Annotated in this window: 53 protein-coding genes (1 of these 53 running past the window's edge); 18 read left to right on the top strand and 35 right to left on the bottom strand. The window is 59.0% G+C overall.

Annotated elements, in window-relative coordinates; translation table 11 throughout:
* A protein-coding gene (locus BM300_RS15710) for a methyl-accepting chemotaxis protein (protein ID WP_092147563.1) crosses the window boundary here: on the top strand, positions 1–674 show its end. The gene continues 1,216 nt to the left of window position 1, outside the view; the window shows 674 of its 1,890 coding nt (coding positions 1,217–1,890); its start codon lies beyond the left edge, outside the window; it ends in the stop codon at positions 672–674.
* Positions 675–681: 7 nt separating this feature from the next.
* Here the strand turns inward: BM300_RS15710 and nadE are convergent, their stop codons facing one another.
* Genes nadE through BM300_RS15695 form a run of 3 tightly spaced genes read right to left on the bottom strand, consistent with a single transcriptional unit; the run spans position 682 to position 3,406 of the window.
* The gene (nadE, locus tag BM300_RS15705) at positions 682–1,518 is read right to left on the bottom strand and encodes an ammonia-dependent NAD(+) synthetase (protein WP_092463256.1); all 837 of its coding nucleotides are present in this window, start codon (positions 1,516–1,518) and stop codon (positions 682–684) included.
* 1 nt (position 1,519) lies between these two features.
* Positions 1,520–2,749 (bottom strand): nicotinate phosphoribosyltransferase, encoded by a 1,230-nt coding sequence (gene pncB, locus BM300_RS15700; RefSeq protein WP_092147557.1) that lies wholly within the window; start codon positions 2,747–2,749, stop codon positions 1,520–1,522.
* Positions 2,750–2,758: 9 nt separating this feature from the next.
* Positions 2,759–3,406, bottom strand: coding sequence for a nicotinamidase (locus BM300_RS15695; RefSeq protein ID WP_092463254.1), 648 nt, complete (start codon positions 3,404–3,406; stop codon positions 2,759–2,761).
* A 181-nt stretch (positions 3,407–3,587) separates the two neighbouring features.
* On the opposite strand from BM300_RS15695, the gene BM300_RS15690 reads away from it, so the two are divergent.
* Complete coding sequence (locus tag BM300_RS15690; protein WP_092147551.1) at positions 3,588–4,145, top strand: adenylyltransferase/cytidyltransferase family protein; 558 nt, start codon at positions 3,588–3,590, stop codon at positions 4,143–4,145.
* The gene (locus tag BM300_RS15685; protein WP_092147548.1) at positions 4,135–4,842 is read left to right on the top strand and encodes an NUDIX hydrolase; all 708 of its coding nucleotides are present in this window, start codon (positions 4,135–4,137) and stop codon (positions 4,840–4,842) included. The genes BM300_RS15690 and BM300_RS15685 overlap by 11 nt, the downstream gene beginning before the upstream one ends.
* A 47-nt stretch (positions 4,843–4,889) precedes the next feature.
* On the opposite strand, the gene BM300_RS15680 is transcribed toward BM300_RS15685, so the two are convergent.
* The 6 genes from BM300_RS15680 to BM300_RS15655 form a co-directional block, all read right to left on the bottom strand.
* The gene (locus BM300_RS15680; RefSeq protein WP_092147545.1) at positions 4,890–6,323 is read right to left on the bottom strand and encodes an FAD-binding oxidoreductase; all 1,434 of its coding nucleotides are present in this window, start codon (positions 6,321–6,323) and stop codon (positions 4,890–4,892) included.
* A gap of 17 nt (positions 6,324–6,340) precedes the next feature.
* Entirely contained in the window at positions 6,341–7,498 is a 1,158-nt protein-coding gene (locus tag BM300_RS15675) for an L-talarate/galactarate dehydratase (RefSeq protein ID WP_092147542.1), read from the bottom strand.
* Between the two features lie 80 nt (positions 7,499–7,578).
* Positions 7,579–9,099: a tripartite tricarboxylate transporter permease gene (locus tag BM300_RS15670; RefSeq protein ID WP_092147539.1), complete on the bottom strand. Its 1,521-nt coding sequence runs from the start codon at positions 9,097–9,099 to the stop codon at positions 7,579–7,581.
* 9 nt (positions 9,100–9,108) lie between these two features.
* Positions 9,109–9,555, bottom strand: coding sequence for a tripartite tricarboxylate transporter TctB family protein (locus tag BM300_RS15665; protein ID WP_371856965.1), 447 nt, complete (start codon positions 9,553–9,555; stop codon positions 9,109–9,111).
* A 103-nt stretch (positions 9,556–9,658) separates the two neighbouring features.
* Positions 9,659–10,630, bottom strand: coding sequence for a tripartite tricarboxylate transporter substrate binding protein (locus BM300_RS15660; protein ID WP_092147533.1), 972 nt, complete (start codon positions 10,628–10,630; stop codon positions 9,659–9,661).
* A gap of 945 nt (positions 10,631–11,575) precedes the next feature.
* Positions 11,576–12,592 carry an AraC family transcriptional regulator gene (locus BM300_RS15655; RefSeq protein ID WP_092147530.1) on the bottom strand — a complete coding sequence of 339 codons (1,017 nt, stop codon included), beginning with the start codon at positions 12,590–12,592 and terminating at the stop codon, positions 11,576–11,578.
* A 133-nt stretch (positions 12,593–12,725) separates the two neighbouring features.
* On the opposite strand from BM300_RS15655, the gene BM300_RS15650 reads away from it, so the two are divergent.
* The 4 genes from BM300_RS15650 (at position 12,726) to BM300_RS15635 (ending at position 16,998) form a co-directional block, all read left to right on the top strand.
* On the top strand, positions 12,726–13,646 hold the full coding sequence (locus tag BM300_RS15650) for an alpha/beta hydrolase (protein WP_170862062.1): 921 nt from the start codon (positions 12,726–12,728) through the stop codon (positions 13,644–13,646).
* Between the two features lie 4 nt (positions 13,647–13,650).
* Complete coding sequence (locus BM300_RS15645) at positions 13,651–14,514, top strand: SDR family NAD(P)-dependent oxidoreductase (RefSeq protein ID WP_092147524.1); 864 nt, start codon at positions 13,651–13,653, stop codon at positions 14,512–14,514.
* Positions 14,515–14,542: 28 nt separating this feature from the next.
* On the top strand, positions 14,543–15,379 hold the full coding sequence (locus tag BM300_RS15640; protein WP_092463252.1) for an SDR family NAD(P)-dependent oxidoreductase: 837 nt from the start codon (positions 14,543–14,545) through the stop codon (positions 15,377–15,379).
* A 299-nt stretch (positions 15,380–15,678) separates the two neighbouring features.
* Entirely contained in the window at positions 15,679–16,998 is a 1,320-nt protein-coding gene (locus BM300_RS15635) for an outer membrane protein transport protein (RefSeq protein WP_092147521.1), read from the top strand.
* A gap of 386 nt (positions 16,999–17,384) precedes the next feature.
* Here the strand turns inward: BM300_RS15635 and glmS are convergent, their stop codons facing one another.
* The 21 genes from glmS to rpmH form a co-directional block, all read right to left on the bottom strand.
* Entirely contained in the window at positions 17,385–19,217 is a 1,833-nt protein-coding gene (glmS, locus tag BM300_RS15630) for a glutamine--fructose-6-phosphate transaminase (isomerizing) (RefSeq protein WP_063323662.1), read from the bottom strand.
* Position 19,218: 1 nt separating this feature from the next.
* Complete coding sequence (locus tag BM300_RS15625) at positions 19,219–19,995, bottom strand: DeoR/GlpR family DNA-binding transcription regulator (RefSeq protein WP_060739917.1); 777 nt, start codon at positions 19,993–19,995, stop codon at positions 19,219–19,221.
* A gap of 208 nt (positions 19,996–20,203) precedes the next feature.
* On the bottom strand, positions 20,204–21,571 hold the full coding sequence (gene glmU / locus BM300_RS15620; protein WP_092147518.1) for a bifunctional UDP-N-acetylglucosamine diphosphorylase/glucosamine-1-phosphate N-acetyltransferase GlmU: 1,368 nt from the start codon (positions 21,569–21,571) through the stop codon (positions 20,204–20,206).
* A 115-nt stretch (positions 21,572–21,686) separates the two neighbouring features.
* Positions 21,687–22,112: a F0F1 ATP synthase subunit epsilon gene (locus tag BM300_RS15615; RefSeq protein WP_003207087.1), complete on the bottom strand. Its 426-nt coding sequence runs from the start codon at positions 22,110–22,112 to the stop codon at positions 21,687–21,689.
* Between the two features lie 45 nt (positions 22,113–22,157).
* Positions 22,158–23,534 carry a F0F1 ATP synthase subunit beta gene (gene atpD, locus BM300_RS15610; RefSeq protein WP_014340987.1) on the bottom strand — a complete coding sequence of 459 codons (1,377 nt, stop codon included), beginning with the start codon at positions 23,532–23,534 and terminating at the stop codon, positions 22,158–22,160.
* Between the two features lie 27 nt (positions 23,535–23,561).
* Positions 23,562–24,422 carry a F0F1 ATP synthase subunit gamma gene (atpG, locus tag BM300_RS15605; protein ID WP_063323660.1) on the bottom strand — a complete coding sequence of 287 codons (861 nt, stop codon included), beginning with the start codon at positions 24,420–24,422 and terminating at the stop codon, positions 23,562–23,564.
* A 50-nt stretch (positions 24,423–24,472) separates the two neighbouring features.
* Complete coding sequence (gene atpA, locus BM300_RS15600; protein WP_017129296.1) at positions 24,473–26,017, bottom strand: F0F1 ATP synthase subunit alpha; 1,545 nt, start codon at positions 26,015–26,017, stop codon at positions 24,473–24,475.
* Positions 26,018–26,038: 21 nt separating this feature from the next.
* The gene (locus tag BM300_RS15595) at positions 26,039–26,575 is read right to left on the bottom strand and encodes a F0F1 ATP synthase subunit delta (protein ID WP_003207094.1); all 537 of its coding nucleotides are present in this window, start codon (positions 26,573–26,575) and stop codon (positions 26,039–26,041) included.
* A gap of 12 nt (positions 26,576–26,587) precedes the next feature.
* Positions 26,588–27,058 (bottom strand): F0F1 ATP synthase subunit B, encoded by a 471-nt coding sequence (locus tag BM300_RS15590; RefSeq protein WP_003187193.1) that lies wholly within the window; start codon positions 27,056–27,058, stop codon positions 26,588–26,590.
* A 58-nt stretch (positions 27,059–27,116) separates the two neighbouring features.
* Entirely contained in the window at positions 27,117–27,374 is a 258-nt protein-coding gene (gene atpE, locus BM300_RS15585; RefSeq protein WP_003097235.1) for a F0F1 ATP synthase subunit C, read from the bottom strand.
* A gap of 131 nt (positions 27,375–27,505) precedes the next feature.
* The gene (gene atpB, locus BM300_RS15580) at positions 27,506–28,375 is read right to left on the bottom strand and encodes a F0F1 ATP synthase subunit A (RefSeq protein ID WP_092147515.1); all 870 of its coding nucleotides are present in this window, start codon (positions 28,373–28,375) and stop codon (positions 27,506–27,508) included.
* Positions 28,376–28,391: 16 nt separating this feature from the next.
* Entirely contained in the window at positions 28,392–28,799 is a 408-nt protein-coding gene (locus tag BM300_RS15575) for a F0F1 ATP synthase subunit I (protein WP_063323658.1), read from the bottom strand.
* A gap of 148 nt (positions 28,800–28,947) precedes the next feature.
* Positions 28,948–29,820, bottom strand: a complete 873-nt coding sequence (locus BM300_RS15570; RefSeq protein WP_003207098.1) for a ParB/RepB/Spo0J family partition protein — start codon at positions 29,818–29,820, stop codon at positions 28,948–28,950.
* Between the two features lie 9 nt (positions 29,821–29,829).
* Positions 29,830–30,627 carry a ParA family protein gene (locus BM300_RS15565; RefSeq protein WP_003207100.1) on the bottom strand — a complete coding sequence of 266 codons (798 nt, stop codon included), beginning with the start codon at positions 30,625–30,627 and terminating at the stop codon, positions 29,830–29,832.
* An 18-nt stretch (positions 30,628–30,645) separates the two neighbouring features.
* Positions 30,646–31,281, bottom strand: coding sequence for a 16S rRNA (guanine(527)-N(7))-methyltransferase RsmG (gene rsmG / locus BM300_RS15560; RefSeq protein WP_170845928.1), 636 nt, complete (start codon positions 31,279–31,281; stop codon positions 30,646–30,648).
* 5 nt (positions 31,282–31,286) lie between these two features.
* The gene (mnmG, locus tag BM300_RS15555; protein ID WP_092147512.1) at positions 31,287–33,185 is read right to left on the bottom strand and encodes a tRNA uridine-5-carboxymethylaminomethyl(34) synthesis enzyme MnmG; all 1,899 of its coding nucleotides are present in this window, start codon (positions 33,183–33,185) and stop codon (positions 31,287–31,289) included.
* Positions 33,186–33,749: 564 nt separating this feature from the next.
* Entirely contained in the window at positions 33,750–35,120 is a 1,371-nt protein-coding gene (gene mnmE, locus BM300_RS15545; RefSeq protein ID WP_092147509.1) for a tRNA uridine-5-carboxymethylaminomethyl(34) synthesis GTPase MnmE, read from the bottom strand.
* Between the two features lie 79 nt (positions 35,121–35,199).
* Positions 35,200–36,882 carry a membrane protein insertase YidC gene (gene yidC, locus BM300_RS15540; RefSeq protein WP_092147506.1) on the bottom strand — a complete coding sequence of 561 codons (1,683 nt, stop codon included), beginning with the start codon at positions 36,880–36,882 and terminating at the stop codon, positions 35,200–35,202.
* A 2-nt stretch (positions 36,883–36,884) separates the two neighbouring features.
* Positions 36,885–37,130, bottom strand: a complete 246-nt coding sequence (yidD, locus tag BM300_RS15535) for a membrane protein insertion efficiency factor YidD (protein ID WP_010465488.1) — start codon at positions 37,128–37,130, stop codon at positions 36,885–36,887.
* Entirely contained in the window at positions 37,123–37,524 is a 402-nt protein-coding gene (gene rnpA / locus BM300_RS15530) for a ribonuclease P protein component (RefSeq protein ID WP_003207107.1), read from the bottom strand. The genes yidD and rnpA overlap by 8 nt, the downstream gene beginning before the upstream one ends.
* 16 nt (positions 37,525–37,540) lie before the next feature.
* Positions 37,541–37,675 (bottom strand): 50S ribosomal protein L34, encoded by a 135-nt coding sequence (rpmH, locus tag BM300_RS15525; protein WP_003213577.1) that lies wholly within the window; start codon positions 37,673–37,675, stop codon positions 37,541–37,543.
* A 566-nt stretch (positions 37,676–38,241) separates the two neighbouring features.
* Between rpmH and dnaA the strand changes: the two genes are divergently transcribed.
* From dnaA to gabP, 5 genes are all read left to right on the top strand, one after another.
* Complete coding sequence (gene dnaA, locus BM300_RS15520; protein WP_092147503.1) at positions 38,242–39,768, top strand: chromosomal replication initiator protein DnaA; 1,527 nt, start codon at positions 38,242–38,244, stop codon at positions 39,766–39,768.
* A 39-nt stretch (positions 39,769–39,807) separates the two neighbouring features.
* Positions 39,808–40,911, top strand: a complete 1,104-nt coding sequence (gene dnaN / locus BM300_RS15515) for a DNA polymerase III subunit beta (RefSeq protein WP_003196145.1) — start codon at positions 39,808–39,810, stop codon at positions 40,909–40,911.
* A gap of 20 nt (positions 40,912–40,931) precedes the next feature.
* Positions 40,932–42,035 (top strand): DNA replication/repair protein RecF, encoded by a 1,104-nt coding sequence (recF, locus tag BM300_RS15510; protein ID WP_092147500.1) that lies wholly within the window; start codon positions 40,932–40,934, stop codon positions 42,033–42,035.
* 5 nt (positions 42,036–42,040) lie between these two features.
* Positions 42,041–44,458 (top strand): DNA topoisomerase (ATP-hydrolyzing) subunit B, encoded by a 2,418-nt coding sequence (gene gyrB / locus BM300_RS15505; RefSeq protein ID WP_063323652.1) that lies wholly within the window; start codon positions 42,041–42,043, stop codon positions 44,456–44,458.
* A gap of 301 nt (positions 44,459–44,759) precedes the next feature.
* Entirely contained in the window at positions 44,760–46,154 is a 1,395-nt protein-coding gene (gabP, locus tag BM300_RS15500) for a GABA permease (protein ID WP_092147497.1), read from the top strand.
* A gap of 151 nt (positions 46,155–46,305) precedes the next feature.
* On the opposite strand, the gene BM300_RS15495 is transcribed toward gabP, so the two are convergent.
* A complete protein-coding gene (locus BM300_RS15495; RefSeq protein ID WP_072343733.1) occupies positions 46,306–47,040 on the bottom strand; it encodes a response regulator transcription factor in 735 nt (244 codons plus the stop codon).
* Between the two features lie 222 nt (positions 47,041–47,262).
* On the opposite strand from BM300_RS15495, the gene BM300_RS15490 reads away from it, so the two are divergent.
* Positions 47,263–48,780, top strand: a complete 1,518-nt coding sequence (locus BM300_RS15490) for a sensor histidine kinase (RefSeq protein WP_092147494.1) — start codon at positions 47,263–47,265, stop codon at positions 48,778–48,780.
* A 177-nt stretch (positions 48,781–48,957) separates the two neighbouring features.
* On the opposite strand, the gene BM300_RS15485 is transcribed toward BM300_RS15490, so the two are convergent.
* From BM300_RS15485 to glyQ, 4 genes are all read right to left on the bottom strand, one after another.
* A complete protein-coding gene (locus BM300_RS15485) occupies positions 48,958–49,737 on the bottom strand; it encodes a lysophospholipid acyltransferase family protein (protein WP_063323648.1) in 780 nt (259 codons plus the stop codon).
* Between the two features lie 80 nt (positions 49,738–49,817).
* Positions 49,818–50,357, bottom strand: coding sequence for a D-glycero-beta-D-manno-heptose 1,7-bisphosphate 7-phosphatase (gene gmhB / locus BM300_RS15480; protein ID WP_161951759.1), 540 nt, complete (start codon positions 50,355–50,357; stop codon positions 49,818–49,820).
* 4 nt (positions 50,358–50,361) lie between these two features.
* Positions 50,362–52,413, bottom strand: coding sequence for a glycine--tRNA ligase subunit beta (gene glyS / locus BM300_RS15475; RefSeq protein ID WP_063323646.1), 2,052 nt, complete (start codon positions 52,411–52,413; stop codon positions 50,362–50,364).
* Positions 52,410–53,363 (bottom strand): glycine--tRNA ligase subunit alpha, encoded by a 954-nt coding sequence (gene glyQ / locus BM300_RS15470; RefSeq protein ID WP_022641565.1) that lies wholly within the window; start codon positions 53,361–53,363, stop codon positions 52,410–52,412. The genes glyS and glyQ overlap by 4 nt, the downstream gene beginning before the upstream one ends.
* Before the next feature lie 81 nt (positions 53,364–53,444).
* Here glyQ and BM300_RS15465 point away from each other — a divergent pair, with 81 nt between their 5' ends.
* From BM300_RS15465 to BM300_RS15445, 5 genes are all read left to right on the top strand, one after another.
* Positions 53,445–54,002: a DNA-3-methyladenine glycosylase I gene (locus BM300_RS15465; RefSeq protein ID WP_063323645.1), complete on the top strand. Its 558-nt coding sequence runs from the start codon at positions 53,445–53,447 to the stop codon at positions 54,000–54,002.
* 43 nt (positions 54,003–54,045) lie between these two features.
* Complete coding sequence (locus BM300_RS15460; protein ID WP_072397575.1) at positions 54,046–54,933, top strand: lysophospholipid acyltransferase; 888 nt, start codon at positions 54,046–54,048, stop codon at positions 54,931–54,933.
* Positions 54,934–55,096: 163 nt separating this feature from the next.
* Positions 55,097–56,146 carry an NAD(P)/FAD-dependent oxidoreductase gene (locus BM300_RS15455; protein ID WP_092147491.1) on the top strand — a complete coding sequence of 350 codons (1,050 nt, stop codon included), beginning with the start codon at positions 55,097–55,099 and terminating at the stop codon, positions 56,144–56,146.
* Positions 56,147–56,197: 51 nt separating this feature from the next.
* On the top strand, positions 56,198–56,554 hold the full coding sequence (locus BM300_RS15450; protein ID WP_092147488.1) for a VOC family protein: 357 nt from the start codon (positions 56,198–56,200) through the stop codon (positions 56,552–56,554).
* 165 nt (positions 56,555–56,719) lie between these two features.
* A complete protein-coding gene (locus BM300_RS15445; protein WP_092147485.1) occupies positions 56,720–57,508 on the top strand; it encodes an SDR family NAD(P)-dependent oxidoreductase in 789 nt (262 codons plus the stop codon).
* The last annotated feature ends 163 nt before the right edge of the window (positions 57,509–57,671 follow it).

Below are 57,671 nucleotides of genomic sequence, written 5' to 3'. Positions count from 1 at the left end.
GCGCCGCTCATGCTTCAAGCCGCGCCTCTGATACCAGGGATCAGACCCAGGAAGGCCAGTCGGTGGTGCAGCGCAGTATCAGCGCCATGTCGCAACTCTCGTCGCAGGTGGTCAATACCCGCCAGGACATCGAAAGCCTGAATGAGAAAACGCTGAAGATCGGACGTATTCTCGACGTCATCAAAGGCATTTCCGACCAGACCAACTTGCTGGCCCTTAACGCTGCCATCGAGGCCGCCCGCGCCGGAGATGCCGGGCGCGGTTTTGCAGTGGTCTCGGACGAAGTCCGTACGCTCGCCCATCGCACCCAACAGTCCGCTCAGGAAATCCACAGCATGATTGAGGAACTGCAAGCAGGTGCCGGCAGCGCCGTAAGCGCCATGCTCGAAAGCCAGCGTCACAGCGACGACAACGTCACTACCGCCAGGCTCGCAGGCGAGCGACTCAATCGCGTGCTGATGGGCATCGGCGAAATCGACGAGATCAACCTGTCGGTGGCCACCGCCACCGAAGAACAAACCTCGGTGGTGGACAATCTGGATCGCGACATCAGCCACATCAATGACCTGAACCAGGAAATGGTCGGCAATTTGCAATCCACCTTGCAGGCCTGCACAGAACTGGAAAACCAGTCACGCCGCCTGCAACAAATGGTCAACACCTTCAAGATCTGAGGCTCATTCACAACCGGGTAGGCGGGACGCGGGGCAATGCGCGTTTGTGAGCCGTCTTGAAGTAGGCGCATTCAATGATCTGTCGCGCCTGGGGCGACACTTCTTCGCCCATCAGGTACCCATCGATTTCCTCGTAGCTGCAGCCATACGCCACTTCATCGAGCTTACCGGGTGCCAGGTCTTCCAAATCGGCGGTCGGTGCCTTGCGCACCAGGTTGGCGGGGGCGCCCAGCGTATCGGCCAACAATCTCACCTGAGTCTTCGTCAACCCGGACAACGGGGCCAGGTCGCACGCGCCGTCGCCAAACTTGGTGAAAAACCCCATCACCGCCTCTGCCCCATGATCGGTGCCTACCACCAACCCATTGCTCAGATTGGCAATGGCGTATTGCGCCAGCATCCGTGCCCGGGCCTTGGCGTTGCCTTTGGCAAAGTCGGTGAGTTCAGCCGAAGGCTGCAAGCCATCGATGGCGATACTGCCCATCAACCCGTCAACGCAAGCGGCGATATTGCTGGTGGTGATCACGTCCGGCCGGATGAAGTCCAGGCACGCCTGGGCGTCTTGCTCATCTGCCTGAGCCTTGTAGGGCAACCGGACTGCGATAAAACGCGCCTCGTAGTCTTCCTCTCGCAATTGCTCCACGGCCAACTGGCAGAGGCGGCCGGCGGTGAGGGAGTCGACGCCGCCACTGATCCCCAGGACCAGGGACTGGCAACCCGACTCGCGCAATATCTGCTTGATGAACTCGACGCGGCGGGCAATCTCGGTTGCTTCGCCACCCAGTGTGAGTTGACGGTCGATGCCCAGTTCCCGGGCAATGCGTTCTTGCACAAGCGTAGTCATATCAGGCTCCCAGCTGTGGATTGATCAGGGCGACGTTGAACACTTGGGCGGCGTACCGCAGAAACGAGGCATCCTCGCAGACGTTCTTGATCGGGTCGTCGGAGAACTTCACGACCGGCTCGCCGTGGACCCGCACCAGCTTCATGACGATGCTCAGCGGTTCTACACCGTCGACATCGCAGGCCAGGCTGGTGCCCATGCCAAAACCGAATCTGGCCTTGCCACGAACATGCCGCAGGATCGGCAGGCATTTTTCGAAATTGAGGCCGTCGGAAAACATCAGGTCCTTGGTGCGCGGATCGACGCCCAGTTCCTGGTAACGCTTGAGCACCTTGTCCGCCCAGACGATGGGGTCACCGGAATCCTGGCGCAGGCCGTCATAGAGCTTGGCGAAGTACAGGTCGAAATCCTTGAGGAAGAAGTCGGTGCTGATGCAGTCCGTCAGGGCGATACCGAGGCGGCCGCGATACTCGCGCACCCAGTTTTCCAACGCCGCGTTCTGGCTCTCGCGCAAGCGCCCGAGTTGCTGGTGCACCATCAGCCATTGGTGAGCCATTGTGCCAATCAGCGGGAGATCGAACTCGTAGGCCAAGTGAGCGTTACTGGTGCCGACAAAGACCCCAGGAAAATCGCTGCGCATAATATTCACCACTTCACGCTGGGCCCTGAACGACAGCCGCCGCCGGGTGGAGAAGTCTGAAACGCGAAACTCGGCGAGTTCTTCACGGCTGGCGTTTTTCTCCAGCCATTCGAACTTCTGATACAGCTTGCGGGTGACGTCGGCCAACTCGACCTCGGGGTATTTCTCGCGGTTGCGCAGTTCGCTGACCATCGCCAATACCGGTTGCTCGAACATGATGCAGTGCAACATCGGGCCACGGACGCGGATGTGCAGTTGGCCGTCGACTTCCGAAACGTGTATGTAGCGCAAATTGAAGCGAAACAGGCCGAGAAACTGTTCGAAGTCCGGTGTCAGGTACTCACGAAAACGCTTGTTGAACAGGAACCGCTGCTCTCCCTCACGCAGCTGCAGCCCGGCGAGCTTCTCCAACTCCACGCGAATGTCCGGGATCAGGTGACCGAGGCGCTCCTTGGAGCGGACGATGAATTGGTATTCCACTTCGACATTCGGGTGCTGGTGCAAGACCGCCTGCATCATGGTGAAGGTGTAGTAGTCGGTATCCAGAAGGCTCTGGATGGTGCCGCTGCTTGAATCGAATGCGCTGTCCATGGCTCTTCCTTATGCGTTTGCCAGGCGGATGGTTTCTTCGCGGGTCAAGGCCACCGAAATCCCCGCTTGCTGCATGTCTTGGATGGCCTGGATGGCCCCCTCCTCACTGATGGCCCGGCAGGCCGGGAGGTGAATGATCACCTCGAAGCCAGCGGCGGCCAGTTGCAGAGCGGTGGTCTTGACGCAGAAATCCAGCGCCAGCCCGCCAACAATCACCTGCCGCACACCCAGGCCGTTCAGGTACTCGATCACCCCGGTGGACAGCTTGCCGTGCAGGTCGTGGTAGCACGCGCCGTAGGGGTGCAGATCCGGCTCGACGCCCTTCCAAACGAAATAGTCGTAGTCATAGGGGCTCGGCAATTGATCCAGCAGGGCGAAACCTTCGGTGCCGGGAACGCAGTGGCTGACCCAGGTGATATCGGCGTGCTCGAGCCCCGTCGGCACGAACATCTGTGCGTGATCGGCGACCACCCACGGAGCCAGGGGCGAATGGGCGTCCTTGCTGCCGATGCGGAGGCTGGCCAGGGATGCGACGAAATTCAGCTCACCGGCAATCTGGTCACCGCCCGGCACCGGAAGCTCATCGGGGCATAGCGGCGTAAAGCTCTTTTGCGCATCGACATCGAAGGAAGCGGTTTTCCGGGTCAGGCTGTTCATGCTGGGTTTCTCCTCTTCATGGCGATGAGAGTACACAAGATGTACTTTCATGACAAGCCACTCACAGAAAATATTTTTGACGAACTCTCCTTAACAATGGCTATTGCTCAGCACAAATCATGTTTTCACTAAAAAGATTTTGCTGATAGAGTACATGTCGTGTACCAAAAGAGGATATGCCATGTTCGAGATTGCCCTTTATGGCGGCGCCTTCAATCCTCCGCACGCCGGTCACGCCCAGGTGATGATCGAGGCCTCACGCCTGGCCAGACGCGTGCTGGTGGTCCCCAGCTTCCGGCATCCTTACGGCAAACAAATGGTCGACTATGACGTTCGCCTGAACTGGCTGGAATCGATCGTCGAAAAGGTGCAGCCACTGTGCTGCGCCGAAGTGCGTGCAAGCCGGGTGGAACAGGTCGTGGCCCGTGGCGTTGAGGGCGCAATCTACAGCTACACCCTGCTCGCCCACCTCGCCGACAGCCTGGCCCTGGACGGCAAGCGGATTGCATTGGTGGTGGGCCGGGATGTCGCGGATCGGCTGCCGACCTTCTACCGCGGCCAGGAATTGCTGGAGCGTTTTTCCATTCTTTGCGTGGAGGAAAAGATCCACGTGCGCAGCACGGTGGTTCGCGAACGACTGGCGTTGGGCGAGTCGCTTCCCTCCGACTGGATGGCTCCCGGCATGAACCCGTTAAACTATGACCTTTATGCGACCCACGGAAATCGACATGCCCACTAGCACAGCCCCCGCGCGCGACTACCTGCACACCATCGACCTCTGTGTGCTGCGCTTGTGCCGGGAGACCCAGGCGCTGGAAATCCTCTTGAACCGCCGGGAAGCCGAGCCGTTCGCCGGTCACTGGGCGCTGCCCGGGATCGTGGTCAATGGTGACGTCGAAGATCTCACGCTCAACGACGCCGTGGAGCGTCTGCGCAGCTCAAGCAAAGTGGGCATGCCGCTGGCCTGGATCGAACAGGTCGGCACCGTCGGCGACGCGTTCCGCGATCCGCGCTGCTGGTCGTCGTCGACTTTTTATCTCGCGATTGTCAGCGAGGCGGTCCAGCTCGCCGAACACCAGGGTTTTTTCCCCCTCAAGGATGTCGCTGACGCCTCGATCAAACTTCCTTTCGACCACAACAGCCTGGTGGCTGCGGTCCAGGAGCGGTTGTTGTCCAAAGCCCTCTACAGCAGCCTGCCGCTGATGTTCCTGGGCCCGGAGTTCAGTGCGCCGGAAGCGGTGGGCATTTTCTCCGTGGTGCTCGATCGTCCGGTGCTCAAGACCAGCATGCGCCAGCGTCTATTGAAGATGACCGAGGCGGGCTACTTGCAGGAAACCGGCCGCAAGAAAAGCGGCGACGGCGGCCGCCCGCAACGCACGGTGGAAAACCTCAAGCCGGCCAGCGTTTATCTTTTTGATCGTTGTTTTCTGGAGTAACGCTTAGCGACAAACGCAAATGCTGGCGCCATCCGCGCTATATCTGATTATTCGAGCCCGGCAGTGAAGACCTTGCCAGGGTTCATTAACCCCGCCGGGTCCAGCGTGCGTTTAATGGCACGCATCAATTCGATCTCCAGCGGATCCTTGAAGCGAACGGCCGCGTCAGGCTTGGCTTGTCCCAGTCCGTGCTCAGCGCTGATGCTGCCGTTGAAGGCGCTTGTCATCCGGTAGATGACCTCCATGATCGCGTGTTCCCGGGCCCTGAACGAGGCGTCCGTCTCGCCGAGCGGTTTGCTGATGTTGTAATGCAGGTTGCCGTCGCCCATGTGGCCGTAAGAAACGATGCGCACCCCCGCAAAGTCCTGTTGTAAGACACTGTCGGTGCGCTCGATGAATTCCGGTATGCGACTCACGGGTACGCTGATGTCATGCTTGAGGCTCGGGCCTTCATGATTCTGCGCCTCGGAAATACCTTCGCGCAGCGCCCACAGTGCCGCGGCTTGCGTCTGGTTGCTGGCCAACACCGCATCGCTGACCCAACCGCGCTCGAAGGCGTGGGCCAGGCCGTTTTCAAGCAACAGCGTCAATGGCGCGTCGGGCACCGTGTCGCGCAGCTCAATGAGGGCGTACCAAGGATGCTTCGTTTCCAGCGGGTCACTGCAACCGGCCACATGGTCCAGGACAAAATCCAGGCTTTGGCGCGACATCATCTCGAAGCCCGTCAGGCGGTCGGCGCACAGGCTGCGCACATGGCCAATCAACTCCACCGCCGCCTGCGGCGAAGGCAGCGCGACCCAGGCTGTCGCCGTGCTATGGGTCGCCGGGAACAATTTGAGCACCGCCGCCGTGATGATCCCGAGCGTGCCCTCCGAGCCAATAAATAAATGCTTGAGGTCGTAACCGGTGTTGTCCTTACGCAAGCCCCGCAATCCGTTCCAGACGCGGCCGTCAGGCAGCACCACTTCCAGGCCAAGGGTCAGCTCACGCATGTTGCCGTAACGCAGCACTGCCGTTCCGCCGGCATTGGTCGCAAGATTGCCACCCACCGTGCAACTGCCCTCCGCCCCCAGTGACAGCGGAAACAGGCGCCCAACCTGGCTGGCGGCATCCTGTAAATGTTGCAGAATCACCCCGGCCTCTACCGTGATGGTTTCGTTGGCCAGGTCGATTTCCCGGATGCGCTTCATCCGGTTCAAGGACAGCACCAATTGGCTGCCAGAAGCATCGGGGATCGATCCGCCATTCAAGCCGGTGTTGCCGCCTTGGGGCACCAAGGCCACTTGGGCGTCATGACAGATGCGTACAACCTCGGCCACTTCCTCGGTCGTCGCCGGGCGTACCACCAACGCAGCCTGGCCTTGATAGGCGTTACGCCAGTCCGTCAGATAGCTCTGCATCAACGCCGGGTCACGTACCAACCCTGCCTGCCCTACCACCTGCTCGATGCGTTGGAGCACTTCATCGCTCAACGAAGGCATCCCTCTCTCCTTAGCACTTACGGACGCTGCCCGAACGCTGCCTGATTCGCCGTCCAGCCAGCCACGCGCTCACTCAAGGACAGCCCAAGGCCAGGCCGGGTGGGCACCAACATCCGCCCATCACGGGTTTGCATACGCTCATTGAACAGCGGCTCCAGCCATTCGAAATGTTCCACCCAAGGCTCGCGACTGTACGTGGCAGCCAGATGGATATGCAGCTCCATGGCAAAGTGCGGCGCAATCATCAGCCCCGCTTGCTCGGCCAACGCCTGGACTTTGAGATAAGGGGTGATGCCACCGACACGAGGGGCATCAGGCATCAGGTAATCGGTCGCGCGCAGTTTGATGAACTCCCAGTGTTCGGCAACGCTGGTGAGCATTTCACCGGTGGCGATTGGCGTATCGAATTCCCGAGCCAATGCGGCGTGACCTTCGGCGTCGTAGCAATCGAGCGGTTCCTCGATCCAGATCAGGTTGAACTGCTCGAGACGGCGGCACATGCGCTGCGCAGTGGGCCGATCCCATTGCTGGTTGGCGTCGACCATCAATGGAAAGTCATCGCCCAGATGTTTGCGGATGGTGCTGACCCGGTGCAGATCCAGTGCCTGGTCAGGCTGACCCACCTTGAGCTTGATACCACCAATGCCCTTTTCCCGAGACAGCTCGGTATTGATCATTAATTGATCAAGCGGCGTATGCAGGAATCCACCCGATGTGTTGTAGCACTGGACCGAATCGCGATGGGCGCCGAGCAAGCGAGCCAACGAAAGATTGGCTCGCTTGGCTTTCAGATCCCACAGGGCGACATCGAACGCGCCAATGGCCTGTGTGGCCAAGCCGCTGCGCCCCACCGAGGCACCCGCCCAGCAGAGCTTGTCCCATAGTTTGGAAATATCGCTTGGATTCTCGCCGATCAGGCTGGGGGCGATTTCCTGGGCGTGGGCAAATTGCCCGGGGCCACCGGCGCGCTTGGAATAGCTGAACCCCAGGCCACGGTGGCCGTCCCTGGTTTCGATTTCCACGAACAGAATGGCGATTTCTGTCATTGGCTTTTGCCGGCCGGTCAGCACCTTGGCATCGCTGATGGGATTGGCCAATGGCAGGAAAACCGAGGCCACGCGCACCCAGGCAATGCGGTCGTCGTCGGCGGAAGGCATTTGAGGCGTGTCTTGCATGGCTTTGCTCCGAACGTTTGGGTTTGGCTGCTGCAACACCTGTTCGGGTTGCAGCAGCGAACGCGGACAAATGCAGCGAGCTAGCTGCGCATCAATTCAATAGCCGCGCTTTTCCTGTTGCGAATAACCGTCACCAGGTGCCAGGAGATGGAGGCGGCAGCCAGGATGAGAAAGCCCGCTGAGATGGGGTTGGTGAGGAAGCCGACGAAGTTGCCGTCGGACAGCATCAAGCCACGGCGTAAGTTGGTTTCCGCCATGGGGCCCAGGATGAAGCCGATGATGAACGGTGCAATCGGCAAACCGGCTTTGACGAACCCGTACCCCAGCAAGCCAAACAGCAACACCGCCCAGACATCGAAGATCCGGCTGTTCAAGCCGAAGGCCCCAACCACGCACAAGACCAGGATGATCGGCAGCAGGATGTGCTTGGGCACCGCCAGCAACTTGATGAACATGCGCAGGCCGTAGAACTCCAGCACCAGCATCAGCACGGAAGCGAGGATAAGCGCGGCGAAGATCGTATAGACCAACGGTGCCTGGCTGATGAACAGCAGGGGCCCTGGCTGGATGCCGTGGATCATGAAACCGCCGAGCATGACCGCCGTGGTGGTATCGCCGGGAATGCCCAGCGTCAGCAGTGGAATCATCGCGCCACCGATGCCGGCATTGTTTGCCGTCTCGCTGGCCACCACGCCGTCAATCTTGCCTTTACCGAACTCCTCAGGCGTCTTGGAGCGTTTCTTTGCAACGATGTAAGAAACGATATTCGACGTACCGGCACCGATACCGGGCAGGATGCCGATACCGAGGCCGATCAGGGATGAACGAGTGGCGTTGGGCAGTTGACCGACAAATTCCTTTATCGAAAAACCGAAACCTTTCACGCCTTTCATACTGACGTGCTGTGGTTTGGCCCGGTGGCTCAGGCGCGCACTCTCAGCAAACTTCAGCACCTCGGCGACGGCAAACATGCCGATCATGACAGTCAGCATGGCGAAGCCGCCATTGAGGCTCGGCAGGTCAAAGGTAAAGCGGCGAATGGCCTCGACCGGTGCAATCCCCACGGTGGAAAAGGCAAAACCCAGGGCACCGGCAAACAAGCCTTTGACCAGCGAACCGGTCGACAGCGTGGCGATCAACGTCAGCGAGAAAATAGCGATGGAAAAATATTCGTGCGGGCCAAAGCTCAGGGCCAGTTCCGCCAGGATCGGGGCGATGAACATCAGCGCGGCGATACTGAAAATCGTGCCAAGAAACGAGAACACCACGCCAATCCCAAGGGCCTTGACGCCATGGCCTTGTTTCATCAGCGGCCAACCATCGAATGTCGTGGCGATGGAGGCCGGCGTTCCCGGTATGTTGAGCAATATCGCCGATATCAGCCCTCCCGAAGTGGCACCGACGAACAACGCGACCAGCAGCGCCAAGCCAGGGCCTGGCCCCATCGAGTAAGTCAGCGGCAAGCACAGCGCGATGGCCATGGTGGCCGAGAGCCCGGGCACCGCACCAAAAACGATCCCCACCGCAACGCCGAGGGTGATCAGGAGAAAAACGTAGGGTGTCAGTACGGCCGCGAAGCCTGTTTGCATGAGTTCGATCATGGCCGTCCCCTAGAAATCCAATAAACCGACCGGCAGGAGCAAGTCGAAGCCATGGCGAAAAATGAAGAAAATCAGCACCGCCGAAACGACCGCTATCAGCGCGTATTGGAGGTGCTTGACCTTTTGTTCCGCAGGGGTCAGCACGATGAACTGGGCATAGAGATAAAGCACCGTCATGATCACAAAGCCTACGGTCTGCAGCAGCGCTGTAAAAATCAGCACCAAAGCCAGGGATTTGAAGACTGTTGGATAGTCGATCGACTCAGGTTTTTCTGTCGGTTCGGCACTTTTGTCCGGCAGCTTTCGCCACGCCCATAATTGCAACGCACCCAACAGGCATAACGCGACAGCAAGCACCCAAGGTACAAACGCGGCATCGACCAACCCGCGACGCGGCAGGTTCAAGGTCAATACCAGATAAGCCACGCCGGCACCGAGCATGGCCAGGCCGGCCAATAGCTCGTTTCTTTTATAGGAATCCATACAGGCTCCTCTTGCTGGAAAGGACTGATGATCGGGTGGTTGCCAACGCGGCGCACACCCGAGCCGCTACGCAGAATTACTTGGCTTTACGCATCTCGTCCTTGAACTGCATGAAGCTGTCGCGGGTTTTGTTCAGGGTGGCAACAGCTTCCTCGGTGCCCTGGAAACTGACCGGCTGCTTGAAGGATTTCTTCAGCTCTTCGGCGTATTCCGGCTCTTCGGTAATCTTCTTCATGGTGTCGGCCATTTTCTTGACGATGGCCGGGTCAGTGCCTTTCGGGAAAGCGACGACATAAGGCTTGTCCAGGATCAGGTCCACGCCTTGTTCCTTGAAGGTCTTGACGTCGCCCAGCAATGCGTTGCGCTCAGCGTTGGGCTGGCCCAAGGCAGTCATCTTGCCGCTGGTGATGTAATCCTGGACCGACCCATAACTGATGGCGCCAAGGTCAATGCGCTTGCCCAGCAAGGCGACGATTTTTTCCGACACCGTGCCGCTGTCGACCATTTTCAGTTTCACACCGGCGAGCTTCTCGAACATCAGCCCTTGCAGGTGAGAGAAGTTGCCCATTTCGGTACCGTAGGTAATGGTGCCGGGCTTGGCCTTGGCTTTTTCAATCAGTTGGTCGAGGCTGTCGATGCCCGAGCTTTTCGCCGAGACGAACACCGCACCTTTGTCGACGCCGGCGATGCAGGAGATATCAAACGCATCAAAGCGATCCTCCGAGAGTCCCGCCACTTCGTTAACGATCAACTGGCCGGTGTGGGTGAACAGGATGGTATTGCCGTCTGGCTCTGCACTCTTGACCGCATCGGCGGCAATCGTCCCGCCCCCGCCGGCCATATTGGTCACCACCATGGATTTGCCGGTGAGCTTGGTAAAGTACTTGGCCATCATTCGTGCGTTGAAATCAGTGTCACCGCCGGCGTTGGCAATCACCACCACCTGCACCGGACGACTTGGCCAGTCGCTGGCATCGGCGGCCATTGCCGTGCCGGCAGTCAGGCTCAGGAAAGAGGCGATCAAAGAGGCGCAGAGTGTTTTCTTCATTATTGTTCTCCAGGTGCTGCCATTGATTGTGGGTTTGAAGTTACGCACGAAGCGAGCACGCCCAGCGCTAACGCCTGACGAGGCAAGCGCACAGGCCTTAACGTTGGGATCGAGGAATTGGATAGCCGTTGCGAGCCCGCAGGGGGCTTCTCGCAAAGAGAGGAAGGTCGCTGGCGCCCTGCGATAACGCGTGGGACCGGTGACTTGCAAAATCGCAGGGCGGTAGATGTGGAAGACATGACTGCGCCTTTCGTTTTTATTATTTTTCTATGTCATACGTTGTCGTATGACTTGATATCATCATCTAAGTCCCGTGTTGTCAATGCAGTCGTTCGGCAGCTTGCCTTGAATACGACGAACAGGGCTGGCCGACCAGAGCGCGATTGAGCTCGGTTCCCAGCCTGAACCAGCACGAAGTCTAGTCGCCCCTAAAAAAAAACCCCCTGAATCAGGGGGTTGGTTTCTATCAGCGTTTCGGGGCTGAGCTGTGGATTAAGAGAATTAAAACTGTCGCAAAAGACGCCCAGTTTCCGTGGCCTTCAGCCCGATTCGGAGGAAATGCAAAACTGTCGCGAGCCCCAAAAACCGTGACTCGGACAAATACGCTTGAGAATAAAAACTGTCTAGCCCAGGAACGGCGGGCCTTACAGCCACTTCTGAGATTCCAAGAGTGGATGTCCTACCCGCTATTCGGGATGAACCCAGCAGCCCGGGCTCTCACTGTCGAAGAAATCGACCTCTACTGGACCTTATATCTCTGATGGTTGCATCGAGTCTTCGGGGGCCGCCAACGTGTCTTCGCAACACGCTAGCGCAGATTCAAGCCCTGATAACGAAACGCTCAGCGGCCACTCAATGGACCACTCAAAAAGGGCCTGATATCCCGAGGCCGAACAGAGACTGAGCCTGCTCCCGAAGCCTTCCCTAATTCCATGGACTCCCCGCTCAGTAACTCTCCGAGTTGAGTTGTCTCGCCTCATGGGGCGACCTTCCACTCCACTCCTTGAAGGCGCGAGTGAAGGCGCTGTGCTCCGAATAGCCCAGCAGCATGGCGATATCCACGATTTGCAGGCGTGGATCGCGCAGGTACGACAACGCTAGTTCGTGGCGAACCAAGTTCAGCTCATAGCGAAAGCTGGTGCCGGCCTCTTTTAGACGGCGCTGTAGCGTGCGTGACGAGGTGCCCAGTTGGGGGCTTATCCGCTCTATGCTCGGCTCACCTTCGCGCAAGGCATGGGTGATGGTCTTGCGCAGCTGTTCCACGAATTCATCCTGCTGTGGCAACTGGGCCAGCAGGCGATCCGCATGTTGTTCCAACAGGGAGACCAGCGCCGGGTCGGGGCTCTTAAAGGGCAGTTCGAGCAGTTGCGCGGAGAAACGCAGGACCGCCTCGGCCTGACCGAAGCGTACCGGGCAGCCGAAGAAGGCTTCGTACGGGCTGGTGTCGAGAGGGCTGGGATGATTGAAATCGATTCGCAACGGGTTGACCGTGCCGCGCACTAGGGCACGGCAGAACTGCATTATGGCAACCATACCGGTTTCGTTCACCAAGGGTCCGGGCTGGTACTGGCTGACATCCCAGACCAGTTCGAACCAGCCGTCGCCGTCGCGGCGAGTCATGGGAATGACGTCGTACACCAGGCGAATGTAGCGCTCCAGGCGTTGCAGAGCCGTACCGAGATTACCACAGGCCAGCAGCACCGAGCCGAGCACACCGATATGCCGGGCGCTGATGGTTTGGCCGACGTGTAGGCCCAGCAGCGGGTCGTCCAGTGCCTGCGCCGCCGTCACCAGCAGGCGATCCCAGCATTCCACGTCAACGCCGCCGACACCCTCCTGGGCAGGTGTGGGCCAGGGCTGGCCAAGTACCGACTCGGGCTCATGACCGAGCACCTCCAGGTATTCATAGAGCAGTTGCACGTAGGTCTCTGGCACCACGCGCCGATACAAAGGCTGGCTCATCGGGCCTCTTTAGGCTGGTTGGCCTTTTGTTGTTTGGCGCAAAGTGTCAAGCGGGGCGTCGGATACCGTCAAGCCTTCCTAACGGCAGCGGCCGAGAATGACGGCACTCCAGCCATTCCAGCAGATGCCGTTCATGAACACGATCACCGATCTTCTGGCACCAGCGACAATCCAGTTCTTCTCCAACGGCTCGCGTTGCGTTGCCGACTTTTACCGCCCACTGGGTGCAGGACCTTTCCCGGTGGTGGTGATGGCGCATGGGCTTGGCGGGACGCGCAAGATGCGCTTGCCGGCCTTTGCCGCCCGCTTCGCCGCCGCCGGCTACGCGTGCCTGGTGTTCGACTATCGCCACTTCGGCGACAGCGAAGGCGAGCCGCGCCAACTGCTGGATATCAACCGCCAGCTCGAAGACTGGACAGCCGCGATAGATCACGCCCGCCGCCTCGCGGATGTGGACCCGCAGCGTATCGTTATCTGGGGCACCTCGTTCGGTGGCGGGCATGTGCTGGCCACCGCCGCCGACGATGCCAGGGTGGCCGCTGTCATTTCCCAATGTCCCTTCACCGACGGCCTGAGCTCCAGTCTTGCCACCGAACTCCTGGTGTCACTTCGCCTCACCTTGCTGGCCCTGGCCGACCGTATCGGCTCGTGGTTCGGCGCCAAACCCATTCTGGTTCCGCTCGCCGGTCAACCTGGCGATACGGCATTCATGACTTCGCCGGATGCCTGGGGTGGCTATAACGGGCTGATCCCGTCAGGTGCGCGTATCCGCAAAGAGGCCGCCGCGCGTTTTGCCCTGGACATCATTCGCTACTACCCCGGGCGCAGTACACCTCGTATCCAGGCCCCTGTGCTGTTTTGCGTGTGCGATCCCGACAGCGTGGCACCGGCGAAGCGGACGCTGCGTCACGCCCGGCGCGCGCCACGTCATGAGATCAAGCGCTATGCCCATGGGCATTTCGATATTTATGTGGGCGAAGCCTTCGAGCAGGTGGTGGGTGATCAACTCGACTTCCTCAAGCGCAACGTGCCAAGCACGCCAACGAAGAGATAAGAATATGTACGACCTTCAAGGCAAAGTGGTTCTGATCACCGGCGCGGCTGGCGGCATCGGCGCCGCCAGTGCACGCGAACTGTATGTGCAGGGCGCCAGCCTAGTGCTGACCGATACCTCGCAGGAGGCGGTGGACAAGCTGGCCCAGGAGTTCAACAGCCAACGTGTGTTGCCGCTGGCGTTCGACGTCACCGACGCCGAGGCGGCAAAGGCAGTGATATGCCAAGCAGTCGAGCGTTTCGGCCGTCTCGATGTGGCCTTCGCCAATGCCGGCATCTCCTGGCGAGGCGTACCGGCGACCCTACGCACCTGCGACGAAGCGGAGTTCCGTCGCATCATTGAGGTGGATCTGTTCGGGGTGTGGCACGCGATGCGCGCCGCACTGCCGGAGGTCGTGCGCAATCGGGGCCAAGTGCTGGTCACGTCGTCGACCTATGCCTACTTGAACGGCATGGCCAACGCGCCCTATGCCGCGAGCAAGGCGGCGGTGGAGTCGCTGGCCCGCTCGCTGCGCGCCGAGTTAAGTGCAACCGGGGCCAGCGCCAGCGTGCTCTATCCCGGCTGGACGGCGACCGCCATCGCCAAGGTCGCCTTCGGTGGCAACGCCATCGCCACCCAGATGAACGAGACCCTATTGCCGGCCTTCCTGCATCAGGCGATTGCACCGGAACAGGTGGCACGTGGCGTGGTGCGCGGTCTACAAAAGCGCCAGCCGCGCATCGTTGTACCGGCTCGCTGGGCGCCCATCTCACTGTTGCGCGGCCTGTTCAACGTTTTCACGGACTGGCATCTGACACGCGATGCCCGCCTGCAACGGTTGCTCCACCAATTGGAAGAAGAAACCGTTCGCACCCAGAGCCCTAGTTGATGCCCCACTACTTGCTTAAGGTTCACCCATGAAAAGCTACTCGTTGAACGACCGCGTCATCGCCATCACTGGTGCCACGGGTGGTCTCGGCAGGGCCGCCGCGCAGGCCCTGCGCGACAAAGGCGCGAAGCTGGTCTTGCTGGATCTCGATCTGGATAGCCTGAATGCAATGGCTGTCACCCTGGGCGGGCCTAATGTCGCTGTCGGTTGGGTGGCCAACGTGCGCTCAATTGAGAGTCTGGAAACGGCGCTGAAAGAGGCCGCGCAGCATTTCGGCGGAATTGATGTGGTGGTCGCCGGCGCTGGCGTCAGCTCGGTGGTAGCCCTGGAGTATATCGATCCCGCCACGTTTGACCGGGTCATCGATATCAACCTCAACGGTGTGGCGCGCACCTTCCGCGCCTCACTGCCCCATGTGAAGGCACGCCAGGGCTATCTACTGGCCATCTCGTCTATGGCGGCTTTCGTTCATTCGCCGTTGAACACGGCCTACACCGCCAGCAAGGCCGGAGTCTGGGCCCTGTGTGACAGCTTACGCCTGGAGCTTCGTCAGCACGGCGTGAGTGTCGGCTCATTCCACCCGACCTTCTTCCAAACGCCGATGATGGAGGCGATCGTTGATGGGCCGTCCTCCACCCTGGTCTGGAATAACCATCAGGGGATCTGGCAGTTCGTCGCGTTGGAGCAGGTGGTGGCCGCCCTGGTGGACTGCATCGAGCAGCGGCATGACTTGGTGACGGTGCCACGCAGCCAAGTGCTGGTGGCGAAAGCGCCAGGCTTGCTGCGTCGGCTTATCGAGTGGATCGGTTTCGACGCTGGAAAAGTCGCCGAAGCGGTAAGGCTCAGCGATGAAGACAAGGCTTGATTAGGTCAGGGTCACAGCCTGAACAAATGACCGCTTCTGGCCGTGGGCATGTCGCCCGCATCCGGGCCGGAACTAACCAGGAAATCCTGGCGCCGCTCTTGGGGCGCTATAGCTTCCAAGTCGAATGGCTTAATTGAGTCCCTGACTCGCATTTGTAAGTCCAGCAGTCGTGCCCTGGTGGTGTTCCTTCAGGTTCTTTTACACAACTTCGATCAACTCCAACCGGCACTCAAAAGTGCACAGGAAGGCGAAGCCTTGCCTGCGTGCAATCAACAAAAACAATAAACGAGAGGTGGAAAATGAAACTCAATAGCCGTGCGATCCCGTGTCTCTCCGCTCAGCGAAAGAGTGCTGCGTGGATTAAGTACACCAGTGTCATGGCACTGCTCAGTGCCTCTACAATTGCAGGCGCTAATGGCATTGCTCTTAACGAACAAAGTGCCAGCAGTGCGGGAACTGCTTATGCGGGAAGGTCGTCTTCCGCACTGGACGCCAGCACCATCTACGGAAATCCTGCTGGCTTGACCAAGTTGAAACGTACCGAGATTTCCGGCGGGGCCGCGATCATCTCGGGGAGCGACGACATTAGTGATGCGCAGAGCAGTGTCGCAGGAACGAATAAGGGGGACTCGGTACCTTTGGCGGTCGTGCCCTTCGCCTATCTGTCGACGCCGCTTGATGATCGTTTTTCGATTGGTCTGGGTCTCTATGCTCCGAGTGGTCTGATCAACGAATACGAGAGCACTTTTCAGGGCCGCTACCAGGGTTCCTATAGCTCGACCAAGGAGGTAACCCTGCAGCCCACCATTGCCTATCGGATCAATGATTACGTGTCCATTGGTGGCGGACCGACCATAAATCATTTCGATGCAAAACTTCAGAATTACCTGGCCACCGGCGCTCTGAACAACGGCCAGGACACACGGGTCACCATCAAAGGCGATGACACGGCAATTGGCTACAACGTCGGCCTCTTGGTTGACTTGAGTGATGCAACGAGTTGGGGGATTAACTACCACTCGAAGGTGAGCTATCACCTCAAAGGGCATACCGAGTTTTCCGGCTCCCCGAGCGTTATCCCGCTGGACGGAAAGTATGACAACAAGATAGACATCACGATGCCCGAATCCGTGAACACCTCTATCACCCATCATTTCAATAGTCGCTGGACGGGATACCTGGGGACCACCTGGAAACGTTGGAGTCGACTGAAAAAGATCGAGGCAATCAACAGCGATGTTTCCGCCCTTGGCCAGAGTGCGGGTCTGGAGCGTGTGGGCGAACCATTGAACTGGCACGACACGTGGTCCACCGCCGTTGGCGTATCCTTTCAATTGAACCAACAATGGCTGCTGCGTGCAGGCTACGCCTACGATCCGTCGCCGATCAGCAATGCCGATCGTAGCGTGCGCGTTCCGGTTGGTAACCGCCAAGTCGTGACCCTGGGTGGCGCTTATTTGCCGAATCCCGATCTGACGATAGACTTTGCTTATGGTTATCTCTGGGAATCCAAAGCCTCGGTAAACCAACCGAACAACTCCGGCCTTCAACCTGAATACAGTGCTAATTACGAAAACAGTGCGAATATATTTTCAGTGCAGGCAACCTATCGATACTAATCCTCACCCTCATAAGCCCGATGAAGGTCAGTTAAGCAATTTCAGCCGCGACGCACTCTTTGCTGTAGCAGCCTCGTGAACTGGACAGTTGCTACAGATCGCATTACGGCTTAACTAATTGGCGTTGCTGAATCAGCCGATTGAAGCCGTTGCATCCTTGCCAACCCATCGCCGCTGAGAGTCTTTTCAACTCGATATTCTTCAACACGTGACGTGTCGCGAGCTGAATTTTCAAAGGCATGGGCGAGGGTCAAAGCGGGGTTGCAGCCATCGCAACAGAAGGGAGGGAGCCTGTGTCGATGAAGGGAGCTGGGACAGCTCCCTCCCTCTGCGACAGTTTTTATTGTCTAGCGACAAAACAGGAGCCTGGGCTCTCGGTGGACAACTCACTCCACCGTCACAGACTTCGCCAAGTTACGTGGCTGGTCCACATCAGTCCCCTTGAGCACGGCGACGTAGTACGACAACAACTGCAACGGAATCGTGTAGAGGATCGGCGACAGGATGTCGTGGATATGCGGCATGTGCACCACGTGGGTGCCTTCGCCATTGGTCATGCCAGCCTTCTCGTCAGCGAAGACAATCAACTGGCCGCCACGGGCGCGCACTTCCTGCAGGTTGGACTTGAGCTTTTCCAGCAGCTCGTTGTTCGGCGCCACGGTGACCACCGGCATGTCGTTATCCACAAGCGCCAGCGGGCCGTGCTTGAGTTCACCGGCCGGGTAGGCCTCGGCGTGGATGTAGGAGATTTCCTTGAGCTTCAAGGCCCCTTCCATCGCCACCGGGAATTGCGCGCCACGCCCGAGGAACAGGGTGTGGTTCTTCTCGGCGAACAGTTCGGCGATTTTTTCCACCGTGCTGTCCATCGCCAAGGCTTCGCCCAGGCGGGCTGGCAGGCGGCGCAGCTCCTCCACCAAGGTTGCCTCGACCCCTTTGCCCAGAGTACCGCGCACCTGGCCCAGGGACAGGGTCAGTAACAGCAGGCCCACCAGTTGCGTGGTGAACGCCTTGGTCGACGCCACACCAATTTCGCGACCGGCCTGGGTCAGCAGGGTCAGGTCGGATTCGCGTACCAGCGAGCTGATGCCGACGTTGCAGATCGCCAGGCTGGCGAGAAAACCCAGTTCCTTGGCGTTACGCAGGGCGGCCAGGGTGTCGGCGGTTTCGCCGGACTGGGAGATGGTGACGAACAGCGAATCGGGCTGCACCACCACTTTGCGATAACGGAACTCGCTGGCCACTTCGACCTGGCACGGAATACCGGCCAGTTCCTCCAGCCAGTAACGGGCGACCATGCCGGCGTGATAACTGGTGCCGCAGGCCACGATCTGCACGTTGCGGACCTTGGCGAACAACTCGGCCGCCTGTGGACCGAACGCCTGGACCAGTACCTGGTTCTGGCTCATGCGGCCTTCCAGAGTGCGTTGGACCACGGCCGGTTGTTCGTGGATTTCCTTGAGCATGAAGTGGCGGAACTCGCCCTTGTCGGCGACATCGGCACCGTCGCGGTACTGGACGGTTTCACGTACCACGTCATTGCCGTCGAGGTCCCAGATCTGCACGCTGTCGCGGCGAATTTCGGCAATATCGCCTTCTTCCAGGTACATGAAGCGGTCGGTGACCTGGCGCAGCGCCAACTGATCGGACGCCAGGAAGTTTTCCCCCAGGCCCAGGCCGATAACCAATGGGCTGCCGCTGCGGGCCGCCACCAGGCGGTCAGGTTGTTTTGTGCTGATGACCGCCAGGCCATAGGCACCGTGCAGTTCCTTGACGGTGGCCTTGAGGGCGACGGTCAGGTCCACCAGGTCCTTGAGCTTGTGGTTGAGCAGATGGGCGATGACTTCGGTGTCGGTGTCCGAGGTGAACACATAGCCGAGCGCCTTGAGCTGTTCACGCAGGGCTTCGTGGTTTTCGATGATGCCGTTGTGCACCACCGCCAGCTCGCCGGAAAAATGCGGGTGAGCGTTACGCTCGCACGGCGCGCCATGGGTGGCCCAACGCGTGTGGGCGATGCCCAGGCGACCGAGCAGCGGTTCGGCTTCCAGCGCCTGTTCCAGCTCGCTGACCTTGCCCGGACGACGCATGCGTTCGAGCTTCTCGTCGTTGGTAAACACCGCCACACCGGCGCTGTCATAACCGCGGTACTCCAGGCGCTTGAGGCCTTCGAGCAAGATTGCTGTGATGTTGCGTTCAGCTACGGCGCCGACAATTCCACACATGCTATTTCTCCTGGCTGACAGGCGCGCAGATCACAGTAATGCCGCGCGCCTGAATCTGATCGCGGGCCTCTACGGGCAGGCGATCATCGGTAATTAGGGTATGGACGCTGCTCCACGGCAGTTCCAGGTTGGGGATTTTCCGGCCGATCTTGTCGGCCTCCACCATGACGATCACTTCCCGGGCAACCTCAGCCATCACGCGGCTCAAGCCCAGCAGTTCGTTGAAGGTGGTGGTGCCTCGAACCAGATCGATGCCGTCGGCGCCGATGAACAGTTGGTCGAAGTCATAGGAACGCAGGACCTGCTCGGCCACCTGGCCCTGGAACGACTCGGAGTGAGGATCCCAGGTACCGCCGGTCATCAACAGCACCGGCTCGTGCTCCAGTTCGCTCAAGGCGTTGGCGACGTGCAGGGAATTGGTCATCACCACCAGGCCCGGCTGTTGGCCGAGTTGCGGAATCATGGCCGCCGTGGTGCTGCCGCTGTCGATGATGATGCGCGCATGTTCACGGATCCGCTTCACGGCGGCCCGGGCAATGGCCAGTTTGTACTTGGAGACGGTTTGCCCGTTATCGGCCACCAACTCCTGCGGCATCGGCACCGCGCCACCGTAGCGACGCAGCAGCAGGCCATTGGTTTCCAGGGCAGCGAGATCCTTGCGAATCGTAACTTCCGAGGTTTCGAAGCGCTTGGCCAACTCATCCACACTGACCTCACCCTGCTCCTGGAGCAAGGCAAGAATATTGTGACGGCGTTGTGGTGTGTTGCGCTTTGACATGGCGAGGTAAGTTTCGATTCGAAAGATAACGTAACTAATCAAAACCTATTGCAGGGCTATCGTCAAGGCGGGAGAAGAAAAATTCAGAAATCATGAAATCAATGTGGGAGCGGGCTTGCTCGCGAAGGGGTCGAATCAGACAGTACAACGTGAACTGAAACAACGCTTTCGCGAGCAAGCCCGCTCCCACACGGGGGCTGTGGATAACTTAGCTCTTCTTGATTTTTACCGGGCGCTTCCAGCCGTCGATATTGCGTTGCCGGGCGCGCGCCACCGCGAGCTGAGCGTTATCCACATCCTGATTGATGGTCGAACCTGCGGCCGTGCTTGAACCATCACCGAGGGTCACAGGCGCCACCAGCGAATTGTTGGAGCCGATGAACACGTCCTCACCCAACACGGTTTTCCACTTGTTGGCACCGTCGTAGTTACAGGTGATAGTCCCGGCGCCAATGTTGGTGCGGGCGCCGACTTCAGCGTCACCGAGGTAGGTCAGGTGCCCGGCCTTGGCGCCTTCGCCCAGGTGAGCATTCTTCAGTTCAACAAAGTTACCCACATGGGCACGGGCTTCCAGCACAGAGCCTGGGCGCAGGCGGGCAAACGGGCCAGCATCGCTGCCCTCCCCCATGACCGCACCATCGAGATGGCTGTTGGCCTTGATCACCACGCCTTTGTGCAGGGTGCTGTCCTTGATCACGCAGTTCGGACCAATGACCACATCGTCTTCGATGACAACCTTGCCTTCGAGGATGACGTTGATATCGATGACCACATCGCGACCCACGCTGACTTCACCGCGCACGTCGAAACGGGCCGGATCGCGCAGCGTCACGCCTTGGGCCATCAGGCGGCGGGCGGCGCGCAATTGATAGTGGCGCTCCAGTTCGGCCAATTGCCGGCGATCGTTGGCGCCCTGCACTTCCATGGCGTCCAACGGCTGCTCGGTGGCGACCACCAGTCCATCGCTGACCGCCATGGCGATCACGTCTGTCAGGTAGTACTCACCCTGGGCGTTGTTGTTCGACAGACGACTCATCCAGTCACCCAGGCGCTCAGCCGGCACGGCCAGAATCCCAGTGTTGCCTTCAGTGATCGCGCGCTGGGCTTCGTTGGCGTCCTTCTGTTCGACGATGGCGGTCACTTGGCCGTCGACGTCACGCACGATGCGGCCATAACCGGTTGGGTCGTCCAGCTCGACGGTCAACAGGCCCAACTGTTGTGGCGCGACATGCTTGAGCAGGCGTTGCAAGGTGTCGACTTCGATCAGCGGCACATCGCCGTAGAGAATCAGCACCGTATCCGCCGTGATGAATGGCACTGCCTGGGCCACCGCATGGCCAGTGCCCAGTTGTTTGTCCTGCAAGACGAAATTCAGGTCATCGGCGGCCAGGCGTTCGCGCACAGCATCGGCACCGTGGCCGATCACCACGTGAATGCGCTGTGGATCAAGTTGCCGGGCGCTGTGGATAACATGGCCGAGCATGGAATTGCCGGCTACCGGGTGCAAGACCTTGGGCAGCGCCGAACGCATGCGGGTGCCTTGACCGGCCGCGAGGATAACGATTTCGAGAGACATGACTGGCTACCAATCCTGGGTGGTCAGCGGCTGCGACCAGATGATGAGTGTCGGGAAAAGAAAAAAGGGTAGCCGAGGCTACCCTTTTTAATCAATCGCACAGAAAGCAGACGGCTTAGCCGCCGAACTTCTTGCGGATCTGCTGGACGGTGCGCAGCTGGGCTGCGGCCTCGGCCAGACGTGCAGCAGCAGAACCGTAATCGAACTCCGCGCCTCGCTCGTGCAGGGCCTTCTCGGCAGCCTTGACGGCTTCCTGAGCGGAGGCTTCGTCCAGGTCGGCAGCACGTTGCACAGTGTCGGCAAGGACCTTGACCATGTTCGGCTGAACCTCGAGGAAACCACCGGAGATGTAATACACCTCGGCTTCCCCGCCCTGCTTGATCAAGCGGATCGGACCCGGTTTCAGATTAGTGATCAGCGGTGCGTGACCCAGAGCGATACCAAGATCACCCAGCTCACCATGCGCAATCACCATCTCGACCAGACCGGAGAAGATTTCCCCTTCCGCACTGACGATATCGCAATGGACTGTCATAGCCATCTGATTGCCTCAACCTAAATTAGCGCCCGTTGCCGGGCGCCGGGATTACAGTTTCTTGGCTTTCTCGATCGCTTCTTCGATGCCGCCGACCATGTAGAACGCTTGTTCTGGCAGGTGGTCGTAGTCACCGTTGAGGATGCCTTTGAAGCCAGCAATGGTGTCTTTCAGGGAAACGTATTTACCCGAGGCACCGGTGAAGACTTCAGCCACGAAGAACGGCTGCGACAAGAAGCGCTGGATCTTACGAGCGCGGGATACCAACTGCTTGTCGGCTTCCGACAGCTCGTCCATACCCAGGATCGCAATGATGTCCTTCAGCTCTTTGTAGCGCTGCAGCACGTACTGGACGCCGCGAGCGGTGTCGTAGTGCTCCTGGCCGATCACGTTCGGGTCCAGCTGGCGCGAAGTCGAGTCCAGTGGGTCAACCGCTGGGTAGATACCCAGGGAAGCGATATCACGGGACAGAACGACGGTGGCGTCCAAGTGGGCGAAGGTGGTCGCTGGCGACGGGTCGGTCAAGTCATCCGCAGGTACGTATACCGCTTGGATCGAAGTGATCGAACCTTCCTTGGTCGAAGTGATACGTTCTTGCAGAACGCCCATCTCTTCAGCCAGGGTCGGCTGGTAACCTACTGCCGAAGGCATACGGCCCAGCAGTGCGGATACTTCGGTACCGGCGAGGGTGTAACGGTAGATGTTGTCGACGAACAGCAGAACGTCGTTACCTTCGTCACGGAACTTCTCGGCCATGGTCAGGCCGGTCAGGGCTACGCGCAGACGGTTTCCCGGCGGCTCGTTCATCTGGCCGTAGACCAGTGCCACTTTGTCCAGAACGTTGGAATCCTTCATCTCGTGGTAGAAGTCGTTACCCTCACGAGTACGCTCACCCACACCGGCGAACACGGAATAACCGCTGTGCTCGATGGCGATGTTACGGATCAGTTCCATCATGTTTACGGTCTTGCCCACACCGGCACCACCGAACAGACCGACTTTACCGCCCTTGGCGAACGGGCAAACCAGGTCGATAACCTTGATGCCGGTTTCCAGCAGGTCGTTGCCGCCTGCCTGTTCAGCGAAGGATGGCGCAGGACGGTGAATGCCCCAGCGCTCTTCGGTGTCGATCGGACCGGCTTCGTCGATCGGGTTGCCCAGTACGTCCATGATCCGGCCCAGGGTCGCTTTACCGACCGGTACGGAGATGGCAGCGCCAGAGTCGACAACGTCCAGACCGCGCTTCAAGCCTTCGGTAGAACCCATCGCAATGGTGCGAACGATGCCGTCGCCCAGCTGCTGCTGAACTTCCAGGGTAGTTTCCGCGCCTTGTACTTTCAGCGCGTTGTAGATGCTCGGTACGCTGTCGCGTGGAAATTCCACGTCGATAACGGCGCCGATGATTTGAACGATACGTCCGCTACTCATAGCTGGATCCTCTGAATATTTGAACCGTTAAACCGCGGCAGCGCCGCCGACGATTTCCGAGATCTCTTGGGTGATCGCAGCCTGGCGCGCCTTGTTGTAGATCAGCTGCAAATCGCTGATCAAATCACCGGCGTTGTCGGTAGCGTTCTTCATCGCGATCATCCGCGCTGCTTGTTCAGCTGCGTTGTTCTCGACCACCGCCTGGTAGACCTGCGACTCCACGTAGCGGACCATCAAGCCGTCGAGCAGCTCCTTGGCATCCGGTTCGTAGAGGTAGTCCCAGTGGTGCTTGAGTTCCTGTTCCGGGGTCGCCACCAGTGGGACCAATTGCTCCACGGTTGGCAGCTGCGTCATGGTGTTGATGAACTTGTTGGATACCACGGACAGACGGTCAATCCGGCCTTCCAGGTACGCATCCAGCATCACCTTGACACTGCCGATCAGGTCATTGATCGACGGCTCTTCACCCAGGTGGCTGATAGCAGCGACGACGTTGCCGCCGAAGTTACGGAAGAAAGCCGCACCCTTGCTACCAATCACGCACAGATCGATCTCGACGCCTTGTTCGCGGTTTACAGCCATGTCCTTGACCAGGGCCTTGAACAGGTTGGTGTTCAAGCCACCGCACAGACCACGGTCACTGCTCACCACGACGTAACCGACGCGCTTGATGGCGCGTTCGATCATGAACGGGTGGCGATATTCCGGGTTGGCGTTGGCCAGATGACCAATCACCTGGCGGATGCGCTCCGCATAAGGGCGGCTAGCAGCCATGCGCATTTGTGCCTTGCGCATTTTGCTGACCGCCACTTTTTCCATGGCGCTGGTAATTTTTTGCGTGCTTTTGATGCTCGCAATCTTACTGCGAATCTCTTTTGCGCCTGCCATGTAACACCTATCAGGTTAGCAAGCGGGAGCCTTGCGACTCCCGCTGCGGCTTACCAGGTTTGGGTGGCCTTGAACTTCTCGATACCGGCTTTCATGCCCGCGTCGATTTCGTCATTGAAGTCACCCTTCACGTTGATCTTGGCCAACAAGTCGGCGTGATCGCGGTTGAAGTAAGCAATCAGCGCTTGTTCAAAGCTGCCGACCTTGGCGATTTCAACGTCAGTCAGGAACCCACGCTCAGCGGCATACAGCGACAGCGCCATGTCAGCGATCGACATCGGTGCGTATTGCTTCTGCTTCATCAGCTCGGTAACGCGCTGACCATGCTCAAGTTGCTTACGGGTCGCTTCGTCCAGGTCAGAAGCGAACTGGGCGAATGCCGCCAGTTCACGGTACTGGGCCAGGGCGGTACGAATACCACCGGACAGCTTCTTGATGATCTTGGTCTGAGCGGCACCACCCACACGGGATACCGAAACACCGGCGTTCACAGCAGGACGGATGCCCGAGTTGAACATGGCCGATTCCAGGAAGATCTGACCGTCGGTGATGGAAATCACGTTGGTCGGAACGAACGCGGAAACGTCGCCAGCCTGGGTTTCGATGATCGGCAGCGCGGTCAGGGAACCGGTCTTGCCAGTCACTGCGCCGTTGGTGAACTTCTCTACGTACTCTTCCGAAACGCGGGATGCGCGCTCCAGCAGACGGGAGTGGAGATAGAACACGTCGCCTGGGTAGGCTTCACGGCCTGGTGGACGGCGCAGCAGCAGGGAGATCTGGCGATAAGCCACTGCCTGCTTGGACAGATCGTCATAAACGATCAGCGCGTCTTCACCGCGGTCGCGGAAGAATTCACCCATGGTGCAACCGGAGTACGGTGCCAGGAACTGCAGCGCAGGAGATTCCGAAGCACTGGCAGCCACGATGATCGTGTTGGCCAGGGCGCCGTTTTCTTCCAGCTTGCGAACCACGTTGGCGATGGTCGATTGCTTCTGACCGATGGCTACGTAGACGCAGAAAATGCCGCTGTTCTTCTGGTTGATGATCGCGTCGATCGCCAGAGCGGTCTTACCGATCTGACGGTCACCGATGATCAGCTCACGCTGGCCACGGCCGACAGGGATCATGGCATCGACAGCCTTGTAGCCAGTCTGTACAGGCTGGTCTACCGACTTACGCCAGATCACGCCAGGAGCAACTTTCTCGACCGCGTCGGTCTCGGTGTTGTTCAGCGGACCTTTGCCGTCAACAGGGTTACCCAGTGCGTCGACAACACGACCCAGCAGTTCCTTACCAACCGGAACTTCGAGGATGCGGCCGGTGCACTTGGCGCTCATGCCTTCAGCCAGAGAGGTGTACGCGCCCAATACCACGGCACCTACAGAGTCTTGCTCCAGGTTGAGGGCCATACCGTAGACGCCGCCCGGAAACTCGATCATCTCGCCGTACATGACGTCGGCCAGACCGTGAATCCGCACGATGCCGTCAGATACGCTGACGACAGTGCCTTCGTTACGGGCTTGGGAGGTCACATCGAGCTTGTCGATGCGGCCCTTGATAATTTCACTTATTTCGGAAGGATTGAGTTGCTGCATTGCTCTGCTGCCCCTTCAAACTCAAGATTTCAATGCTTCGGCAAGTTTCGCGATTTTGCCGCGAATCGAGCCATCGATAACCAGGTCGCCGGCGCGGATTACAACGCCCCCTATCAGGGACTTGTCTTCCTCGACTTGCAGGCGCACTTCCCGGTTGAGTCGTGCACTGAGAACCTTGGCGAGTTTGTCTTGCTGTTCTTGGTTCAATGCGAAAGCACTGGTCACTTCCACGTCTACCGACTTCTCTTGCTCGGCCTTGTACAGGTCAAAAAGAGTGGCGATCTCCGGCAGAAGCAGGAGACGGTCGTTTTCGGCAACGACGTGAATGAAATTCTGTGCCTTGGCATCGAACTTGTCGCCGCACACGTCAATGAACGTGGCGGCCTTTTCTGCGCTCGTCAGTCGCGGGGCCTTGAGCACGCGCTGCATGGTGTCGTCTTGCGACACCGCTGCAGCCAGGCCGAGCATGGCTGACCAATTGGCCAGTTGCTGGTGGGCCTGAGCGTGCTCGAAGGCCGCCTTAGCGTAAGGTCGGGCCAACGTGGTCAGTTCTGCCATGATCGCCCTCGCTTAGATTTCAGCAGCCAGTTGGTTAACCAGCTCTGCGTGCGCGTTTTGATCGATTGTGGCACCCAGGATCTTCGAAGCACCGCCAACGGCCAGAGCACCCACTTGGGCACGCAGCGCGTCTTTGACACTGTTGAGTTCCTGTTCGATCTCGGCTTGAGCCTGAGCCTTCACACGGTCAGCTTCGACGCGAGCCTGTTCACGGGCTTCGTCGACAATCTGGGTACCGCGTTTCTTGGCTTGCTCGATGATTTCAGCTGCCTGAGCTTTCGCTTCGCGCAGTTGCTGACCCACTTTCTCATGGGCCAACTCCAGGTCGCGAGCTGCACGGCTGGCAGCGTCCAGACCATCAGCGATCTTCTTTTGACGTTCGTGCAATGCCGCAATGACCGGAGGCCATACGAACTTCATGCAGAACAGTACAAAAATCAGGAACGCAACGGACTGGCCAATCAGGGTCGCATTAATGTTCACGCCAACACCTCGCAGTTACGTTGTCCATCACACCAATCTACTCGAGACATCCGAGTAATTAGCCAGCGATTTGACCAACGAACGGGTTCGCAAAGGTGAAGAACAGAGCGATACCAACACCGATCATGGTCACGGCGTCGAGCAGACCGGCCACGATGAACATTTTGACTTGCAGCATTGGAACCATTTCTGGCTGACGCGCTGCGCCTTCCAGGAACTTGCCGCCCAACAGGCCGAAACCAATTGCGGTACCCAGTGCGCCCAGGCCGATCAACAGTGCAACAGCGATAGCGGTTAGACCAACTACAGTTTCCATCTTTCCTCCCGACTTTTACGTCGTATGGTTTAGGTTTTTTAGATTAAAGCGGTAAAACAAATCGTTTCTCAGCCCGGTTCGGGCTCCTTCCCGTTTGACCGGGAAGGACATCAGACTAGTCGAGACTGGCCTTAATGGTTTTCTTCGTGCGCCATCGACAGGTAGACGATGGTCAACATCATGAAGATGAACGCCTGCAGGGTGATGATCAGGATGTGGAACACAGCCCACGCCCATTGCAGGACCACACCCAGGCCGCTGAGCCACAGCAGGCCGCTGCCGAACATCACAGCGATCAGGATGAACACCAGTTCGCCGGCATACATGTTGCCGAACAGACGCAGTGCCAGAGAAATCGGTTTGGCGATCAGGGTCACGAATTCGAGCAGGAAGTTCACCGGGATCAGCAGGGCTTGGACCAGGATGTTCTTGCTGCCGAACGGGTGCAGGGTCAGTTCGCCGATGAAGCCGCCGATGCCCTTGACCTTGATGCTATAGAAAATGATCAGTGCGAAGACCGAGAAGGCCATGCCCAGGGTCGCGTTCGGGTCGGTGGTCGACACAGCGCGGAATGGGATGTGGTGGTCACCGGAGATCAGGATGGCCAACTGAGGAATCCAGTCGACCGGTACCAGGTCGACGGCGTTCATCAGGAACACCCAGACGAAGATGGTCAGTGCCAACGGTGCGATCACCGGGCTACGGCCATGGAAGCTGTCCTTCACGCTGCCATCGACGAATTCGACCAGTACTTCAACGAAGTTCTGCAGTGCACCAGGCTGACCGGAAGTCGCCTTCTTTGCCGCCATGCGGAAAAGAAAAACGAAGATCAGACCCAATGCGACCGACCAGCCGAGGGTATCGACGTGGAAAGCCCAGAAACCCATTTCCTTGGCTTCTGCTGCGGTGTGGGCAAAGCCCCAGCCGCCGTTGGGTAGCTGACCGAAGGTCAGGTTCTGCAAGTGGTGCTGGATATAGCCCGAAGCGGTTGTCTCTGCCATGGTTGCCTCAAACGCCCTAAGGTCTCGAAAGTCTTGTTCTCATTAGCAGGGGAGCGAACCAGCTAACCAGTTGGGTCAGCACGAAGACGCTGAATACAGCCAGCGGCGCCAGTGGCTTCACACCTGCGAACGTCAATGCAAACAGCACTGCCGTCAAAATCAGTTTCCCCGCCTCGCCGGCATAAAAAGACCGGACGATAGCCTGGGCTGCTCGGGCGCCGGAAAACCGAAAGGCCCTGTGAGCGAAGTAAATATTGGGAAGCAAGGCTATCAGGCCTCCGCAAAGCCCTGAGTATCCGGCGACGACTCCTTTCCATTGCCAGAGCGCCAGTGCGGCGATCAATACAACGGCGAATTGGGCCATCAAAACCGGGAAAACTGCCAGACGATGGAACGGCAAGCGGTTTGGCGTGCGGGTTTCCATCGCTTTTGCTCTCCAATAGTCGGCCGCCATAATTCAATAACTTGGCATAATTTGTGCCGACAAAATGCGCGCAGAGTATAGGGGCGGTTCTGCCCCTATTCAACTGCCAGGTAGTGATTTCCGACTGCGCGCTACAAGAGCAATTGTTTCAGCGAATGTGTGCAAGGACGCCTTGCAGCTCATCGAGGGAGTTGTAGCCAATCACCAGTTGCCCTTTGCCCTTCTTGCCGTGGCGGATCTGCACCGCAGAGCCCAGGCGCTCGGCCAGGCGCTGTTCCAGGCGAGCGATATCAGGATCGGTTTTGGGTGCCTCGACAGGGGCCGGTTTGCCACTCAGCCACTGACGAACCAGTGCTTCAGTTTGGCGCACAGTCAGACCGCGTGCGACAACATGTCGCGCCCCTTCAACCTGTTGATTTTCCGGCAAACCGAGCAATGCACGGGCATGACCCATTTCCAGGTCGCCATGGGACAGCATGGTCTTGATGACTTCCGGCAACGCAATCAGGCGCAACAAATTGGCCACGGTCACGCGGGACTTGCCCACCGCCTCGGCAACTTGTTGCTGGGTCAGCTGGAACTCCTGCTGCAAACGTTGCAGGGCCACGGCTTCTTCAATCGGATTGAGGTCTTCGCGCTGGATGTTCTCGATCAGCGCCATGGCGATGGCGGTTTCATCCGGCACATCGCGGACCATCGCCGGAATGGTTTCCTGGCCGGCCTGCTGGCTGGCGCGCCAGCGACGTTCGCCGGCAATGATCTCGAAGCGCCCGTTGGCGATCGGCCGGACCACGATCGGCTGCATCACGCCCTGGCTCTTGATCGACTGGGCCAGTTCTTCCAGCGCCTGGGGATCCATGTCCCGGCGCGGCTGGTATTTGCCGCGCTGGATCAGGTCCAGCGGCAAGTGCTGCAACTCGCGTTGATCGACCTGTACGGCCTGCTCTTCCAGCGAACTGACAGTGGGACCACTGAGCAGTGCATCCAGTCCACGTCCGAGACCTCGTTTCTTGACGGCCATGGGGTTTCCTTAAGTTGGCTGGGCTGCAGCGGTGCGTGGATTACGGCGCTGACGGCGAACCATCTCGCCCGCCAGGGCCAGGTAGGCCAGCGCACCACGGGATTGTTTGTCGTAGGCCAGGGCCGGCATGCCGTAGCTGGGCGCTTCGGCCAGGCGGATGTTCCGCGGGATGACCGTGTCGTAGAGCTGCTCGCCGAAGTGTTCCTTGAGCTGGGCCGACACATCGTTCATCAGGCTCAGGCGCGGGTCGTACATGGTCCGCAGCAGGCCTTCGACCTTCAGGTCCGGGTTCAGCAGTTCGGCGATGCGCTTGATGTTATCCACAAGGTCGCTCAAGCCTTCCAATGCGAAATATTCGCACTGCATGGGGATAATCACCCCATCGGCCGCCACCAGGGCGTTGAGGGTCAGCATCGACAGCGACGGCGGGCAGTCGATCAGGATGTAATCGTAGTTTTCCCGGATCGGCGCCAAGGCGCTGCGCAGGCGGCTTTCCTTCATCTGCATTTCCAGCAGCACCACTTCGGCCGCCGTCAGGTCACGGTTGGCCGGCAGCAGTTGATAACCGCCGTGTTCGGAGAAGTGCATGGCCTGGCCCAGATCGCATTCGCCGATCAGGACGTCGTAGATGGAGTTTTCCAAGCCATGCTTATCCACACCGCTACCCATGGTGGCGTTGCCCTGTGGATCGAGATCGATCAACAGCACCCGGCGCTTGGTCGCGACCAGGGATGCTGCGAGGTTGATACAGGTGGTGGTCTTGCCCACACCACCCTTCTGGTTCGCTATCGCGAATACCTTAGCCATTCTTGCTTGTGTTCCCAATCATGCCGTGCGGCGCAGTATCAGCAGATGGCGTTGGCCTTGGCAACCGGGTACGGCCAAGGCGTGTTCGCTATCAAGGTGGAAGTCTGCCGGCAATGCTACCAGCTCATCGGCCGGATGAACGCCCTTCATTGCCAGCCAGCGCGTATCGGCGTCGCCCAGGTGGCGCGTCCAGTTGCTGAAGTTCTCCATGCTGCTGAACGCCCGGGAGATGATCCCGTTGAAAGGCTGTGCAGGCTGGAACGCTTCGACACGGCTGTGGATAACTTGCAGGTTATCCAGTTTGAGTTCGAGTTTGACCTGGGTCAGGAAACGAGTTTTCTTGCCGTTGCTGTCCAGGCAGGTCACTTGCGAGTCGGGAAACAGGATCGCCAGCGGGATGCCCGGCATGCCACCGCCACTGCCAACATCCAGCCAGCGACCGTTTTCGATGAAGGACATGACGCTGAGGCTGTCGAGCAAATGGCGCGAGACCATTTCATCCGGATCGCGCACGGCGGTCAGGTTGTAGGCCTTGTTCCATTTGATCAACAACGCCAGATAACCCAGCAATTGCGCGTGCTGGGCTTCGGTCAAGTTGACACCAAGCTGACGGGCACCTGTGGATAACTCTTCAGCGTGTTGCGAGGTGACCATCGAACTCAAGCGCTTTGCTCCAACTGGCGGCCCGCGCCGCGTTTTTTCAAATGAATCATCAACAGGGAAATCGCCGCTGGCGTGACGCCGGGAATGCGCGAGGCCTGGCCCAGGGTCTCTGGACGGGTCGCACCGAGCTTGCTCTGGATTTCCTTCGATAACCCGGAAATGCCGGTGTAATCGATATCCACAGGCAGCTTGGTGTCCTCACTGGCGCGCAGACGGGCGATTTCGTCTTGCTGACGGTCGATGTAACCGGCGTACTTGGTCTTGATTTCGACCTGCTCGGCCACTTGTGGATCTTCCGCCCCTTGGCCGGTCACTTCCACCAACCCGGCATAATCGATTTCCGGGCGGCTCAAGAGGTTGAGCAGGTTGTATTCGTGGGTCAGCGGCGTGCCAAATTTCGCGGCAATGGCATCGCCCTGCTCGGTACCAGGGCGAACCCAGGTGCTTTTCAGGCGCTGCTCTTCCAGTTCGATGCTCTCACGTTTCTTGCAGAACGCGGCCCAACGCACATCATCCACCAGCCCCAGCTCACGACCTTTCTCGGTCAGGCGCAGGTCGGCGTTGTCTTCGCGAAGGATCAGGCGATATTCGGCGCGGGACGTGAACATCCGATACGGTTCCTGGGTGCCCAAGGTAATCAGGTCATCCACCAGTACGCCGATGTATGCCTCATCGCGGCGTGGGCACCAGCTGTCCTTGCCCTGGGCGCGCAGTGCCGCGTTGGCACCGGCCAACAACCCTTGGGCGCCGGCCTCTTCGTAACCGGTGGTGCCGTTGATCTGCCCGGCGAAGAACAGGCCGCCAATGACCTTGGTTTCCAGGCTGTACTTCAGGTCACGCGGATCGAAGTAGTCGTACTCGATGGCGTAGCCCGGGCGAACGATGTGGGCGTTTTCCATACCGCGAATCGACTGCACGATCTGCAATTGCACATCGAACGGCAGGGAGGTTGAGATCCCGTTCGGGTACAGCTCGTGGGTCGTCAGGCCTTCCGGCTCGATGAAGACCTGGTGGCTTTCCTTGTCGGCGAAGCGATGGATCTTGTCTTCGATCGACGGGCAATAACGCGGGCCGATGCCTTCGATTTCACCGGCAGCGGAATACATCGGCGAACGGTCGAGGTTCGCCGCAATAATTTCATGGGTGCGGGCATTGGTGTGGGTGATCCAGCAACTGACTTGCCGTGGATGCTGTTCCTTGTTGCCCATGAACGACATGACCGGGACCGGCGTATCGCCAGGCTGCTCGGTCATCACCGAGAAATCCACAGACCGACCGTCGATACGCGGTGGCGTACCGGTTTTCAAGCGCCCGACACGCAACGGCAGCTCACGCAAACGATGAGCCAGAGCGATCGACGGCGGATCACCCGCGCGACCACCGGAAAAGTTCTGCAAACCAATGTGGATAAGTCCACCGAGGAATGTCCCGGTGGTCAGCACTACGGAATCGGCGAGGAAACGCAGGCCCATTTGCGTGACGACACCGCGTACCTGGTCCTGCTCGACAATCAGGTCATCCGCTGCTTGTTGAAATATCCACAGGTTCGGCTGGTTTTCCAGGATTTCGCGGACAGCGGCCTTGTACAGGATTCGGTCGGCCTGGGCGCGAGTAGCGCGCACGGCTGGGCCTTTGCGGCTGTTCAATACGCGAAACTGAATACCACCTTTATCGGTGGCCATGGCCATCGCGCCGCCTAGGGCATCGATTTCCTTGACCAGGTGGCTCTTGCCAATCCCACCAATGGCAGGGTTGCAACTCATGGCACCGAGGGTTTCCACGTTATGCGTCAGCAACAGGGTTCTTGCCCCCATGCGTGCTGATGCAAGTGCTGCCTCGGTACCGGCATGACCGCCGCCGATGACGATCACTTCAAAACGGGAAGGGAAATCCACCACGCACCTCGTGCCTGCTTAATTCAGGTAATTCGGAAATAGGTCTTGAGCCTGGCCAGAGCGTTTTTCGAGCCAGGTCGGCAAGTATAGGGACTTCCCCTTTCCTAAAGAACCCTTTGCACAAAATTTAACCAGCTGTGGAAAACTCGCGGTTAAAGAAATTAAAAAGAAAGAAATTTATAAAACCTTTGTTTTTATGTTTATTCTTACTGAGCCTCCTATTTGTGGATAACATTACACAGGCCTTTATTTTCAATGTGTACAGAGATTCAAAACCCTGTGGTCAGGTGGCAATGAGGGGGTTGGATAACCGGTGTAAGCCTGTGGATGAATGGGCCTTTTATCCACAGAGGCGGTTATCTTCAGATTTGAGGGGGGTTTATCAACCGACCTCAGTGGCAGTTATTCACAGGGCTTAATCCACAGAAAACCGCCGCGATGGATCACCGCAGCGTCCACAGGCAAGCCGCCATCAATGGCAATCGTTTCAAAAATAGAGAGGAGGAACCGGGTTTGCGTTGGACTCGAGAGGCTTCGAGGACAAACCCGGTTTGAAAAGCGGGGTTATTTACCGATGCAGAAGCTGGAAAAGATCCGCCCCAACAGGTCATCGGAGCTGAAGGCGCCGGTAATTTCCCCAAGGGAATGTTGGGCCTGGCGAAGGTCTTCGGCCAACAACTCACCCGCCCCCGCCAAGGTCAACTGCGCGCGACCGTGTTCCAGGGCGGCGCTGGCATGGCGCAAGGCTTCAAGATGCCGCCGGCGGGCGCTGAAGCTGCTTTCCGAGGTCTGCTCATAGCCCATGCAGGCCTTGAGGTGTTCACGCAGCAGTTCCAGGCCTTCACCCGCCGCCTTTGCGCTCAGGCTGATCGTCACATGGCCGTCGTTGCTGACCTCAAGGACAATCGCTTCCCCGGTCAGGTCGGCCTTGTTACGGATCAAGGTGACTTTCGCGGGATCCGGGCGGACTTCGAGGAATTCAGGCCACAAGGCAAATGGATCGTCCGCTTCCGGTGCGGTTGCATCCACCACCAGCAGGACCCGGTCGGCTTCACCGATGGCCTTGAGCGCCCGCTCAACGCCGATTTTTTCCACCCGGTCATCAGTGTCGCGCAAACCTGCGGTATCCACGACGTGCAGTGGCATGCCATCGATGTGGATATGTTCACGCAGGATGTCCCGAGTGGTGCCGGCGATCTCGGTGACAATCGCCGCCTCGCGCCCGGCCAGGGCATTCAACAGGCTGGACTTGCCGGCATTCGGCCGCCCAGCGATCACCACGGTCATCCCATCGCGCAACAAGGCACCCTGCCCGGCTTCGCGCAGTACGGTGGATAACTCATCGCGCACTTTATCCAGCATGCTCAGCACGTGGCCATCGGCTAAGAAGTCGATTTCCTCTTCCGGGAAATCAATCGCGGCCTCGACGTAAATCCGCAGGCCGATCAATTGTTCGGTGAGGTTATGCACACGCTGGGAAAACGCACCCTGCAAGGATCGCAATGCGTTGCGGGCCGCCTGTGCAGAACTGGCTTCGATCAAATCGGCGATCGCCTCGGCCTGGGCCAGGTCGAGCTTGTCGTTGAGGAATGCCCGTTCACTGAACTCGCCCGGCCGGGCCAGGCGACAGCCCAGCTCCAGGCAACGCTTGAGCAGCATGTCCAGCACGATGGGGCCGCCGTGCCCTTGCAGTTCCAGTACGTCTTCGCCGGTGAACGAATTCGGCCCCGGGAAATACAAGGCCAGCCCCTCGTCGAGGACCTGCTGGTCATCACTGAAAAACGGACCGTAATGAGCAAACCGCGGTTTGAGTTCACGACCGCTGATTGCCCTGGCCGCGACACTGGCCAAGGGCCCCGAAATACGGACGATGCCGACACCGCCGCGACCTTGGGCGGTGGCAACGGCGGCAATGGTTTCACGCGGTGCGCTCATAAACCGGTATCCAGACAAAAGTGGCAGATAGCAAAACGCCCCACTAGGGGGCGTTTTGTGTGGTTATCCACAGAGCAAGTTACGCCTCGGCTTTTTTCGCAGCCGCTTCGATCTTACGCGTGATGTACCACTGCTGGGTAATGGACAACACGTTGTTCACAACCCAGTACAGCACCAGACCCGCCGGGAACCACAGGAAGAAGAAGGTGAAGATGATTGGCATCATTTTCATCACCTTCGCCTGCATCGGGTCCGGAGGCGTCGGGTTCAACTGCTGCTGGATGAACATGGTCGCGCCCATGATGATCGGCAGGATGAAGAACGGATCCTTGATCGACAGGTCGGTAATCCACAGCATGAACGGTGCCTGGCGCATCTCCACGCTTTCCAGCAGCACCCAGTACAGCGCCAGGAACACAGGCATTTGTACAAGAATCGGCAAGCAACCACCCAACGGGTTGATCTTCTCTTTCTTGTACAGCTCCATCATGGCCTGGGACATTTTCTGCCGGTCATCGCCATGTTGTTCTTTCAGGGCCGCCAGTTTCGGGGCCACTGCGCGCATGCGAGCCATGGATTTGTAGCTGGCGGCCGACAACGGGAAGAAAATCCCCTTGATCAGCATGGTCAGGAAAATGATCGACCAACCCCAGTTACCGACGATGCTGTGGATATGTTGCAGCAGCCAGAAGATCGGCTGGGCAATGAACCACAGGAAACCGTAGTCCACGGTCAATTCCAGGCCTGGGGACAACTCTTTCAGTACCGCCTGGCTTTTAGGACCGGCGTACAGAATGGCACTGGTTTCGACTTTTGCACCTGGCGCGGCGGTCAATGCCGGGCCGGTGTAGCCGACGATGTAGTTGCCTTTGCCGTCTTTACGCGTCTGGACGACGTTGTTTTCGCCCTTCTGCGGGATCCAGGCAGTTACAAAATAGTGCTGCAGCCAGGCAACCCAGCCACCTTGAACGGTTTCCTTGATCTGGCCCTTGTCCATGTCCTTCATGGACACTTTCTTGTAAGGCTCCGAACTTGTCCACAGGGCGGCGCCCAGGTAAGTCGCGGTGCCGGTGGCCGTGCTGGAGGAAGGATCGTCGCTGGCGTCACGCTTGAGTTGCGCAAACATCGCGCCGGACCAAGGCTGGGCGCTCTGGTTGTCGATCAGGTAAGAGACGGTTACGTCATACAGGCCACGTTTCAAGGTGAAACGCTTGATGTAGTTGACGCCATCCTTGCTGAACTTCAGGTCGACAACCAGTTGGTCCTGACCGTCAGCCAGTTGATAAGTCTTCTTCTCGGCGGAGTAGACCGGGCGACCGGCCGGGCTCGAATCCGGGCCGTTGGTACCGATCAGGCCACTTTGGGCCAGATAGGTGCGCTCGTTACCGTTGTCGAACAACTGGAACGGGATTTCCGGATGATCCTGGCGACGTGGATACAGCGGCAGCTTCAGCTGGGCGACGTCACCACCTTGTGGATCGATTGCCAGCTCGAGCACGTCCGTCTTGATCTGGATGAGATCTTTGCTTACGGCCACCGGGGCTTCGGCGGGAGCGCTGGTATCGCTTGCCGCGCGCGGGATGTCGTCATTGCTGGCAGCATTGTTGCCAACTGGGACATCCGGCAGGCTCGGTGCGGTATTGCTGGCTGCAACATTCTGAGTCGGCAGGGCAGCCTGGCCATAGTCCTGGTTCCATTTAAGGACCATGACGTAGGACACGATTGCCAGGGCGACGATCAGGATCGTGCGTTTGATATCCATGATTACTCGGCCATCGAAGAAGAACGGGAGGTAGGGATAGGCGGAACCGGGTCATAACCGCCGGGATTCCACGGATGACAGCGACCTAAACGACGAAAGGTCAGCCAGCCACCGCGCAGTAGGCCATGATTTTCTATGGCTTCGTACGCGTAGCAGGAACAACTGGGGTAGAAACGACAGTGACTGGCCATCAAAGGACTAATGGCATAGCGGTAAAACTGGATCGGAACGAGTGCCAGTTTACGCATCGGGACTGTCTACCCCTACAGTTTCGGTGTTGACTGCTGGTACTGGCTTGTTGCGGGCCAGACGTTTCCAGAGCTTGCCGAAATGCTGAATCAATTCGGGGTTTTCTACGTCACCCAAACCTTTGCGCGCGACGATAACAATGTCCCATCCAACCAGTGAATCCTGGTTCAGGCGAAACGATTCGCGCATCAGACGTTTGAGGCGATTGCGCTGAACAGAGAGCTTGACGCTCTTTTTCCCGATAACCAGCCCTAGTCGGGGGTGATCGAGATCGTTACTGCGCGCAAGGAGCAGGAGATTTTTCCCCGGAACCTTGCCGGTAGGGGAGTCAAAGACTGCCTTGAAATGCCGGGGTGTAAGCAGACGCTTTTCCCGACTGAAGTCCTGACTCACCTCCAGTGCCGGATTATCAAACTGCCAGACGCGCACGACCTTTGGCGCGACGACGCGACAGGACGGCACGACCGTTCTTGGTAGCCATGCGAGCACGGAAACCGTGGGTACGAGCGCGTTTGATAGTGCTTGGTTGGAAAGTACGTTTCATGTCGTGTTACCTGGTTCGTCCACAACGGGCCGGAATGGCCCCCGTTTTAAGAGACCGGGGATTCTAGAGAAAGCAAGCCTCTAGGTCAATTTCCAACCAGCGTTTCCTTTAAATAGATATCCGGACGCTTGGGCGGATTCATCACACGACGCTAGATATAGAAATAAAGAAGGGAATTATTTAAAGCTTTTCTGTAAAGCTTATAAAAGCAAGGCCGCCACCTGTCTGTGGATAACCATGCTCAGGCCTTGTAGCACGCCATGTACAGAGAATGACAACTACAGGGGAAAGCAGTGGCCAGCCTGTGCTGCGCTGTCGGATAAGCTGTGTGTGGAAAGCCATGTTATCCACAGGCCGGTTATCCACCGACTTTCGCCCCCACTTGTGCAACGACCTCAGGCCGGGTTATCCACAGAGCTTATCCACTGACCGCCCGTCGTCTTTCTCGCGGTTAACGCATTGATAAATCATGGGCGATCAGCAAGCTGCATGTGGATAAGTGGGCGTCTGCTCGCTACAATGGCCGCTTGTTTTTGCCTCACCGGCTTTCAACTTAGGGGATATCCGTGTCAGTGGAACTTTGGCAGCAGTGCGTGGAGCTTTTGCGCGATGAGCTGCCTGCCCAACAATTCAACACTTGGATCCGTCCACTACAGGTCGAAGCCGAAGGCGACGAGTTGCGTGTCTATGCACCGAACCGTTTCGTTCTCGACTGGGTCAACGAAAAGTACCTGGGCCGGGTCATGGAACTGCTCGACGAGCATGGCAATGGCATGGCGCCTGCGTTGTCCTTATTAATAGGCAGCAAGCGCAGCTCGGCACCGCGCGCCGCACCCAATGCGCCGCTGGCCGCCGCAGCGTCACAGGCCCAGCAGGCTGCAACGGCACCGGTTAACAACCATGCCGCCCCGGCACCCGCGCCTGCCCCGAGCAAACGCAGCGCACAAAAGGTCGCCGAGGTCAGCGAAGAGCCCTCGCGGGACAGCTTCGACCCGATGGCCGGTGCCAGCTCCCAGCAGGCGCCGGTGCGTGCCGAACAGCGCACCGTCCAGGTCGAAGGTGCGCTCAAGCACACCAGCTACCTGAATCGGACCTTTACCTTCGAGAATTTCGTCGAAGGTAAATCCAACCAACTGGCTCGCGCTGCGGCCTGGCAGGTCGCGGATAACCCCAAGCATGGCTACAACCCGCTGTTCCTTTATGGTGGTGTAGGCTTGGGTAAGACCCACTTGATGCATGCGGTGGGCAACCACCTATTAAAGAAGAACCCGAATGCCAAGGTCGTGTACCTGCATTCCGAGCGTTTCGTGGCCGACATGGTCAAGGCGCTGCAGCTGAACGCGATCAACGAGTTCAAGCGTTTCTACCGTTCGGTGGACGCTCTGCTGATCGACGATATTCAGTTCTTCGCCCGCAAGGAACGTTCCCAGGAAGAGTTTTTCCACACCTTCAACGCATTGCTTGAAGGCGGGCAGCAGGTCATTCTCACCAGTGACCGCTACCCGAAAGAAATCGAAGGCCTTGAAGAACGTCTCAAGTCGCGTTTCGGCTGGGGCCTGACGGTGGCCGTCGAGCCGCCCGAGCTGGAAACCCGGGTCGCGATCCTGATGAAGAAAGCCGACCAGGCCAAGGTCGAGCTGCCTCACGACGCCGCGTTCTTCATCGCCCAGCGTATCCGCTCCAACGTGCGTGAGCTCGAAGGTGCCCTCAAGCGGGTGATCGCTCACTCGCACTTCATGGGCCGCGACATCACCATCGAGTTGATTCGCGAATCCTTGAAGGACTTGTTGGCGCTTCAGGACAAATTGGTTTCTGTGGATAACATTCAGCGAACCGTTGCGGAATACTACAAAATCAAGATTTCCGACCTGCTGTCCAAACGCCGTTCGCGTTCGGTAGCACGTCCGCGTCAGGTGGCCATGGCCCTGTCCAAGGAACTGACCAACCACAGCCTGCCGGAAATCGGCGATGTGTTTGGCGGACGCGACCACACCACCGTGCTGCACGCCTGCCGCAAGATCAACGAACTTAAGGAATCCGACGCGGACATCCGCGAGGACTACAAGAACCTGCTGCGTACACTGACCACTTGATGACCACCAGCGCAGCTTATTAAGGCAAGGGACTAGACCATGCATTTCACCATTCAACGCGAAGCCCTGTTGAAACCCCTGCAACTGGTCGCAGGCGTCGTCGAACGCCGCCAGACCTTGCCGGTACTTTCCAACGTGCTGCTGGTTGTCGAAGGCCAGCAATTGTCGCTGACCGGTACCGACCTGGAAGTCGAGCTGGTCGGTCGTGTGCAACTTGAAGAACCGGCTGATCCGGGTTCCATCACCGTGCCGGCGCGCAAGCTGATGGACATCTGCAAGAGCCTGCCCAACGACGCGCTGATCGACATCAAGGTCGATGAGCAGAAGCTCGTGGTCAAGGCCGGTCGCAGTCGCTTCACCTTGTCGACCCTGCCGGCCAACGATTTCCCGACCGTAGAAGAAGGCCCAGGTTCGCTGACCTGCAGCCTGGACCAGAGCAAATTGCGTCGCCTGATCGAACGCACCAGTTTCGCCATGGCCCAGCAGGACGTGCGTTATTACCTCAACGGCATGCTCCTGGAGGTTTCCGCTGGCGTCATCCGCGCCGTTGCCACCGACGGGCATCGCCTGGCCATGTGCTCGATGCAGGCTGATATCGGTCAGCCTGATCGCCACCAGGTGATCGTGCCGCGTAAAGGTATCCTGGAACTGGCTCGCCTGCTGACCGAGCCGGACGGCAACGTCAGCATCGTGTTGGGCCAGCACCACATCCGCGCCACCACCGGTGAGTTCACCTTCACCTCGAAGCTGGTCGACGGCAAGTTCCCAGACTACGAGCGCGTGCTGCCAAAAGGCGGTGACAAGCTGGTGTTGGGCGATCGCCAGGCCCTGCGCGAAGCCTTCAGCCGTACCGCGATCCTGTCTAACGAGAAGTACCGTGGCATCCGTCTGCAACTGGCCAATGGTCAGCTGAAGATCCAGGCGAACAACCCGGAGCAGGAAGAAGCGGAAGAAGAAGTAGGCGTTGAGTACAACGGCGGCTCCCTGGAAATCGGCTTCAACGTCAGCTACCTGCTCGACGTGCTGGGCGTGATGACCACCGAGCAAGTGCGTCTGATCCTGTCCGACTCCAACAGCAGTGCGCTGGTGCAAGAGTCTGATAACGACGATTCGGCTTACGTTGTCATGCCGATGCGTCTGTAATCATGCCCAGCAGAAGCTAGATGTCCTTAAGTCGCGTCTCGGTCACCGCGGTGCGCAATCTGCACCCGGTGACCTTCTCCCCCTCCCCCCGCATCAATATCCTTTACGGCGCCAACGGCAGCGGCAAAACCAGCGTCCTGGAAGCCGTGCACCTGCTGGGGCTTGCCCGTTCGTTTCGCAGCACCCGCCTGTTACCGGTCATCCAGTACGATCAACTGGCATGCACTGTGTTCGGGCAGGTGGAGCTGGCAGAAGGCGGTCATAGCGCCCTGGGGATCTCGCGGGACCGGCAGGGCGAGTTCCAGATCCGCATCGATGGGCAGAACGCTCGCAGCGCCGCTCAGCTGGCCGAGATCCTGCCATTGCAGTTGATCAACCCGGACAGCTTCCGTCTGTTGGAGGGCGCACCGAAGATTCGTCGGCAATTTCTCGACTGGGGCGTGTTCCACGTGGAACCGCGGTTCATGGCGACTTGGCAACGCCTGCAGAAGGCGTTGCGCCAGCGAAACTCTTGGCTGCGACATGGTACACTTGACGCCGTTTCGCAAGCGGTTTGGGACAGGGAACTGTGCCAGGCCAGCGCTGAAATCGATGAATACCGCCGCGCTTACATCCAAGCCTTGAAACCGGTCTTCGAGCAGACCTTGAGCGAACTGGTTGAGCTTGAGGGCCTGACGCTCAGCTATTACCGAGGCTGGGACAAGGACCGGGAATTGAGCACCGTGCTGGCTGGCTCGTTGCAGCGGGACCAGCAGATGGGCCATACCCAGGCTGGACCGCAACGCGCTGACTTGCGCCTCAGATTGGGCGCGCATAATGCCGCGGACATCTTGTCCCGGGGGCAACAGAAGTTAGTGGTGTGTGCCTTGCGTATTGCCCAAGGACACCTGGTCAGCCAGGCCCGGCGTGGTCAGTGTATTTATCTGGTGGATGACTTGCCGTCCGAGTTGGACGAAGCCCACCGTCGCGCGCTTTGCCGCTTGTTGGAAGACTTACGCTGCCAGGTGTTCATCACCTGTGTAGACCACGAATTATTGAGGGAAGGCTGGCAGACGGAAACGCCAGTCGCCCTGTTCCACGTGGAACAGGGCCGTATCACCCAGACCCACGACCATCGGGAGTGAAGGCATTGAGCGAAGAAAATACGTACGACTCAACGAGCATTAAAGTGCTGAAAGGCCTGGATGCCGTACGCAAACGTCCCGGTATGTACATTGGTGACACCGACGATGGCAGCGGTCTGCACCACATGGTGTTCGAGGTGGTCGACAACTCCATCGACGAAGCCCTCGCCGGCCATTGCGACGACATCAGCATCATCATCCACCCGGATGAGTCCATCACCGTTCGCGATAACGGCCGTGGCATCCCGGTAGATGTGCATAAAGAGGAAGGCGTTTCCGCCGCCGAGGTCATCATGACCGTCCTCCACGCTGGCGGTAAGTTCGACGACAACTCCTACAAGGTCTCCGGCGGTCTGCACGGCGTAGGTGTTTCGGTGGTGAACGCGCTGTCGGAAGAACTGGTCCTGACCGTTCGCCGCAGCGGCAAGATCTGGGAGCAGACCTATATCCACGGCGTGCCCCAGGCACCCATGGCGATCGTTGGCGACAGCGAAACCACAGGCACCCAGATCCACTTCAAGGCTTCGAGCGAAACCTTCAAGAACATCCACTTCAGCTGGGACATCCTGGCCAAGCGGATTCGTGAACTGTCCTTCCTCAACTCCGGTGTCGGCATCGTCCTCAAGGACGAGCGCAGTGGCAAGGAAGAGCTATTCAAGTATGAAGGTGGCTTGCGGGCGTTCGTTGAGTACCTGAACACCAACAAGACCCCGGTCAACCAGGTGTTCCACTTCAACGTCCAGCGTGAAGACGGCATCGGCGTGGAAATCGCCCTTCAGTGGAACGACAGCTTCAACGAGAACCTGTTGTGCTTCACCAACAACATCCCGCAGCGCGATGGCGGTACTCACCTGGTGGGCTTCCGTTCGGCACTGACTCGCAACCTGAACAACTACATCGAACAAGAAGGCCTGGCGAAGAAGCATAAAGTCGCCACCACCGGTGACGATGCCCGTGAAGGCCTTACCGCGATCATCTCGGTGAAGGTGCCGGATCCGAAGTTCAGCTCCCAGACCAAGGACAAGTTGGTGTCTTCCGAAGTGAAGACCGCCGTTGAACAGGAGATGGGCAAGTACTTCTCCGACTTCCTGCTGGAAAACCCGAACGAAGCCAAGCTGGTGGTCGGCAAGATGATCGACGCCGCCCGTGCCCGTGAAGCGGCGCGCAAGGCCCGTGAGATGACCCGCCGCAAAGGCGCGCTGGACATCGCCGGCCTGCCGGGCAAACTGGCTGACTGCCAGGAAAAGGACCCTGCCCTGTCCGAGCTGTACCTGGTGGAAGGTGACTCCGCTGGCGGTTCCGCCAAGCAGGGTCGCAACCGCCGCACCCAGGCCATCCTGCCGCTCAAGGGCAAGATCCTGAACGTCGAGAAGGCGCGTTTCGACAAGATGATTTCCTCCCAGGAAGTCGGCACCTTGATCACGGCGTTGGGCTGCGGCATTGGCCGCGAAGAGTACAACATCGACAAGTTGCGCTATCACAACATCATCATCATGACCGATGCTGACGTCGACGGTTCGCACATCCGTACCCTGCTGCTGACGTTCTTCTTCCGTCAGTTGCCGGAGCTGATCGAGCGCGGCTACATCTACATCGCCCAACCGCCGCTGTACAAGGTCAAGAAAGGCAAGCAAGAGCAATACATCAAAGACGACGACGCCATGGAAGAGTACATGACGCAGTCGGCCCTGGAAGACGCGAGCCTGCACCTTAATGAAGATGCCCCAGGCATTTCCGGTGAAGCCCTCGAGCGCCTGGTGAACGACTTCCGCCTGGTGATGAAGACCCTCAAGCGTCTGTCGCGCCTGTACCCACAGGAACTGACTGAGCACTTCATCTACCTGCCCGCCGTGAGCCTGGAGCAACTGTCCGATCACGCAGCGATGCAAGATTGGCTGGCCCAGTACGAAGTACGCCTGCGCACCGTCGAGAAATCCGGCCTGGTCTACAAAGCCAGCCTGCGTGAAGACCGTGAACGTAACGTCTGGCTGCCGGAGGTCGAGCTGATCTCCCACGGCCTGTCGAACTACGTCACCTTCAACCGCGACTTCTTCGGCAGCAACGACTACAAGACCGTCGTATCCCTGGGTGCGCAACTCAGCACATTGCTGGACGAAGGTGCGTACATCCAACGCGGTGAGCGCAAGAAGTCCGTGACCGAGTTCAAGGAAGCCCTTGAATGGCTGATGGCCGAAAGCACCAAGCGCCACACCATCCAGCGATACAAAGGTCTGGGTGAGATGAACCCGGATCAGCTGTGGGAAACCACCATGGACCCAGGCTCGCGCCGGATGCTGAAAGTCACCATCGAAGACGCCATTGGCGCGGACCAGATCTTCAACACCCTGATGGGTGATGCAGTCGAGCCTCGTCGTGACTTCATCGAGAGCAATGCGCTGGCGGTGTCCAACCTGGATTTCTGATCCCTTCAGTTGCACCGCTCCAAAAAAAGCCAACGCTTATGCGTTGGCTTTTTTTTACATTTGAAAAACCTGCACCGTTTTCAGGCCTGTGGATAAAAAACCGGGTAACTCGGTAACACCTTGGCACAAAGCCTTAACGCTCAATAGGTTAGGAATTGAGTGAGAGCCCCGGATAACGGGGCCTCAGGTTTTTTGGCGCAGAACTTGCGTGTTAAATAAATTACACATCGTTTCTTTAAATTGACAGGGAAGCGGTGGGTACGAGGTGACACGAATAAATCCAACACCAAGGGTAGTCTCAATGAGCGGTACGCAAACTTCCAATCATCTGGAGCAAGGGCTCAAACCCCGGCATGTGACGATGCTATCTATCGCCGGCGTCATCGGCGCTGGCCTTTTCGTGGGCTCCGGCCACGCTATCGCAGCGGCCGGTCCAGCCGTGCTGCTGGCTTACGCTGCAGCGGGTGCCCTTGTGGTGCTAGTGATGCGGATGCTGGGTGAAATGGCAGTGGCATCGCCGGACACCGGTTCCTTCTCCACCTATGCTGACCGTGCGATTGGTCATTGGGCCGGTTTCACCATCGGCTGGCTCTACTGGTGGTTCTGGGTCCTGGTGATTCCGCTGGAAGCCAACGCCGCCGCAACGATCCTGCATGCCTGGTTTCCGAACGTGGCGATCTGGGCCTTCACCTTGGTCATCACCCTGCTGCTGACGGTCACCAACCTGTTCAGCGTGAAAAATTACGGGGAGTTCGAATTCTGGTTCGCCTTGGTCAAGGTGGTGGCGATCATCGGCTTCATTGGCTTGGGTGTGATGGCGATCTTCGGCGTGCTGCCCACCAGCCAGGTCAGCGGTGTTTCGCACCTGTTCGACACCCAGGGCTTCCTGCCCAACGGCATGGGCGCGGTGTTGGGGGCCATCCTGACCACCATGTTTTCGTTCATGGGCACCGAGATCGTGACCATCGCGGCGGCCGAATCGAAGAACCCTGGCCAGCAGATTTCCAAGGCGACCAACTCGGTCATCTGGCGGATTGGCTTGTTCTATCTCGTCTCCATCTTCATCGTCGTTGCCTTGGTGCCGTGGAACGATCCGCTCCTGGCCAGTGTCGGTTCCTACCAGACGGTGCTGGAACGCATGGGCATCCCCAATGCCAAACTGATCGTCGATATCGTCGTCCTGGTGGCAGTCACGAGCTGCCTGAACTCGGCGCTGTATACGGCTTCGCGGATGATGTTCTCGTTGGGCAAGCGTGGTGATGCGCCGGCCGTTTCCCAGCGCACAAACAAGAGCGGTACACCTTACTGGGCGGTGATGCTGTCGACCGGGGCGGCCTTCCTGGCGGTATTCGCCAACTATGTGGCACCGGCTGCTGTGTTTGATTTCCTGCTGGCCAGCTCCGGCGCCATTGCATTGCTGGTGTATCTGGTCATCGCGGTTTCGCAGCTGCGCATGCGCAAACAACGCATGGCGCGTGGTGAAAAAGTCGCTTTCAGCATGTGGCTGTTCCCTGGCCTGACCTACGCGGTGATTGTCTTCATCGTCGGGGCCTTGACCATCATGCTGTTCCAGGAAGCCCATCGCGTGGAAATCCTCGCGACCGGTCTGCTGAGTGTCTTGGTGGTGATATCCGGCGTGCTGGTACAGCGCCGTCGGATCGCAAAAACAGGACGCTGGGTACCGACGATCGGTTGATCCTGTTGTGGCGAGGGGATTTATCCCCGTTGGGCTGCTCAGCAGCCCTAAAGCAGTGAATTCAATCTTCCAGGCACACCGAGTTGCCTGGTTGGGGGCTGCTGTGCAGCCCAGCGGGGATAAATCCCCTCACCACAGATGTATCCAATACCTAACTCGCGACAGACGCTTCGCTCCCCGCCGCCACACTCTCCAATCGATACCCGTACCCATAAATCGTCAGCAATTGCCAACCCCGGTCTGCCGTCAGGCCGAGCTTGTTGCGCAGGCGATAGATATGGGTGTCGAGCGGGCGGGACGAGGTCATTTCCTCGTGGGTCCAGAAGCGTTCGTAGAAATACTCCCGAGACAGCGGCCGGCCCAGGTTGGCGAACAGGCATCGGGCCAGGCGGTATTCCCGCTCGGTCAGGCTGATGGGAATGCCGGCGCGGGTGATGGTCAGCTCGGCGTCGTCGAACGCCAGGTCATTGAACACCAGCACGTCGTTGGCTGGCGCGCGTTGCAGGTTGTGGCGGCGCAGCACAGCGGTGACCCGGGCCTTGAGCTCGTTGGGCCGGAAGGGTTTGCTCACATAGTCGTCAGCACCGGCGTTGAGGGCCTGGACGATGTCGTGCTCGCCGTCGCGACTGGTCAGCATGATGGCGGCCGGTGGTGAATCCATGTGCTCGCGGGTCCAGCGCAGCAATGAAAGCCCGCTGATGTCAGGCAGTTGCCAGTCGAGGATCAACAGGTCGAAGGTTTCCCGGCGCAGTTGCCGCAACAAGTCCTCGCCTCGTTCAAAGCTGTGCAGGGTCCAGGCTTGCTCGCCCCTGCCGGGGATTTGTTGCAGGGTCTGTTCTACCCGGCGCAGCTCGGCCGGTTCATCGTCCAGTATGGCGACACGCATGGAATGCGATTCCTTGATCTCGAGAGTAACGGACATCTTCAGGTGGCAATGAAACGCAGCCGGTGGCGGATTCGTTGTCATTGACCTGTCGCTGGCTGCGACAATACCGGCTCGCGGCACAGAGGGAAAGGCAGCAGCGCGCCACCTATCGAGTCCCGTTATAGTCATGGGCTTTGCAGGCCCGTAAAGAAATCCCCATTCTTGAGGTTGGCCAGGAGGCCTATGAGTAACCAGCGTCGCCGTGAAAGTCGTGAGCCAACCCAGGTCCAGCGGTTGTTTCGTCAGTTGGTGCGGGAGTGGTTGTGGATAAGTTTGTTGCTGTTGCCGCTGACGGCCTTGCTGTCATTGAGCAGCCAAGCGACGGGTAACCATCCAGGCGCTGTGTTGTTGTCGGTGTGTTTGGTGGCCTGTGTATTGGGCTTGTTACTGCTGCGCCCGCACCTGGCCTTGTGGACAACAGTGGGTGGCATGAGCCTGGCTCTGTTGATCAGTGCCGTGCTGGGCGCGCGAGGCTGGTGGTGGTCGCCCATGGCAAGTGTGCTGGGCATCCTGTTCGGCTACCTGATCTGGAATTGGCGCCGCCTGAGCGTGGTACTGGCCTATTTCGGCTGGGAGCTGGCACGCCTGGACGCGGAACCCAAGGTCTTCCCGGAACGTCGCCGCGCCTCCTACACCGGCAGCGACCGCTTGCAGGGGCAGATCATGGCCCTGGAGCAGGCCATGAGTCGAACCCGCGACACCCGACGCTTCATTGCCGACGGCCTGGAATATTTGCCGGTGGCGACCATGATCTGTGACCCTCAAGGCAAGCTGTTGCTCGGCAATCGCAAGGCGCGCGAGTTGTTCGGCCATGGCCTGGCGGGTGGCGACGTGCTGGAGCATCTCGGGCAATTGGGTTACCCAGGGTTGGAGCAGGGGACGCATCACCGGTTATCCACATTGCCCTTGGTGGAGTTTCGCGACATTCGCGAGCGCAGCTTGCGCCTGGAACGGGCGGCGTTGTTGCCGGTTGATGGCGATGCGCCGATTGGCTGGTTGTTGAGCCTCACGGACCTGAGTGCCGAACGTGAGGCTGAAGAACAGCGCAGCGTCATGCTGCGTTTCCTTTCCCATGATTTGCGTGCCCCGCACTCGGCGATCCTTGCATTGCTCGATGTGCAGCGGCATCAGGTCGGTGGGGATAATCCGCTGTTCGACCAGATCGAGCGCCAGGTACGTCGCGCCCTGGACCTGACCGAGGGCTTCGTGCAATTGGCCAAGGCCGAATCCGAGGCGTATCAATTCCAGCCGACGCTGTTCGCCATGCTGGTTCTGGATGTGCTCGACCAGGCGCTGCCCATCGCCCAGGCAAAACGCATCCAGTTGATTCATGAAATAGAGGATGAAGAGGCAATGGTGAGGGCGGATCAGCCGTTGCTGACTCGTGCCCTGTTCAATCTGCTGGAAAATGCCATCAAGTACAGTGTGCCCGACGCCTGCATTTCGCTGCAGGTTCATTGCACCCCGGGCTGGTTGATCTGCAATGTCGCCGACCAGGGCAAAGGCATCAGCGCCGAAGAACTACCAGACCTGTTTAGTCAGTACCGACGGTTTTCCTCGGCTCACGGGGTCGATGGAATTGGCTTGGGGCTGTCGATGGTCAAGGCTGTGGTTGACCATCACGAGGGGAAAATCGAGTGCCATAGCGTGGTGGGTAAAGGCACGACGTTTAGCCTGCGTTTCCCGTTATTGGAAGATTGAAAAGATCGCAGCCTTCGTCTGTATGAGCTGCCGAAGGCTGCGATCTTTGGGTGCTATAAAAAACTTATGCACCTGAAGGTGGGTTTTATGTGTTTAGGAAATATGTATTAAAAACATAGACCTACAGCATAAAAGCACCGGATTTAGAAAAAACGGTACACAGGTTATCCACAGATCTCAAACAGCGAGCTGGTCGGTGGTGGCCGGTGTTGTCGGGGTCGGGGGCAGCGAGCCCATTTCCCGTTGTGTCTGTTCATTCCAGGCTTGGACACGGTCATTGAGGTCGGCGATGGCGCGGGGCCCAGTGCCTTCGGCATACATCGGCGCGCCGATCACCACAGTGATGACGCCTGGTGTTCTGATCCAGCCAGCCTTGGGCCAGAATTTGCCGGCATTGTGTGCAATCGGCAGCACGGGTAGATCGGCGTTCACGGCCAATGCCGAACCGCTACGGGAGAATTTGCCGACGGTTCCATAAGGAACACGGGTGCCCTCGGGGAAGATCAGCACCCAAACGTTATCCTTGAGCAGTTCGTCGCCCTTCTTCGCGACCTGCTTGAGGGCTGCCTTGGGGTTGTCGCGATCGATAGCGATCGGGCGCAGCATCGCCATGGCCCAGCCGAAGAACGGCACGAACAACAGTTCACGCTTGAGTACTTGGCTCAACGGTTCGAAATAGGCCGAGAGAAAGAACGTTTCCCAGGTGCTCTGGTGGTTGGACTGGATCACGCAGGGCCGGTCAGGCACGTTCTCGGCCCCTTTGACCTCATAGCGGATGCCCAGGAACACTTTGCTCAACCACAGTGCGCAGCGGCACCAGTACACATTGATGAAACGGTAGCGCGCCTTGAACGGCAAGAAAGGCGCGATAAAAAAACTCAAGGAGCACCACAGCAAGGAACTGGTGCCCAACAGCAGGTAAAAGAGAAAGGCTCTGATGGCCTGCAATATAGACATAGCGGCATTTACCGTTGCGGGCAATGCCCGCCTGTTCAAGCGCTTCCCGAACAATCCTTGATCAGGTTGTCTTGGGAGCTCTAATTGTGGATAAGTTCAGCGGCAATCGCCGCCAAGTCGTCAAAAATCAAGGTGCCCACCGGTAGGGTCTTGCCCAGAGTCTTCTCGCCTTTCCCGGTCTTTACCAAAACTGGCTGACAATCGACGGCCTTGGCCGCCTCCAGGTCACCGAGGCTGTCGCCGACGAACCACACACCCGCCAGTGTCACGCCGTAATGCGTGGCAATGGTTTTCAACATGCCCGGCTTGGGTTTGCGGCAATCGCAACCTTCGTCCGGCCCATGCGGGCAATAAACGATCAGCCCGACTTCCCCGCCCTGCTCCGCCACCAATGCACGCAGGTGCTCGTGCATGGCTTCGAGCACGGCGAGGTCATAATAACCGCGGGCAATGCCCGACTGGTTGGTGGCAACCGCCACCGTCCAGCCGGCCTTGCTCAACTGCGCGATGGCTTCGATCGAACCGGGTAGCGGCAACCACTCCTCCACCGATTTGATGTAAGCGTCGGAGTCGTGATTGATCACCCCGTCCCGATCGAGAATCAGCAGTTTCAACAGCAGCTCCTCAACCCAGCACGGAAATATCGGCAATATTGAGGAACAGGCTGCGCAGGCGTGCCAGCAATGCATAACGATTCTTGCGAACGTCTTCGTTGTCCGCATTCACCATCACGGCTTCAAAGAACGCATCGACCGGCTCGCGCAGTGCCGCCAGGCGCGCCAGTGCCTCGGCATAATCGCGTTTTTCCATGAGCGGTTGTACCGACGCATACGCCTGTTGAATCGCCGAGTTGAGCGAAAACTCGGCGGCATTATCAAAGTAACGTGCTTCAACGGCTTTGACGGAAGGCTCGGCCTTGCTCAGCAGGTTCGACACACGCTTGTTCACCGATGCCAGCGCTGCCGCTTCCGGCAATTTGCGGAACGCCTGCACCGCTTGTACACGCTGGTCGAAGTCCAGGGCCGAACCTGGTTTCAGGGCACGCACCGACAGATAGGTAGCAACATCGACGCCTTCGTCTTCATAACGCGCACGCAGGCGGTCGAAGATGAACTCCAGCACCGCATCGGCCAGGCCGGCAGACTTGACCTTGCTGCCGAACGCATTGACGGCGAATGCCACGGCGTCGTTCAGGTCCAGGTCCAGCTGCTTGTCGATCAGGATCCGCAACACACCCAGCGCCGCACGACGCAAGGCATAAGGGTCTTTGCTGCCGGTGGGCAGCATGCCGATACCGAAGATGCCGACCAGGGTGTCGAGCTTGTCAGCGATCGCCACGGCCGCACCGGTCAGGGTGGTCGGCAGCTCGGCGCCGGCACCGCGGGGCATGTACTGCTCGTTCAGTGCCAGGGCCACGTCCTGCGGCTCGCCATCGTTGAGGGCGTAGTAGTAACCGGCGACGCCTTGCATCTCTGGGAACTCACCGACCATCTCGGTGGACAGGTCGCACTTGGACAGGATGCCGGCACGGGCTGCGCGCTGGGCGTCGCCGCCGATGCGTGGGGCGATGAACGCGGCCAGTTTCGATACGCGTTCGGCCTTGTCATAGACGCTGCCGAGTTTTTCCTGGAACACCACGTTGCGCAGACGCTCGTTGAAGCTTTCCAGCGGCTGCTTCTTGTCTTGCTTGAAGAAGAACTCGGCATCGGTCAGGCGCGGGCGGACGACTTTTTCGTTACCGGCGATGATCTGCTGCGGGTCCTTGCTTTCGATGTTGGCGACCGTGATGAAGCGCGGCAGCAACTTGCCTTCGGCGTCCAGCAGGCAGAAGTACTTCTGGTTGTCCTGCATGGTGGTGATCAGCGCTTCCTGCGGCACTTCAAGGAAACGTTCCTCGAACGAGCACACCAGCGGCACTGGCCATTCCACCAACGCTGTCACTTCGTCCAGCAGGTTGGCCGGCACGATGGCGGTGCCTTCCTGCAGGGTGGCCAGCTCTTCGGTGCGCTTGCTGATCAGTGCGCGGCGCTCGTTGGCGTCGGCCAGCACGTAGGCGGCACGCAGGTCGGCCAGGTAGTTGGCCGGCGAGGTGATGCGCACGCTCTGTGGATGATGGAAGCGGTGACCGCGGGAATCGCGACCGGCCTTCTGGGCCAGGATCGTGCAATCGATGACCTGGTCACCGAGCAACATCACCAGCCACTGGGTTGGACGTACGAATTCTTCCTTGCGCGCGGCCCAGCGCATGCGCTTGGGGATCGGCAAGTCATTGAGGGAGTCTTCGACGATGGTCGGCAACAGGCTGGCGGTCGGCTTGCCCTTGATGCTCTGGCTATAGCGCAGCTTCGGGCCGCTCTGGTCGATTTCGCTCAGGTCCACGCCGCACTTCTTGGCGAAGCCCAGGGCGGCCTGGGTCGGGTTGCCGTCGGCATCGAACGCGGCCTGGCGTGGCGGGCCGTCGAGGTTGATGCTGCGGTCTGGCTGCTGGGTCGCCAGGGCGGTGATCAGCACGGCCAGGCGGCGCGGCGCGGCGTACACCTGTTTGGCTTCGTAGCTCAGGCCGGCAGCTTGCAGGCCTTTGTCGATACCGGCCAGGAACGCATCGGCCAGGGTGTTCAGGGCTTTGGGTGGCAGTTCTTCGGTGCCCAGTTCAACCAGAAAATCTTGAGCACTCATTGTGCAGCCTCCAGCTTAGCCAACACTTCATCACGCAGGTCCGGGGTCGCCATCGGGAAGCCCAGCTTGGCACGGGCCAGCAGGTAGGCTTGCGCAACGGAACGCGCCAGGGTGCGCACACGCAGGATGTATTGCTGGCGCGCGGTCACGGAAATCGCCCGGCGCGCATCCAGCAGGTTGAAGGTATGGGACGCCTTCAACACCATTTCATAGCTTGGCAACGGCAGCGGCTGGTCCAGCTCGATCAGGCGCTTGGCTTCGCTTTCATAGAAATCGAACAGCTCGAACAGCTTGTCGACGTTGGCGTGTTCGAAGTTGTAGGTCGACTGTTCCACTTCGTTCTGGTGGAACACGTCGCCGTAGGTCACCTTGCCGAACGGACCGTCGGCCCACACCAGGTCGTAGACCGAATCCACACCCTGCAGGTACATGGCCAGGCGTTCGAGGCCGTAGGTGATTTCGCCGGTGACCGGGTAGCACTCGATGCCGCCCGCCTGCTGGAAGTAGGTGAACTGGGTCACTTCCATGCCGTTGAGCCAGACTTCCCAGCCCAGGCCCCAGGCGCCCAGGGTTGGCGACTCCCAGTTGTCTTCGACGAAACGGATGTCGTGCACCAGTGGGTCGAGGCCCACGTGCTTGAGGGAGCCCAGGTACAGCTCCTGGAAGTTTTCCGGGTTCGGCTTCAGCACGACCTGGAACTGGTAGTAGTGCTGCAGGCGGTTCGGGTTTTCGCCGTAGCGGCCGTCAGTCGGGCGGCGGCTGGGCTGCACATAAGCGGCGTTCCAGGTTTCCGGGCCGATGGCACGCAGAAACGTGGCAGTGTGGAAAGTGCCGGCGCCTACTTCCATATCGTAGGGCTGAAGTACCACGCAACCTTGCTCGGCCCAGTATTGCTGGAGGGCGAGGATCAAGTCTTGGAAGGTACGCACGGCTGGCGTAGGCTGGCTCACGAAATTCACCTGTTTCTTGGGCTGCGATTTAAAGAGCGGGAGTATACCCGATTCGTTCGTGCGCACGCCCCCTGGAGCCTTATGCCACGCTGCTTTTGGTGTTCTGACGATCCTTTGTACATGGCTTATCACGATCAGGAGTGGGGCACGCCGCTGCGCGATGCGCAGGGTTTGTTCGAGTTGCTTTTGCTCGAAGGGTTCCAGGCCGGTCTGTCCTGGATCACCGTTTTGCGTAAACGCGAGCGCTACCGGGAAGTGTTGTACGGCTTCGATGTGCAGCGCGTGGCGCAGATGAGCGACGCGGAAATCGATGAGCTGATGCTCGACCCCGGCATCATCCGCAACCGCCTCAAACTCAAGGCCGCCCGCCGCAACGCCCAGGCCTGGCTGGCCCTGGAGGATCCGGTGGCGTTCCTCTGGTCGTTCGTCGGCGATAAACCCATCATCAACCATTTCAAGGACCGCAGCGAAGTGCCGGCCATCACGCCCGAGGCTCTGGCAATGAGCAAAGGTCTGAAAAAGGCCGGGTTCACCTTCGTCGGGCCGACCATTTGCTACGCCTTGATGCAGGCCTCGGGCATGGTCATGGACCACACTCAGGACTGCGACCGCTACGCCGAGCTGGCAAACGGCGGTTAGAATAGCCGGCTCGCAACACGGCCCATACATTCAGGAGTGACCTGTGGATAAGTTGAAAGGCGCCTTGCTGGTCGGCGCTCTGCGGTTGTTTGCGCTGCTGCCCTGGCGAGCGGTGCAGGCAGTGGGCTCGGCGATTGGCTGGCTCATGTGGAAATTTCCCAACCGTTCCCGCGACGTGGTGCGGATCAACCTCGCCAAATGTTTTCCCGAGATGGACCCGGCCGAGCGCGAACGCCTAGTGGGCCAGAGCCTCAAGGACATTGGCAAATCCCTGACCGAAAGCGCCTGCGCCTGGATCTGGCCGGCCCAGCGTTCCATCGAACTGGTGCGTGAAGTCGAAGGCCTGGAGGTGCTGAAAGAAGCCCTGGCCTCCGGCAAAGGTGTGGTGGGTATCACCAGCCACCTGGGCAATTGGGAAGTGCTCAACCACTTTTATTGCAGCCAGTGCAAACCGATCATTTTCTACCGCCCGCCCAAGCTCAAGGCGGTGGATGAATTGCTGCAAAAGCAACGCGTTCAGTTGGGCAACAAGGTCGCCGCATCGACCAAGGAAGGCATCCTCAGTGTCATCAAGGAAGTGCGCAAAGGCGGCCAGGTAGGCATCCCCGCCGACCCGGAACCGGCCGAATCCGCCGGTATCTTCGTGCCTTTCTTCGCCACCCAGGCCTTGACCAGCAAGTTCGTGCCGAACATGCTCGCCGGCGGCAAAGCGGTCGGCGTCTTCCTCCACGCCCTGCGCCTGCCGGACGGCTCCGGCTACAAAGTCATCCTCGAAGCCGCGCCCGAGGCCATGTACAGCACCGACACCGAAACCGCCTGCGCCGCCATGAGCCAAGTGGTGGAGCGCTACGTGCGGGCCTACCCCAGCCAGTACATGTGGAGCATGAAACGCTTCAAGAAACGCCCGCCTGGCGAGGCGCGGTGGTACTGAAGCACACCACCGATCCTTGTGGGAACGAACTTGCTCGCGATAGCGGCCTAACAGCCGCCGCATAAACAACTGACTCCATCCTTCCCCCGTGGCGAGGGAGCTTGCTCCCGCTGGGCTGCGAAGCAGCCCCAACCGACCAGGCGCACAATCCAACGGAGGCGAAATGGATAACGCTCCAGGCAAACGCGTCATCGTCATCGGTGCGGGCATCGTAGGCGCATCCCTGGCCTACCACCTGGCGACCAAAGGCGCGAAAGTCACTGTGGTCGAGGCCGAAGGTATCGCGTCAGGCGTGACCGGCAGCTCATTCGCCTGGATCAACACCTCCCATGGCGAACCCGACCCCATTGCGCCATTGCGCGGTGCTGCCATCCAGGAATACCGCCGACTCGAAACGCAACTGCCTGGCCTGAAGATCCGCTGGACTGGCGCCCTCTCTTACGGCTCGAGTTCAACAGCGTCGGCTAGCCGGATATCCCAATCACAGATCCGTGAACTTGAGCCGAACCTCAAGAACCCTCCTCAGCAAGCTTCGTATGCGGCGGAAGAAGGAGCGCTGGACGCCGTAGCAGCAACCCATGCGCTGATCGCCGGTGCTCAAGCGAATGGCGCGAAAGTGCTCACTCAAACGTCGGTTCTCGGCTTTAAAACCCAGGGTTCCACCGTGTGGGGCGTTGAAACCGCCACGGGCGTCATTGAAGCCGATATCGTCGTATTGGCAGCCGGCACAGGCATCACGAAGCTGGCCGACCTGCTTGAAGTCTGCCTGCCCATAGACGCCTCCCCGGCAATTTTCATCCGCTACACCTCGCCACCCAACCTGGTACGCAGCCTCATTTCCAGCCCTGAAATGGAAGTGAGGCAAACCCCGGAGGGTGCGTTGCTGGCGGCCGAAGACTATCTGGACGACGCCTTGGAAAACCAACCATCGGAGATCGCGCTGCGCACCGCCAACGCCATCAAAAGCGAACTCCACGGCGTCGTCTCCCTGGACCTACAATCGGCTCGCGTCGGATACAGACCCATGCCTGCTGATGACATCCCCATCATTGGTTATCTTCCGCAGGTTGGCGGCGTATACGTGTGCGTCATGCACCCCGGCGTAACCCTGGCCGCGATCGTGGGTCGTCTTGCCAGTGAAGATATCGTCGGCGACAAGGCTTGCTCGGCCCTCAACCCCTGTCGTCCGGATCGATTTTTCCAAGCTCGGTGAGGGGGAAATGGCCTAAGCTCGCTTACTCCCAAATCAGCCAAGGAAGCGACAATGGGCATTCAAGGTAATAAAGACAGTCAGATCGATAACATCGAGTTCAATGTCAGCGACATCGCCCGCAGCAAAGCCTTCTATGCAAGCGTGTTCGGCTGGAGTTTCGTCGACTACGGCCCGACCTATACCGAATTCAGCGACGGTCGCCTGACCGGTGGTTTCACGACCGGTGAACCGGTGCGCCCGGGTGGTCCGTTGATCATCTTGTACGCGGATGACCTTGAGGCTACCCAACTCCGGCTCAAGGCCGCGGGGGCGCTCATCAGCCGTGAAGTGTTCGCGTTCCCGGGTGGAAGGCGTTTCCACTTCATCGACCCGGATGGCTATGAGCTGGCGGTGTGGTCGGCTTCCTGATGGTTGATTGATCACGAGGAGGCGCAAAGCCTCAATCGTGTCCATGATTAAGGGCCTGCGATATCGGCGACGTTGGGATGGCAAAGCCATCCCTCGATCCGTCGGATTACCGTCCAGTCAGAAATATCGCACTTCCTCTGGCTCATTAATCAAGGAGTCCCCCTCATGAACATCGACTTCACCGGCCGTCACGTCCTCGTCACCGGCTCCACCAGCGGTATCGGTTTTGCCACAGCCAAAGGCTTCCTCGAAGCCGGCGCCCACGTGGTTATCAACGGTCGCAGCGGGAGCAGCGTGGAGGACGCGTTGCAGCGCTTGGGCGCCCTCGCTTCAAGGGCCGATGGCTTTGTTGGCGATCTGAGCAACGCGCCGGGCTGCGAGGCACTGATCGCCAAATACCCACGCTTCGATATCGTCATCAACAATCTGGGCATTTTCAAACTGGAAGACTTTTTCGAAACGCCGGACAGCGAATGGCAGCGCTTCTTCGAAACCAACGTAATGTCCGGCGTGCGGGTTTCCAGGGCCTACGCGCCGGGCATGGTCGAGCGGGGTTGGGGGCGGATTGTGTTTGTTTCGTCGGAGTCGGGCGTGAACATTCCTGCCGACATGATTCACTACGGCTTCACCAAGACCGCCCAGCTGTCCATCGCTCGTGGCCTGGCCAAGCGCCTGGCTGGCACAGGCGTTACGGTGAACTCGGTGCTGCCTGGGCCGACGCTGTCCGAAGGGGTTGCCCAGATGCTCCAGGCAGATGTCGAGCGCACCGGGGACAGCCTGGAAAAGGTCGCGGCGGATTTCGTCAATGAGCACCGCAGCACCTCGATCATCCAGCGCGCGGCGCGCGTCGAGGAAGTCGCCAACATGATCATCTATGCCAGCTCGGAACAGGCCTCGGCCACCACTGGCGCGGCGTTGCGGGTTGATGGGGGTGTGGTGGATAGCATCGTTTAGGATCCCGCGACACGTTGCAAAAAAACGCCGCTTCCTCATGAGAGATAAGCGGCGTTTTTTGTTTTGGAGACAACATGGGTTGATTCGACCGGCTTTGGCGTGGTGAAGGGCTTGTTCAGCTCACTCTGTTTTCGATCAGTCGATCCGAGCCACCTTCGGCTAC

Origin of the sequence: Pseudomonas sp. NFACC46-3 (assembly GCF_900114515.1) — a bacterium.
Taxonomy (GTDB): domain Bacteria; phylum Pseudomonadota; class Gammaproteobacteria; order Pseudomonadales; family Pseudomonadaceae; genus Aquipseudomonas; species Aquipseudomonas fluorescens_Q.
This window is presented reverse-complemented; position numbering and strand designations above follow the sequence as displayed.

Excerpts from the sequence above, each read along its gene's own strand:
- nadE (WP_092463256.1), bottom strand. The coding sequence starts at position 1,518 with ATGACTACGCTTGTGCAAGAACGCATTGCCCGGGAACTGGGCATCGAC.
- pncB (WP_092147557.1), bottom strand. The coding sequence starts at position 2,749 with ATGGACAGCGCATTCGATTCAAGCAGCGGCACCATCCAGAGCCTTCTG.
- BM300_RS15695 (WP_092463254.1), bottom strand. The coding sequence starts at position 3,406 with ATGAACAGCCTGACCCGGAAAACCGCTTCCTTCGATGTCGATGCGCAA.
- BM300_RS15690 (WP_092147551.1), top strand. The coding sequence starts at position 3,588 with ATGTTCGAGATTGCCCTTTATGGCGGCGCCTTCAATCCTCCGCACGCC.
- BM300_RS15685 (WP_092147548.1), top strand. The coding sequence starts at position 4,135 with ATGCCCACTAGCACAGCCCCCGCGCGCGACTACCTGCACACCATCGAC.
- BM300_RS15680 (WP_092147545.1), bottom strand. The coding sequence starts at position 6,323 with ATGCCTTCGTTGAGCGATGAAGTGCTCCAACGCATCGAGCAGGTGGTA.
- BM300_RS15675 (WP_092147542.1), bottom strand. The coding sequence starts at position 7,498 with ATGCAAGACACGCCTCAAATGCCTTCCGCCGACGACGACCGCATTGCC.
- BM300_RS15670 (WP_092147539.1), bottom strand. The coding sequence starts at position 9,099 with ATGATCGAACTCATGCAAACAGGCTTCGCGGCCGTACTGACACCCTAC.
- BM300_RS15660 (WP_092147533.1), bottom strand. The coding sequence starts at position 10,630 with ATGAAGAAAACACTCTGCGCCTCTTTGATCGCCTCTTTCCTGAGCCTG.
- BM300_RS15655 (WP_092147530.1), bottom strand. The coding sequence starts at position 12,592 with ATGAGCCAGCCTTTGTATCGGCGCGTGGTGCCAGAGACCTACGTGCAA.
- BM300_RS15650 (WP_170862062.1), top strand. The coding sequence starts at position 12,726 with ATGAACACGATCACCGATCTTCTGGCACCAGCGACAATCCAGTTCTTC.
- BM300_RS15645 (WP_092147524.1), top strand. The coding sequence starts at position 13,651 with ATGTACGACCTTCAAGGCAAAGTGGTTCTGATCACCGGCGCGGCTGGC.
- BM300_RS15640 (WP_092463252.1), top strand. The coding sequence starts at position 14,543 with ATGAAAAGCTACTCGTTGAACGACCGCGTCATCGCCATCACTGGTGCC.
- BM300_RS15635 (WP_092147521.1), top strand. The coding sequence starts at position 15,679 with ATGAAACTCAATAGCCGTGCGATCCCGTGTCTCTCCGCTCAGCGAAAG.
- glmS (WP_063323662.1), bottom strand. The coding sequence starts at position 19,217 with ATGTGTGGAATTGTCGGCGCCGTAGCTGAACGCAACATCACAGCAATC.
- BM300_RS15625 (WP_060739917.1), bottom strand. The coding sequence starts at position 19,995 with ATGTCAAAGCGCAACACACCACAACGCCGTCACAATATTCTTGCCTTG.
- glmU (WP_092147518.1), bottom strand. The coding sequence starts at position 21,571 with ATGTCTCTCGAAATCGTTATCCTCGCGGCCGGTCAAGGCACCCGCATG.
- BM300_RS15615 (WP_003207087.1), bottom strand. The coding sequence starts at position 22,112 with ATGGCTATGACAGTCCATTGCGATATCGTCAGTGCGGAAGGGGAAATC.
- atpD (WP_014340987.1), bottom strand. The coding sequence starts at position 23,534 with ATGAGTAGCGGACGTATCGTTCAAATCATCGGCGCCGTTATCGACGTG.
- atpG (WP_063323660.1), bottom strand. The coding sequence starts at position 24,422 with ATGGCAGGCGCAAAAGAGATTCGCAGTAAGATTGCGAGCATCAAAAGC.
- atpA (WP_017129296.1), bottom strand. The coding sequence starts at position 26,017 with ATGCAGCAACTCAATCCTTCCGAAATAAGTGAAATTATCAAGGGCCGC.
- BM300_RS15595 (WP_003207094.1), bottom strand. The coding sequence starts at position 26,575 with ATGGCAGAACTGACCACGTTGGCCCGACCTTACGCTAAGGCGGCCTTC.
- atpE (WP_003097235.1), bottom strand. The coding sequence starts at position 27,374 with ATGGAAACTGTAGTTGGTCTAACCGCTATCGCTGTTGCACTGTTGATC.
- atpB (WP_092147515.1), bottom strand. The coding sequence starts at position 28,375 with ATGGCAGAGACAACCGCTTCGGGCTATATCCAGCACCACTTGCAGAAC.
- BM300_RS15575 (WP_063323658.1), bottom strand. The coding sequence starts at position 28,799 with ATGGAAACCCGCACGCCAAACCGCTTGCCGTTCCATCGTCTGGCAGTT.
- BM300_RS15570 (WP_003207098.1), bottom strand. The coding sequence starts at position 29,820 with ATGGCCGTCAAGAAACGAGGTCTCGGACGTGGACTGGATGCACTGCTC.
- BM300_RS15565 (WP_003207100.1), bottom strand. The coding sequence starts at position 30,627 with ATGGCTAAGGTATTCGCGATAGCGAACCAGAAGGGTGGTGTGGGCAAG.
- rsmG (WP_170845928.1), bottom strand. The coding sequence starts at position 31,281 with ATGGTCACCTCGCAACACGCTGAAGAGTTATCCACAGGTGCCCGTCAG.
- mnmE (WP_092147509.1), bottom strand. The coding sequence starts at position 35,120 with ATGAGCGCACCGCGTGAAACCATTGCCGCCGTTGCCACCGCCCAAGGT.
- yidC (WP_092147506.1), bottom strand. The coding sequence starts at position 36,882 with ATGGATATCAAACGCACGATCCTGATCGTCGCCCTGGCAATCGTGTCC.
- yidD (WP_010465488.1), bottom strand. The coding sequence starts at position 37,130 with ATGCGTAAACTGGCACTCGTTCCGATCCAGTTTTACCGCTATGCCATT.
- rpmH (WP_003213577.1), bottom strand. The coding sequence starts at position 37,675 with ATGAAACGTACTTTCCAACCAAGCACTATCAAACGCGCTCGTACCCAC.
- dnaN (WP_003196145.1), top strand. The coding sequence starts at position 39,808 with ATGCATTTCACCATTCAACGCGAAGCCCTGTTGAAACCCCTGCAACTG.
- recF (WP_092147500.1), top strand. The coding sequence starts at position 40,932 with ATGTCCTTAAGTCGCGTCTCGGTCACCGCGGTGCGCAATCTGCACCCG.
- gabP (WP_092147497.1), top strand. The coding sequence starts at position 44,760 with ATGAGCGGTACGCAAACTTCCAATCATCTGGAGCAAGGGCTCAAACCC.
- BM300_RS15495 (WP_072343733.1), bottom strand. The coding sequence starts at position 47,040 with ATGCGTGTCGCCATACTGGACGATGAACCGGCCGAGCTGCGCCGGGTA.
- BM300_RS15490 (WP_092147494.1), top strand. The coding sequence starts at position 47,263 with ATGAGTAACCAGCGTCGCCGTGAAAGTCGTGAGCCAACCCAGGTCCAG.
- BM300_RS15485 (WP_063323648.1), bottom strand. The coding sequence starts at position 49,737 with ATGTCTATATTGCAGGCCATCAGAGCCTTTCTCTTTTACCTGCTGTTG.
- glyS (WP_063323646.1), bottom strand. The coding sequence starts at position 52,413 with ATGAGTGCTCAAGATTTTCTGGTTGAACTGGGCACCGAAGAACTGCCA.
- BM300_RS15465 (WP_063323645.1), top strand. The coding sequence starts at position 53,445 with ATGCCACGCTGCTTTTGGTGTTCTGACGATCCTTTGTACATGGCTTAT.
- BM300_RS15455 (WP_092147491.1), top strand. The coding sequence starts at position 55,097 with ATGGATAACGCTCCAGGCAAACGCGTCATCGTCATCGGTGCGGGCATC.
- BM300_RS15450 (WP_092147488.1), top strand. The coding sequence starts at position 56,198 with ATGGGCATTCAAGGTAATAAAGACAGTCAGATCGATAACATCGAGTTC.
- BM300_RS15445 (WP_092147485.1), top strand. The coding sequence starts at position 56,720 with ATGAACATCGACTTCACCGGCCGTCACGTCCTCGTCACCGGCTCCACC.